Here is a 53190-nt window from a genome sequence, read left to right as displayed (position 1 = left end):
TCCACCAAGCCCTCGGTGGGCTGGTACAGGCCCGCCAGCAGGCGCAGCACCGTGGACTTGCCACTACCGATGCGCCCCAGAATGGCGATGCGCTCGCCGGCCTCGATGCGCAGCGACACGCTGTTCAGCACCTTGGGCGCGATCTGGCCGGGCGCCGGCGGCGGGTAGCTGAAGCCCACGTCATTCAGCCCGACGCGGCCCGTCACCTGGGCCAGCGGCACATAGGCCTGGCCGGCCTGGCGCTCGGTGGGCGTGCTCATAAGCGCATCCAGGCTCTGCAGCGCCGCACGGGCGCCCTGGTAGCGCGTCACCAGCCCCACCAGCGCGCCCAGCGGCGCCAGCGCGCGCATGGTGAACATGATGGAGCCGATCAGCGCGCCCTGGCTGAGCGCACCGTCGCGGATCAGGTAGACGCCCACCAGCAACATCACCAGCGTGGTGACTTGGTGCATGGACTGCGTCAGGTGGTTGATGAGGCCGTGCATGCTGCGCATGCGGTGGCCGGAGTCGGCCGCCACGGCATTGCTGAGCTCGTAGCGATGCTGGAACTGCGGCGCCGCGCCCGAGGTCTTGACGTCCTCCAGCCCCTCCAGCGCCTCGACAAGGTTGCCCTGCAGCTCGGCGTGCTCGGCCATGCCCACGCGCACCGAGCGCCGCACCAGTTGCTGCAGCACCAGGATCATGATGAGCATCAGCGGCACCGTCAGCGTGACCACCCAGCCCAGCGGCCCGCCCACGACGAACACCATACCGATGAAGATGAAGATGAACGGCACATCGCTGATGACCGACATCGACGCCGACGCGAAGAAGTCGCGCACCGTCTCCACCTGACCCATGTAGTGCGCGCAGGAGCCGGCCGACGCCGGCCGGTGCTCCATGCGGATGGACAGGATGTGCTTGAACAGCCGCGAGCCGATGATGAGGTCGGCCTTGCGGCCGGCCAGGTCGATCAGGTCGGCCCGCAGGTGCTTGGCGAACAGGTCGAAGGCCACGCACAGCGCGCCGCCGATCACCAGCGTCCACAGCGTGGCCATGGCATCGTGATGCGGGATGACCTTGTCGTAGATCACCGCTGTGACCATGCCCGTGCCCAGCATCAGCACATTGCTGAGGAAGGCCGCGAGCAAGGCGCCGCGGTAGTAGGGCATGAAGCGTTTGAGTGTGCCCCATAGCCAGTGGTCGGTGGGGTCGAGCTGGATCAGGTGCTGGTGGGCGCGGGCCTGCGAGCGCGGCTTCTCGGCCGGGCTGACCAGCAGGCAGAAGCCGCTGTACTCGCCTTCCAGCTCGCCCAGCGTGGCCTCGCAGCCCTTGGCATCCGCGCCGGGGAACACGACCTCGAAGCGGTCCGCGCCCTCGGCCAGCTGGCGCACCAGCAGGCAGGCGTCGCCGCCCTTGAGCAGCAGCACGGCCGGCAGCATCAGTCCATTGATCTGCCCCAACGGGCGGCGCTGCATGGCGGCCTCGTAGCCGGCCTCGCGCATCAGCCGCACGGCCTGCTCGGGCGCCAGCGCACCGTCCACAGCGCCGTCAGCGCGCAGGGAGGCCGCCGAACGCGGCCGCCCGTGGTGCTGGGTCAGCCAGACCAGTGCGTGCAGCAGCGGGTCGCCCAGGTCGGCGGCGGCGCCCGGGGCGTCCTCGGCCTCGGGCCGGCGCGGCGGCGCGGGCGGCACTTCCGACAGGTGCGCGTACGAACGCCCCGCCTCCCCGGGCGGGTCGAAGAAGTCGTCGCGACGTTGCGGCACCTGGGTGTCTCCGGGTCAGCTCAGCGGCGCGCCAGCGCCAGCTGCTCGAACTGGTCTTCCATGTCGCGCACCAGCGCCGGCATGTCGAACAGCGGGGACGAACGCCCCTGCTCGGCCAAGTAGCGCTTGTAGGACTGCGCGCGCGCCGGCTGGCGGCCGATGGTGATGGCCATGCGTTCGTACTCGGCCAGCGAGTTCACCGCCAGCTCGGGCAGGCCCACGGCCGTCAGCAGGCTGCCGGCCATGCGCGAGATGTAGCTGCGGCCACTCAGGGAGAGGATGGGCGTGCCCATCCACAGGCAGTCGTTCGCGGTGGTGCCGGCATTGAACGGGAAGGTGTCCAGCACCAGGTCGGCCAGCTGGAATCGGGCCAGGTAGTCCGGCGGCGCCGCGCGCGGCGCGAAGAACAAGCGCTCGGCCGCCACGCCCATGCGCTCGGCATGGCCCAGCATGTTCTGGCGGGCCTTGTCGTTGTCAGCCAGCAGCCACAGCAGCGACCCCGGCACGGCGGCCAGGATGCGCATCCAGGCCTCGAACATGGGTTGCGTGTACTTGTGGTTGTTGTTGAACGAGCAGAACACGAAGCCCTCGTCCGGCAGGCCGACCTGGGCACGCGTGGGCGTGGTGCCCACCGGGCGCTGGCGGTCGCTGGACTGGTAGCAGTGCTTCAGGTAGATCGGCCGCTCGGTGCAGTACGGCAGGTACTCGGGCGGCATCACGTAGCGGTCCGCGATGATCCAGTCCACCCCCGGCAGCGCCGACGTGGCCGGCAGGCCCAGGTAGCCGACCTGCACCGGCGCCGGCCGACGAGCCAGGATGTCGGGGCGGGCACCGTTGGTCAGGCCCTGCAGGTCCACCAGCACGTCGATGCCGCAGGACGCGATCAGCTCGGCCGCCTGCTCGTCGCTGCGCCCCTGCAGCGGGATCACATGATCCATGGCCCGGCGGATTCGCGCCTGCTGGGCGCTGCCGTCGTCGCCACTCCAGCAGAAGGCGAACACCTCGAAGCGCGAGCGGTCATGCAGCTCGAAGATCTCCGGCGTCAGAAAACCCACGGCGTGCATGCGCAGGTCGCCGGAGAGATAACCGATGCGCACCCGCCCATCGCGCTTGACGCGGCTATGAAGCGGCGGCGCGATGATCTTGGCCACCTTCTCGTGGACGAAGCGCTGGGCCGTCATCAGCTGCAGGGCGGGGTCGTCGCTGTAACTCAGCATGGCCAGCAGCGAGGTGTTGCACAGCAACTGGTTGGGCGTGACCTCGCCCACCGGGTCGTAGATGGGCCAGGCGCACTGCTTCTGGCGGATATGCACATAGTGCTGCAGCACGTCGGGCTGGTCGGCCTGCAGCGCCAGCGAGCGGCGCATCAGGGCTTCCGCCTCGGGGAAGCGCCGCTCCTGCTCCAGCAGCCGGGCCATGTTCTTCAGCGCGTGCAGGCGCAGCCCGTGGGCCGAGGAGCCCATGAACTCGGCAGTCGTCGTGTTGTCGGCGGCGTCCTGCCAGGTCTGCAGCGCCTCGTCCTTGCGGCCCTGGTTCTCCAGCTGGTGGCCCAGGTTCACGCGGGCCTGCAGGAAGTCGGGCTTGATCGCCAGCGCCTCGCGGTAGACCTGCTCGGCATCCTGGTGCCGGCCCAGCCCAGACCAGACGGTGCCGAGGTTGTAGAGCGCCGCCAACCGCAGCGGGCTGTCGTCGTGGTCGACCCACGCGCGGTACAGCTCGCCGGCCAGCTCGCCATGGCCCTGGGCCTGCAGCTCGGCGGCGCGCGTCATCAGCGCCGGCAGCGCCAGGCGGCGTGCCTTCACGTCATCCATCAGCTGCGCCCAGTCGGCCTGCAGCGCCTGCGGGACGCTCAGGGTCTGCATGCTGGGACTGGCGATGTCCATGGTGTGGGTGGGTGGCAAGGGCTCGTGCGGACGCAACACACCGGCGGCGGGATGCCCACCGATGTCAGTTGACCTCGATTCTGCGCCGTTGCCGGCGTTCAGATCCGCTCAATTGGCCGGTCGCCTGCGCACTTTTCGCCGCCAGGCGCCCCCGCGAGGCCCTGCCGGGCCGCCCGTCAGGCGCCCAGGTAGTCGCCCTTGCCCAGCGGCACGCCGGCATGGCGCAGCAGCGCGTAGGTGGTTGTTGCGTGGAAATAGAAGTTGGGCAGCGCGAAATGGTTGAGGTAGCTGAGGCCGTCGAACTTCAGCGGCTCACCCACGCGGCGCGGGATGCTGATCTCGCGCGCCTCGCTGCCGTCGAAGGCTGCCGCCGGCACAGAGCGCACGAAGTCACGCGTCTTGCGGATGCGCTCGGCCAGTTCGTCCAGCGTGGCCTCGTTGTCTTCGTAGCGGGGCAGCTCCACACCGGCCAGGCGCGCCACGCAGCCCTTGGCGGCATCGCTGGCGATCTGGATCTGCTTGGTAAAGGGCAGCATGTCCGGGGCCAGGCGCAGCGTCAGGTAGACGTCGGTCGAGAACTTCTTGGCTTCGGCATGGGCACGGGCGGCGTCCAGCCAGGCCAGCATGTTGTCCAGCATGCGGGCGAACACCGGCGCACTGGCGCCGTGCATGGAAATCTGGGTCATCGCGGGGTCTCCGTTTCAAAAGGCGGCCGATGCTAGCCCCGCTGTCATTGCCCCTCGGAGCACGCGGCACAATGGCCTGAGCTATGAACGTCATCATCCTCGACGACTACCAGGACGCCGTGCGCAAGCTGCGCTGCGCGGCCAAGCTGGACCACCTCAACGCCAAGGTCTTCACCAACACCGTTAAGGGCATCGGCCAGCTGTCAGTGCGGCTGCGCGACGCCGAGGTGCTGGTGCTCATCCGCGAGCGCACCGCCTTCCCGCGCCAGTTGCTGGAGAAGCTGCCTCGGCTCAAGCTGATCTCGCAGACCGGTCGGGTCGGCAGCCACATCGACGTGGAAGCCTGCACGCGGCTGGGCATCGCGGTGGCCGAGGGCGGCGGCAACCCGGTGGCGCCGGCCGAGCTGACCTGGGCGCTCATCATGGCGGCCATGCGCCGGCTGCCGCAGTACATCGGCAACCTCAAACATGGCGCCTGGCAACAGGCCGGGCTCAAGGCCGCGTCCATGCCGCCCAACTTCGGTGTTGGCATGGTGCTGCGTGGCAAGACGCTGGGCGTCTGGGGCTATGGCAAGGTCGGCCAGTTGGTGGCCGGCTACGGCCGGGCATTCGGCATGAACGTGGTGGTGTGGGGCAGCGAGAGCTCGCGGCTGCGCGCCGAGGCCGACGGCTACCGCGCCGCGACCAGCCGCGAGGCGGTGTTCGCAGAGTCGGACGTGCTGTCAGTGCACCTGCGGTTGAGCGAGGCCACGCGCGCCATCGTCACCACCGAGGACCTGAGCCGCATGAAGCCCACGGCGCTATTCGTCAACACCTCGCGCGCCGAGCTGCTGACCGAGGGCGCGTTGGTGTCGGCGCTGAACCGCGGCCGGCCGGGCATGGCCGCCATCGACGTGTTCGAGACCGAGCCCATCCTGCAAGGCCACCCGCTGCTGCGGCTGGAGAACGCCGTCTGCACGCCGCACATCGGCTATGTTGAGCAGGACAGCTACGAGATGTATTTCGACGCGGCCTTCGACAACGTGCTGAACTTCATCAACGCCGCACCCACGAACATCGTCAACCCCGAGGCGCTGAAAGTTCTGCGTTGAACCGCCCGAGTTCGCCAGCCCATCTCTTCATCGCGTTCACGCGGCTGGCGCTGCAGGGCTTCGGCGGCGTGCTGGCCGTCACCCAGCGGGAGCTGGTGGAGCGCCTGGGCTGGCTCAGCACCGAGGAGTTCGTGGAGACGCTTGCCATTGCGCAGGTGCTACCCGGGCCCAACGTGGTGAACCTGTCCATGATGGTGGGCGACCGCTTCTTCGGCCTGCGCGGCGCGGTGGCGGCGCTGGCGGGCATGCTGACCGTGCCGGGCCTGCTCGTACTGGGGCTGGCCGCCTGCTTCCAGCAGCTGGGCGCCCACCCGGTGGCACTGGACGCGCTGCGCGGCATGGGGGCGGTGGCGGCCGGCCTCATCGTCGCCACCGGCATCAAGATGCTGCCGGCGCTCACGACCAGCCCGCTGGGCCGGCCGCTGGCCATCACGCTGGCCGCGCTGGCCTTCATGTTGATCGCGCTGTTGCGCTGGCCGCTGGTGACCGTGCTGGCGCTGCTGGGTGGCGCGGGCATGGCGCTGGCCTGGTGGCGGCTGCCCCGCTGAGCGCGCCATGCTGACCGAGCTGTTCCTGCACTTCCTGACACTGTCGCTGCTTTCCATCGGCGGCGCCATCTCCACCGTGCCGGAGATGCACCGCTTCCTGGTCGACCGCACCGGCTGGCTGACCGAGGCCGGCTTCACCTCGTCCATCGCGCTGGCCCAGGCGGCGCCCGGTCCCAATGTCCTGTTCGTGGCGGTGCTGGGCTTCAACGTCGCCGGGCTGCAGGGTGCGGCCGCGGCCATGGCCGGCATCCTGTTGCCGTCCACCGTGCTGACGCTGGTGGCCACGCGCTGGATGCGCGCCAACCGCGCCCACCTGGCGCTGAGGGCGTTCTCTGCCGGGCTGATGCCGCTGACGCTGGGCCTGGTATTCGCCACCGGCTGGCTGCTGGCCCTGCCCTTCGCGCGCGACGACAGCCACCGCTGGGGCGCGCTGGCGCTGATGGCCGCCACCATCGGCCTGACGCTGAGAACGCGCCTGGCCCTGGTGTGGATGGTGCTTGGCGGCGGCGTGCTCGGGGCGATGGGCCTGGTGTAAGGCTCAGCCGCGGCGGAAGGCCGCCGGCGGCCGGCCCAGGCGGCGCACGAAGGCGCGGCGCATGCGCTCGGTATTGCCGAAGCCGCAGTCCAGCGCCACCCGCTGCACCGACGCCGCCCCGCCCTCCAGCGCCGCACGCGCCGCCTCCACGCGCAGCCGCTCCACCACCTCGGCCGGTGTCGCACCCGTCTCGGCGCGGAAGCTGCGCGCGAAGTGGCGCGGGCTCATGCAGGCGCGGGCCGCCAGCGCCTCCACGCCATGGTCTGGTCGCAGGTCGCGGCGCACCTCGTCCAGCAGCGCGGCGAAGCGGCCTTCCGGGCGCTGCAGCTCCAGCAGCGGAGAGAACTGCGACTGCCCGCCCGGACGGCGCCGCTCCACCACCAGCTGGCGCGCCGCCTCGCGGGCCAGGTCCTCGCCGTGATCGTGGGCAAGGAGCGCGAGGCACAGGTCGATGCCAGCGGTCATGCCGGCGCTGGTCCACACCTCTGGCAGGCGGCCGCGCACCGCAGGCTCGCGCACGTAGATGCGATCGGGCTGCAGCCGTACCGCCGGGTAGTCCATCGCGAACTGCCGCTCGCGCGACCAATGCGTGGTCGCCGTGCGCTCGTCCAGCAGCCCAGCCGCCGCCAGCACCAGGCTGCCGCTGCAGATGCTGGCGATGCGCGCGCCGGAGCCGCCCGCGCGCTGCAGCCAGCGGATGAGGCGGGTGTCGATGCAGGCCGCATCCACGCCGTCGCCGCCGATCACCATCACCAGGTCCGCGCCGCCCAGCTGGCGCGGCAGGCCCTGCACCGGCCAGGCCACGCCGGCCGAGCTGTGCACGGCAGACGGCGCACCCGCCACCAGCCGCCAGTCATAGCTGCCGGGCCGCGCCAGCCGGGCCACCTCGAACACGGCCATGGGGCCGGCCAGGTCCAGCTGCTGAAAGCCGGGGAACAGCACGAAGGTGATGCGACAAACCATGCCGCATCTTGGCAGAAAAGGTGGGAACAGCGTCATGGCGGCCATCCGAGAGGCACCGCACACTGCCGGCCTGGCGATCACGTTGGCGCAAGGAGGCCGCCCCACGATGCACATCGGCATATTGGTTTTCGACGACATGGAGCTGCTGGACATGGCCGGCCCCTACGAGGTGTTCACCACCGCCGCGCGGGTGCATGGCCGCAGCCAGCCGGCCGGCACCGCCCCGCTGTTCACGGTCAGCACCGTGGCGCGCGACGCCGCGCCGGTGCGGGCACGCGCCGGCCTGCGCGTGCAGCCCGACCATGGGCTGCACGACCACCCGCCACTGCACGCCGCCATCGTGCCCGGCGGCGTGGTCGATGCCGAGTTGCAACAGCCGCAGACGCTGGCCTGGATCGCCGCGCAGCGGCGGTCGGCGCCGGTGCTGGCGTCGGTCTGCACCGGCGCACTGCTGCTGGCCCAGGCCGGCGTGCTGGACGGCCTGGCCGCAACCACGCACTGGGAAGACCTGGCGGCGCTGCAGGCACTGCGCCCGGCCGTGCAGTTGCGGGCTGGCGTGCGCTGGGTGGACGAAGGCGCGGTGGTCACGTCGGCGGGCATCACCGCGGGCATCGACATGTGCCTGCACCTGGTGCGGCGCCTGCACGGCCACGAACTGGCCGCGCTCACCGCGCGCCAGATGGACCACGACTGGAAGGACACCCCATGAGCGACCCCGGACAAGACCTGATCACCATCACGCAACGGCCGCCCACCGTCTTTGCCGACGGGCACGGCGCCTGGTTGATCGACGAGGGCGGCAAGCGCTACCTCGACCTCATCCAGGGCTGGGCCGTCAACAGCCTGGGCCACAGCCCGGGGCTGATCACGCAGGCGCTGCTGGCACAGTCGCAGCGGCTGCTGAACCCCAGCCCGGCGTACTACAACCGCCCGCTGCTGGACCTGGCCGGGCGGCTGGTCGCGATCAGCTGCTTCGACCGCGTGTTCCTGGCCAGTTCGGGCGCTGAGGCCAACGAGGGTGCGGTGAAGCTGGCGCGCCGCTGGGGCAGCCGCCGGCGCGGCGGCGCGCACGAAATCGTCGGCTTTGAGCAGGCCTTCCATGGCCGCACGCTGGCCATGATGAGCGCGTCGGGCAAGCCGGGCTGGGGCGACATCTACGCGCCCATGCCGGCGGGCTTTGCGAAGGCACGACTGAACGACATCGCGTCGGTGGAGCGCGCGCTGACGCCGCGCACGGCGGCCGTCATGATCGAGCTGGTGCAGGGCGAGGCCGGCGTTGTCGTCGCTGACCCGGGCTTCGTGCGCGAGCTGCGCGCGCTGACCGCCGAGCGCGGCGTGCTGCTGATCGCCGACGAGGTGCAGACCGGCATCGGCCGTTGCGGCCACGCCTTTGCGTACGAGCACTACGGCATCGAACCCGACGTGATGACGCTGGCCAAGGGCTTGGGCGGCGGCGTGCCGCTGGCGGCACTGCTGTGCAAGGAAGAATTCAACTGCTTCGAGCCCGGCGACCAGGGCGGCACCTTCGCCGGCAACCCGCTGATGGCCGCCGTGGGCCTGGCCGTTGTCAACGAGGTGTGTCGCCCCGGGTTCCTGGCCGGCGTGCGGGCGCGCGCCGAGCAGCTGTCAGTGGGCCTGCAGTCGCTGGCGCGGGAGCTCGCCTTGGTCGGGGAACGCGGCCTGGGCCTGCTGCGGGCGCTGGTGCTGCCTGCGGACGTGGCCCCCGCCGTCGTCGCCGCCGCCCAGGCGCTGGAACCCGTCGGCCTGCTGCTCAACGCGCCCCGCCCTCACTTGATCCGGCTGATGCCGGCGCTGAATGTCAGCGAAGCCGAGCTGGGCGAAGGCCTGGCGCTGCTGCGGCAGGCACTCAACGAAGTGCTTCGCTGAACGCCCCGCGGGCCGAGCGCCGGGCCGCCCCAAGCCGGCCCGCCTGGGGCGATGTGCGAGCGGGGCACGCCCCGCGAGCATCGCCGCCCCCTCGGGGGGCCGATCAGCCTCGCCCGCGTTCAGCGGTGCGAGGCTGAGCGGGGGGCCTCATGTCGTGCCAAAAATCTTGTCCCCGGCGTCGCCCAAGCCCGGAATGATGTAGCCGACGTCGTTGAGGTGGCTGTCGATGGCGGCTGTCCAGCAGCGCACGTCCGGGTGGGCTTCCTGCAGCGCCTTCACGCCTTCCGGTGCGGCCACCAGCACAAGTGCGCGCACGTCCTTGCAGCCACGCGCCTTCAGCAGGTCGACGGTGGCGATCATGCTGCCGGCCGTGGCCAGCATGGGGTCGATGATGAGCGCCGTGCGGGCCTCCAGGCTGCCGACGAACTTGTCGAAGTAGTTCACCGGCTTCAACGTCTCGTGGTCCCGGGCCAGGCCGACGACGGACACCTTGGCGTTGGGCAGGATGTCCAGCACGCCGTCCAGCATCCCTAAGCCCGCGCGCAGGATAGGCACCACCGTGACCTTCTTGCCGGCGATCTGGTCGCACTCGGCCGGGCCGCTCCAGCAATTGATCGTGACCTTCTCGGTCGGGAAGTCCGCCGTCGCCTCGTAGGCCAGCAGCCGCGCGATCTCGCCCGTCAGCTCGCGGAACTTCTTCGTCGAGATGTCCGCCTCGCGCATCAAGCCGATCTTGTGCTTGACCAGCGGGTGCTTGACTTCGATGACGGCCATGGCGGGAACTCCCAGTTTTTCTAAACAGTCAGAATTATCGACTGCCCGACGTGGTCCGCTGGCGCAGCACCTCGTACAGGCATACGCCCGACGCCACCGACACGTTCAGGCTCTCGACGGCACCGGCCATCGGGATGCGCACCAGCTCGTCGCAGGTCTTGGCCGTCAGCTGTCGCATGCCCTCGCCTTCAGCGCCCAGTACGAAGGCGATGGGGCGCTTCAGGTCGAGGTCATAGATGGAGCGCTCGGCCTGGTCTGACGTGCCGACAACCCAGATGTCGCGTTCCTTCAGCTCATTCAAGGTGCGTGCCAGGTTGGTGACCATCAGGTAGGGCACCGTCTCGGCCGCACCGCTGGCCACCTTGGCCACCGTGGCGTTCAGACCCACGGCGCGGTCCTTGGGAGCGACGACGGCATGCGCCCCGGCGCCATCGGCCACCCGCAGGCAGGCACCGAGGTTGTGCGGGTCGGTCACGCCGTCGAGCACCAGCACCAGCGGCGGGCCTTCCACGGCGTCCAGCACGTCGTCCAGCGAATGCGGCTGAGCGATGGCCGCGACGCGGGCGACGACGCCCTGGTGGCGCGGGCTGCCGGCCAGCTGGCTGAGCCGCTCGTCGCTGCTCTCCACGAGCTTCGCGCCGGCCTCCTTGGCGCGCTCGATGAAGGCGCGCATGCGCTGGTCACGCCGCGCGGGGTCGAAGTGGACCTCGGCGACGGAACCCGGCAGGGTCTTGAGGCGGACGGTGACGGCGTGGAAGCCGAACAGGACGGACTTGGGCGAACTCATGCCCGTATTGTCAGCGGCCCGCCTGCTTGCGCACGTTTTCCATGATGTTGACCATCGAGTCGGTCCAAAAGCGCGCCTTGTTCTTCGCCAGATGGTCCAGCAGCGCATCGTGCGCCTCGCGGGTCACGCTCAGGTGCTCGGCGCCCACGCCGTGGAAAAGCAGCGACACCATTGCCCCCTGCGCCGCCGCCTTCTCGACCAGCGCGATCAGCTGCTCGCCCGTCCAGCCCTCGACAAAATAGGCGGGCATCGCATAAGGGTCCAGCTGCGCGGTATCCGTCGTCAGCGCGGGCGGCGCGGCGCGGAAGGCAACGAAGTGGGGATGCAGCGCCTTGGCGAAGTCCTGCCCGCCGGCCGTCAGGTCGAAGCATGGCGGCGTGAAGGTGCGTCGCGTCCTGCCGTCCAGCGACTGCAGCCAAGTGTTGGCCGCGATGACCTGCTCCTGCACCTGGGCCGCCATCTGGCGCTCCAGGTCGCGCTGAGGCTGCACCCAGGCGCGGCCCGGCCCCTTGGCCGAACAGCTGTGGAACAGGCTGTGGTTGCCCAGCTCGTGACCGGCCGCCGCGGCGGCCTTCCACTCGTGCTGGCGCGCGGGCAGCGTGGGTCCGTTGATGGGGATATAGAAGCTGGCGCGCAGGCCGCGCTGGTTGAGCGCCGGGATGACGTGATCCAGCTGGCTGTCCAGTGCGTCGTCATAGCCCAGGCTGACGGCCGCCTTCGCGCCGCCGGGCCAGGTGAAGGGCGCGGCGCTGGCAGCAGCGGACAGCAGCAGGCCCAGGGCGGCCGCAAGCAGCTTGTTCTTCATGATGGACAGGTCTCCTCAACGCAGGAACTGGACGGCCATCAACACCCCGATCAGTACGGGTTGGTGGACCATGTAGAAGCTCAGCGACCAGCGCCCCAGCACGGCCAGCGGGCGCGGCGCAGCGCCCGCCCACAGCCCTGGCCAGCGGCGCGTCACGACGAAGCCCAGCAGCATCACACCCAGCCAGGGCAGCACGGGCACGTAGTCCTCGGTGATGGGCTTGCGCGTCACCAGGCCCACCCAATTCGTCCAGCGGGTATCGAACCAGGGCTGCGCTACCAGCTGCGGCGCGGCCAAGGCCAGCAGCGCGACGCCCAGGAGCACGCCATCCGGCAGGCGCGCCAGGCCCAGCCGCTGCAACACCAGCATCACCGCGATGCCGTGCAGCACGCCGAAGCTGATCCAGCTGTTGGGGAACATCAGCCACGAGCCCCCCGACACCAGCAGCGCGCAGCCCGCCACCTGGCCCCAGCGCCGCCAGAAGCGCGCCGCGCCCTGCCCCGCGCCCACGGCCAACGCCTGGCCGCCGCCCGCGCAGAACAGGAACAGGCTGACGATGGCGGTGCGCTGCCAGGTCCAAACGGGGTCGCGGTAGAAGTCCTGGCGAATCCAGCCGAAGTGGTTCAGGTCGAAGCCGAAGTGGAAAGCCGCCATCCAGACGATGGCAGCGCCGCGCAGAGCGTCGAGGCGGTCAGAGCGGTCGAGGCGGGAAGCAGTCAAGTCGAGGTCAGGCCGGCAGCAGGGGTCAGCGCAAGGGCACGGAGGCCGCATTCTGACCCTGCTGCAGCGCCCGCTGCTGCCGCTGCGCCGCGCGCTCCTCGGCCAGACGGCGGCGCGCAATGCGGTCGCCCTCCACCGGGTCGGCCGCGCTGTGCATGGACTCGGCACGCTCGCGGGCGGCCAAGCGCACGCGGTCGCTGAACTGCGTCTGCGCGGCCTGCGCCTCGCGGCTGATGTCCCAGTCGGCGTCGCGGTAGCGGCCCTGCCCGGCGCGGCACTGACGGGCGCGACGCACCTCGTCCTGCAGGAACTGGCGCTCGGGCTCGCCCAGCGTGGTGGAGCCCGCGCGCGTCTCCATGCCGCGCAGCTCACCGTCACCCGGGCAGGCATTGCCCGGCGTGGGCGCGGCGGCCGGCGCGGACGCTGCGCCCCGGCCCATGGCCGCGTCCACCAGCTCCGGCTTGATCGCGTCCACCACATTGGGCCGCAGGCTGCGCTCGGCCACCGGCTTGCCGGCCTGCGGGCAGGGCTTGTCACTGAAGTTGACCTTGCCATCCACCTCGCAGCGCCACACCTGCTGGGCCGACGCCGCCGACATCGCCAGGCTCAGCCCCAGCCCCCATAACGCTCGCTTCATGTGCGCCCCTTCCTGTGCCACCACAATGCGCGGCATCGACACCGCCACGGCTTGCGCCATGTTCCTGCGTCTGCTCGCACTCTCACTCATCGTATGGCTCGCCGCCGGCGCCGCCGAGGCCCAGAACAAGGCCGCCCAGCCTCGGCCGGTGAGCACCCGCGGCGCGCTGGACGCCGAGGAGATGAACAACATCGTTGTGTTTAAACGCGCGAGCCCGTCGGTGGTGCACATCACCACGCTGTCCGTGCAGAGAGATTTCTTCTCGTTACGCACCAGCGAGCAGCCCAGCGGCACTGGCACCGGCTTCGTGTGGGACGCCGACGGCCACATCGTCACCAACTTCCACGTCATCCAGGGCGGCGACCGCGCCACCGTCACGCTGCACGATCAGAGCAGCTACCCGGCCCGGCTGGTAGGCGCCTTCCCCGACCGTGACATCGCCGTACTGCGCATCGAGGCGCCGGTGACCAAGCTGCCGGCCATCGCAGTCGGCACCAGCCGCGACCTGCAGGTGGGCCAGAAGGTCTACGCCATCGGCAACCCCTTCGGCCTGGACCAGACGCTGACCACCGGCATCGTCTCGGCACTGAACCGCGAGATCGAGTCCGTCACGCGACGCACCATCAAGGGCGCCATCCAGACCGACGCGGCCATCAACCCCGGCAACTCCGGCGGCCCGCTGCTGGACTCGGCCGGCCGGCTCATCGGCGTCAACACCTCCATCTACAGCCCCAGCGGCGCCAGCGCGGGCATCGGCTTCGCCATCCCCGTGGACGAGGTCAACCGCATCGTGCCGCGCCTGATCCGCGATGGCCGCTTCATCCGCCCCGCGCTGGGCGTGACCGCCGGGCCGGAGAACCTCTCCCGTGCGCTGGGGGCGCCCAAGGGCGTGCTGCTGGTGGACGTGGGCAACGGCAGCCCGGCCGCCGCCGCCGGCCTCAAGGCCTTCGGCCGCGACCGCAGCGGCCGCATCGTGCAGGGCGACGTGATCACCGCGGTGGACGGCCAGGCGGTGGCCGACCTGGACGACATGCTGTCGCTGCTGGAGACGCGGCAGATCGGCGAGCGGGTGACGCTGACGGTGTGGCGCAGCGGGCAGACGCGCAAGGTGGTGGCGACCCTGGGGAGCTCGGATTGACCTCGGCCCGCCTGCCGCGACTTGTCGGCACCGTCGGCGCGGCGCTGACGGCCGGCTGGCTGCTAGCGGAAATCATCTGGTTCTACGGCTTCACGCGCTTCTACTTTCCGGGCGCATCGGCCCTTGCGTTGGCCGCACAGGCGAGCGCCATCGCCGTGTTGTGGGCCTACTGCCTCGCGCTCGCCATCACACGCCGGTGGCAACCCTGGCGCCGCCAAGCCTGACAGCCGGCCACGTCGGCTGGCGACTTACAGTAATGCCCCCGCCCGACGCGCCTTGTGCACCGGGCCCACCCACCAGATGACACAGGACTCCCCATGGGCGCGCAATGGAAAGCCAAACACAAAGACATCGCGGCCAATGCCAAGGGCAAGCTATTTGGCAAGCTGGCCAAGGACATCATGCTGGCAGCGCGCGGCGGCGCTGACCCCAAGGACAACGCCAAGCTGCGCATGGCGGTGGAAGCGGCCCGCAAGGTGTCCATGCCCAAGGACACGCTGGACCGCGCCATCAAGAAGGGCGCCGGCCTGACCGGCGAGACCGTGCACTTCGAGCAGGTCATCTACGAGGGCTTCGCGCCGCACCGCGTGCCGGTGATGGTGGAGGTGCTGACGGACAACACCAACCGCGCCGCGTCGGACATGCGCGTGCTGTTCCGCAAGGGCCAGCAAGGCACGCCGGGCTCGGTGAGCTGGGACTTCGACCACGTTGGCCTCATCGAGGCCGAACCCGCCGCGCCCGGCGCGGATGCCGACACGGCCGCCATCGAGGCCGGCGCGCAAGACCTGCTGCCGGCCGACGAAGACGGCGTCACCGTCTTCCTGACCGACCCGACCGACCTGGACCTGGTCAGCCGGGCGCTGCCGGCGCAAGGCTTCACGGTGCTGAGCGCCAAGCTGGGCTACCGGCCCAAGAACCCGGTGGCCGCCAGCAGCCTGACGGCGGAACAGCTGGAAGAGGTGGAGAGCTTCCTGGCCGCGATGGACGACAACGACGACGTGCAGCACGTCTACGCCGGCCTGGCCGGCTGAGGCGGAGCCTCACCGGCGCGCGGGGCAAGCCGCCGGCCTGCCCTGCCCTCGATGTCGCGCTCAGGCGCGGGTGATCTGCACCTGCAGCTCGCCGCAGCCGGCGAACACGTGCCGCGACTGTTGGCCGATGCGGATGTCATGCACGCCGGTGATCATGCCGGTGGAGATCACGTCACCCGCCTTGAGCACCTGGCCCTGCTGCGCCCGCTTGTTCAACGTGAAGGCCAGCGCGCCCAGTGGGCCCGGCTTGATGGCGACCTTGCCGCTGCCGACCGACTGGCCGTCGATGAAGGTCTCGACGGCTATGGTTTCCAGCTCGCGCCAGTGGGGGATCTCGGCGCCGACGACCACGCCCCAGTTGTTGCCGAAGTCGGAGATCACGGCGCCGGGGCCGATGTCGTTCAGCGTGGCCAGCGGGCTGCTGGCGACCTCCACACCGATGTGCATGGACTGCACGAAGGGGGCGACGGTGTCCGCAGTCCAGTCGGACTTGCCGGCAGGCGCGCCCTCCGCCACGACGATGACGATCTCGGCCTCGACGGCTGCGAAGCCGCCGTCAAACACCGGGCACTGCGCCGTGCCGCCGGGGCCGACGCGATGGACGTTGGCGGCGAAGGCCGGGCCGATCAGGCGCTCCTCGGGGAACTGCGTGGCGAAAGCCGGGTTCACGCGGGCGACCTTCCAGCCGGCCACGGCGTCGGGCCAGCGGGCGATCGCGGTGGCCTGGATGGCATAGGCCTCGGCCAACGTCGCGGGCGGCGTGCCCGGATAGGCAGGCAACGAGCGGCCGGCGGCGCGGGCGGCGGTAAAGGCGTGGGCGATGGGCTGAGAGGTGTCGACGCTCATGTCAGGGCTTCTTTCTCGGCGCCGGGCGGCGCCATGCGGCCGGCAATGTAACGCGCGCCACCGGGTCCCGGCTTTGCATCTGGGAAAGTCGCCTGATGCCGACGCGGCCTTGCACGGCGACAAAGCCGGGAGCGCATAAGGAAATAAGCAAACTGTCCTTTGGCGAATAAGGGACTTCGGGCACCCTCTCGGCTTTCTTTCCACCGATGGTCACGACATGCCCCTCTCCCTGCTGACCCGCCGCACCGCGCTCGCCCTGCTCACGGCCTCCGCCTCGCTGCCCGCGCTCGCCGCGGACCCGACGCTGTTGAACGTCTCCTACGACGTGGCCCGCGAGCTGTACAAGCAGATCAATCCGGCCTTCATCGCCGCCCAGAAGGCCAAGGGCGTGACCGTCGCCGTGAACCAGAGCCACGGCGGCTCCAGCAAGCAGATCGGCGCCGTCATCGGCGGCCTTGAAGCCGACGTGGTGACGATGAACCAGGCCACCGACGTGGACCAGCTCGCCAGCAGCGGCTTCACGCCGGCCGACTGGCGCAGCCGCTTCCCCAACGCCGCGGCACCCTATTCGTCGACGATGACCTTCCTGGTGCGCAAGGGCAACCCCAAGGGCATCAAGGACTGGACCGACCTGGCCCGCCCCGGCGTGCAGGTCATCCTGCCCAACCCCAAGGTGACGGGCAACGGCCGCTACAGCTACCTGGCCATCTGGGGCAGCGTCATCGCCAATGGCGGCACCGAGGCGCAGGCCAAGGACTTGGTCACGCGGGTGCTGACCAACGTGCCCGTGCTGGACGGCGGCGGCCGCGGCGCGACGACCACCTTCACACAACGCGGCATCGGTGACGTGCTCGTCACCTTCGAGGCCGAGGTGGAGCTGATCGAGAACGAATTCGGCAAGGGCAACTTCGAGCAGGTCAACCCCAGCATCTCCATCGAGACGGACGCGCCGGTCGCGCTGGTCGACAAGGTCGCCGCCAAGAAGGGCACGGCCGCGCTGGCCAAGGCCTACCTGGACTTCCACTGGAGCCCGGAAGCGCAGGAAATCATCGCCAAGAACAACTTCCGCCCGCGCGACCCGGCCATCTTCAAGAAGCACCAGCAGCGCTTCGCCAACATCAAGCTGTTCACGGTGGACCAGACGCTGGGCGGCTGGGCCAAGGTCAGCAAGCAGCATTTTGCGGACGGCGGCTCGTTTGACCAGGTGATGGCGAGCATCAAACGGTAGGACTGTTAGCCCCTCGCCCAGCCCGCCGCGCTGAACGCGGGAGGGTCTGGTCGATCCCCTGAGGGGATGGCGATGGCCGCGGCGTTCAGCCGCTCGCACATCGCCCACGCGGGCCGGCACTCGGCCCCCACATGCAAAACCGATCACAACGACATGGCTTCCTTCTCCCTGGGTAGACGCCGCGTGCTCCCCGGCTTCGCGCCGACGCTCGGCTTCACGCTGTTCTACCTGTCCCTCATCGTGCTGATCCCGCTGGCCGCGGTGTTCCTGAAGTCGTCGGGTCACGGCCTGGACGCCTTCTGGGCCGCCGCCACGTCGCCACGCGTCATCGCGTCGTACAAGCTCAGTTTCGGCGCCTCGCTGATCGCCGCGCTCGTCAACCTCGTGTTCGGGTTGATGCTGGCCTGGTGCATCGTGCGCTACGAGTTCCCGGGCAAGAAGCTGGTCGACGCCCTCATCGACCTGCCCTTCGCGCTGCCCACCGCTGTCGCCGGCATCGCACTGACGGCGCTGTACGCGCCCAACGGCTGGGTCGGCTCGCTGTTCGCGCCGGGCGGCGCGCTGGCCTTCCTGTTCGGCCCCGAGGGCACCAAGATCGCCTTCACGCCGCTGGGCGTGCTGCTGGCGCTGATCTTCATCGGCCTGCCCTTCATTGTCCGCACCGTGCAACCGGTGCTGGAGGACATGGAGACCGAGCTGGAAGAAGCCGCCGCGAGCCTGGGCGCACAGCGCTGGACGACCTTCCGCTTCGTCGTATTGCCCACGCTGCTGCCGGCGCTGCTGACCGGCTTCGCGCTGGCCTTTGCGCGCGCCGTCGGCGAGTACGGCTCGGTGATCTTCATCGCCGGCAACATCCCGATGGTCAGCGAGATCACGCCGCTGATGATCATCTCCAAGCTGGAGCAGTACGACTACGTCGGTGCCACCGCCATCGCGGCCGTCATGCTGATCTTCAGCTTCGTGCTGCTGCTCATCATCAACGGGCTGCAGGCCTGGACCAGCAAACGAGGAACACGATGAGCCCCCACGTTCACTTCGTTCACTGCCCCCCGAGGGGGCTGGCCTCCCTTGGGGCGGCCCGGCGGGAGGCCCGATGAGCACGGCCCTCCATCTCGCGCCGGCCCGTGCCCGCGCCAAGTACCAGGACAACCCCGCCACGCGCGAATCGCCGCTGGTGCGGTTCACGCTGCTGACGCTGGCGCTGGGCTTCTTCGCCATCTTCCTGCTACTACCACTGGTGGCCGTGTTCACCGAGGCACTGCGCAAAGGCTGGGAGTTGTACTTCTCATCGCTGGCGGACCCCGAGACCTTCTCGGCCATCAAGCTGACGCTGATCGCAGCCGCCATCGCCGTGCCGCTGAACCTCGTGTTCGGCGTCAGCGCGGCCTGGCTGATCGCCAAGCACGAGTTCCCAGGCAAGCAGTTCCTGATCACGCTGATCGACCTGCCGTTCTCGGTCTCGCCCGTCGTGGCGGGCCTGATGTACGTGCTGGTGTTCGGTGCCAACGGCTGGTTCGGCCCCTGGCTGCAAGAGCACGACGTGAAGATCATCTTCGCCGTGCCCGGCATCGTGCTGGCCACCGTGTTCGTGACCTTCCCGTTCGTAGCCCGCGAGCTCATCCCGCTGATGCAGGCCCAGGGCAAGGACGAGGAGGAAGCCGCCACCGTGCTGGGCGCCAGCGGCTGGCAGACCTTCCGCCGCGTCACGCTGCCCAACATCAAGTGGGGCCTGCTGTACGGCGTCATCCTCTGCAACGCGCGGGCGATGGGCGAGTTCGGCGCCGTATCGGTGGTCTCCGGCCACATCCGCGGCCTGACGAACACGCTGCCGCTGCACGTCGAGATCCTCTACAACGAATACCAGTTCGCCGCCGCCTTTGCCGTGGCCTCGCTGCTGGCGCTGCTTGCGCTGGTGACGCTGGTGATCAAGCAATTTATCGAGTGGCGCGCGAGCCAGTCGCACGGGAACGAATGATGGGCATCCAGGTTCAGAACATCCACAAGCGCTTCGGCAACTTCACCGCTCTCGGCGACGTCAGCCTGGACTTCCCGCGCGGCGAACTCGTCGCGCTGCTGGGCCCGTCGGGCTGCGGCAAGACGACGCTGCTGCGCATCATTGCGGGCCTCGAACAGGCCGACGCCGGTCGCGTGCTGCTGGACGGTCAGGACGCCTCGGACACCCACGTGCGCGAGCGCCAAGTCGGCTTCGTGTTCCAGCACTACGCGCTGTTCCGCCACATGACGGTGTTCGACAACGTCGCGTTCGGCCTGCGCGTGAAGCCCCGCAAGCAGCGCCTGCCCGAAGCCGAGATCAAGAAGCGCGTCACCGAGCTTCTCAAGCTCGTGCAGCTGGACTGGCTGGGCGACCGCTTCCCGCCGCAACTGTCTGGCGGCCAGCGCCAGCGCATCGCACTGGCCCGCGCCTTGGCCGTGGAGCCGCGCGTGCTGCTGTTGGACGAACCGTTCGGCGCGCTGGACGCCAAGGTCCGCAAAGAGCTGCGCCGCTGGCTTCGCCGGCTGCATGACGAGCTGCACATCACCAGCATCTTCGTCACGCACGACCAGGACGAAGCGCTGGAAGTGGCCGACCGCATCGTGCTGATGGACCACGGCCGCGTGGAACAGGTCGGCACGCCGCAGGAGGTCTACGAGCGCCCGGCCACGCCGTTCGTCTACGGCTTCCTGGGTGCAGTCAACCGCTTTGTCGGGCATTCACGCGGCGGCGTGCTGCACATCGGCGAGCACCAGCTGCCGCATGCGGGCTCGCATGGCGAGGGCGAGGTGCAGGCCTATGCGCGGCCGCATGAGCTGCAGATCCAGACTGACGAGTCGGCGCATGGTTTGTCTGCGACGGTCGAGCGTGTGCTGTCGTTCGGCGCCAGCGCCCGCGTGGAGCTGATCGGGCCGGACGGGCAGCCGCTGGAAGCGGAGCTGACGCGAGAGGAAGCCGAGGGCCTGCGGTTGCAGGGCGGGCAGCGGGTGAAGCTGAGCGCAGCGCGATTGAGCTTGTTCGAGGCGGGCGCGGGCATCTGAGGTTACTGGCAGCACTGTTGGTGCTGTCTGCCTGAAGCCTTTCGACTCGGTGTCGAGCTGCCGGGAGTCCGCCCAAGCGGGCCGGACTCCCGGCATAGCAGCGGTGAGCAGCTCGCTCTCCAAAGCAACCCAGCCCTCTTCCTCGCCCCACGCATAGCCCACAGCAAAACTCTTCTTTCCCTAACGAAGCGGCGATGAGCACACTGGACCCATCCAACCAGGAGAGTCCCACCGTGACCATCACTGCCATCAACGTCCGCAACCAGTTCCGCGGCACCATCAAGGAAATCATCGAAGGCCCGGTCGTCTCCGAAGTCGACGTCATCACCCGCAGCGGTGATGTCGTCACGTCGGTCATCACCACGCGCTCGGTGAAGGATCTCGGCCTGGAAGTCGGCCGCGAGGTCGTCGCCCTGGTCAAGTCCACCGAGGTGTCCATCGCGACGCTGTGAGGCCCGGGCCATGAGCTACAAGCCACCCCGCATCCTCGTCATCCCGGGCTTGCACGACAGCGGCCCGACGCACTGGCAGACCTGGCTGCAAGGCCAGTACCGCGACGCCCGCCGCGTCACGCAGCGCGACCCCAGCCGCCCCGAGCTGGAGCGCTGGGCCGAGCGCATCCAGCGCACGCTGGAAGTGGCGGGCGATGGCGAATGGCTGGCCGTGGCCCACAGCTTCGGCTGCCTGGCGCTGGCCCGCCACCTGGCCGAGCACCCCGACTCGCTCATCCGCGAGGCGCTGTTCGTCGCCCCGGCCGAGCCCGACCGCTTCGGCCTGGCCGAGGCCCTGCCCCATCACCGCCTGCCGCGCCGCTCACGACTCATCGCCAGCAGCAACGACCCGTGGATGAGCGCCGCCAGCGCCGCCCGCTGGGCGCACCGCTGGGGCGCCAGCTACAGCAACCTCGGCGCCGTGGGTCACATCAACGCGGAGGCCGGCTTCGGGCCCTTGCCAGTAGCCAAGAGCTGGATCGAGGCGGCGCGCGCCCGCGCGGCCGCCGAGCACCGGCCCCGCCACGCGGAGTTTCGCGAGTGGACCTTCGCCATCTGAGGGGGTGAGCGCCGTTCGCCCTCGCCCCCCCCCCCGCCGCAGTCACGCCAGCGGCACAAACTCCGCCAGGTCGGCGCTCAGATCGGCATGACCGCCAAAGTGCTCGATGCAGAAATCGACGAAGGCGCGAACACGAGCAGGTAGCTGCTTGCGACTCGGGAAGTGGATGAACAGCTGCCAGCCTTCCGGCGCATGGCCTGGCAGCACGCAACGCAACGCGCCCGAGCGCAGGCTGGCCAAGGCCAGCGGCTGGGGCAGTTGTGCAATGCCCAGCCCGCTGGTGCATGCGTGCAGCAGGCTGCGGTAGTCGTTGCACGCCAGCCGACAACGCCCCGCCGTCGGCAACAGTTGCACGGCGCGTGCACCGTCGCTGCGGGCCTGCAGGACAAAGGGCACGGGCTGAGCCTGCCCACTGAGCTGCAGTGCCAGCAACGCGTGGCCGGGCGCCGACAAGGCATCCAGGTCCGCAGGCACGCCATGGGCGGCCAGGTAGTCAGGCGATGCACAGAGCGGCAAGCGCAAAGGCCCCAGTGCGCGCGCCACGAAATCGGCGTCCTGCATGGCACCCACCCGGATGCCGACATCGAAGCGCTTGGCAATCAGCGGGCTGCTGTCTTCACTGAGCTCCAGTTCCAGCCTGATCTGCGGATAGCGCTTGAAGAACACCGGCAGCAGCGGCACCAGGTACAGGAACGCCACCGGCGACACCAGGCTCGCACGCACCAGGCCGCTGGCCAGACGCGCGTCGTCATGGGCGCTGCGGCAGGCGAAGTCCAGCGCCGCCAGCGGCTCGCGGCACTGCGCCAGAAAGGCCTCGCCCTCTGACGTCAGGGCCAGGGCGCGCGTGCTGCGCGCCAGCAGGCGCACGCCCAGCGCCGTTTCGAGCCGGCTGATGTTCTGGCTGACGGCCACGGCGCTCACGCCCAGCTCCCGGCCCGCCGCAGCAAAGCTGCCGAGCTCCGCAGCACGGGTGAAGTTCAGGATGCCGCGCAAGCTGTGCACCGCCGGAATTCTGCCTCAGCACTGCCAATCCAAAAGTAAAACTTTGCACTGCATGAATCATTACACCCATTGGCTACGCAATACCCTGCACCTATCGTGCACCCACGGTGGCAGACAAGGCCACTGCAGCCGCCTCTGAAACAGCTTTCCGGCCCCTTCACCCTCCTTCGGAAGACACCATGAAATTCCTGCTGATGTGCCAGTTCAAGCCCGCCGCCCTGGCAACGGTTACCGCCGCAGACGCGGCGCGCATGATGGAGGCCATGATGGGTTTCAACCATCAGCTCATCCAGGCTGGCGTGCTGCTCGCAGCCGGGCAACTGGCGCCCCCTGAAACCTCGCAGCGCGTCTTCGCCAAGGCCGGCCGCATCCAGACCGAAGATGGCCCGGCCCTGCCCGGCGATACCCAGATCGGCGGCTACTACCTCATCGATGTCCCCGGCGAACCCGAGGCCACCGGCTGGGCGGCCCAATGCCCAGCCGCGCAGTTCGGTGTCATCGAAGTCCGGCAGGTGGCCTTCTCGCCGCTCTGACACTCACCAGCAACGCCTTCACACCCAACAGGGAAAAAACATGCAGTTCGAACACACCCAGCGCATCGCGGCCGCCCCCGCGCGCATCTTTGCTCGCTACGCCGACGTAGCCTCTTGGCGCGACTGGGACGCCGACCTCAAGGCGTCGTCCCTCGACGGCGCCTTCGTCAGTGGCGCAACCGGCGTGGTGGAGCCCAAGTCCGGTCCGAAATCGACGGTCCGCTTCGTCGACGTGAAGCTCGATCAAGGCTTCGCCGTGGAGTGCAGGCTGCCGCTGTGCACGATGCGCTTCGAGTACGAGCTTCACCCCACCGGTGGCGGCACACTGGCGACGCATCGGGTCGTCTTCAAGGGCGCCCTCGGGTGGTTCTTCGGCCGCGTCATCGGGTCGGGCATGCGCAAAGACCTGCCCAAGTCGATGCAACGCCTGGAGCAGGTCGTGCTGCAATCCGCCTGACACCATCTCTCCCCGGAAGGAGTGCTTCTTGTCAGCTGCACCTGTTCACTGGACCTTGCTGTTCGCGGGCACCTGCGCCCTGCTGCAGTGCATGCTGACCGCACTCGTGATCGCCCAACGCGTGCGCTCGGGCATCAACTTCCTGGATGGTGGTGACCGCACGCTCCTCAGGCGTATTCGGGCCCACGGCAACTTCAGCGAGACGGCGCCGATGGCGCTGCTCCTGATGCTATTGCTTGAACTGAGCGGCGTCGCGCCGGCCTGGCTCGTGATGCTTGGCATGAGCTTGCTGCTGGGGCGGCTGCTGCATGCCGCAGGCGTGCTGGGCTGGGGCGGCCGCAGCACGCAACTGCTGGGCATGGCCCTGACGCTGGCGGCCTTGAGCCTGAGCGGGCTTGGCTGCATCGGGCTCGCCTACACGCGAGCAGCTGGCTCGTGAACCCTGAGCGGATGCCCCGTTGAACGGCGAGATCGCCGGGTCCACCGGCGCTGCGGCAGCCAACCGATGGCGGGTTGCAACCCGCTCTACGCCAGCGTGGCCTTGAACACCGCCAGCATGCGCTCCCACGCCAACTGCGCGGCGGCCGCGTCGTAGCGAGGTGTCGTGTCGTTGTTGAAGCCGTGCTGCGTGCCGGCATAGCTGAACATCTCGTAGCGCGTGCCGGCGGCCTTCAGCGCCGCCTCGTAGGCCGGCCAGGTGGCGTTCACGCGCTCGTCGTTGGCCGCGTAGTGCAGCTGCAGCCGCGCCTTGATGCGAGCCACCTCCTCGGCGGCCGGCGCACCGCCGTAGAACGGCACGGCCACGGCCAGCTCGGGCACCTGGGTGGCGACATGGCTGGACAGCGCCCCGCCCCAGCAGAAGCCCACCGCGCCCACCTTGCCGGTGGATTCCGGCAGCGTCAGCAGCGCGCGGGCGCTGGCGACGATGTCGGCCCGCGCCTTGGCAGGGTCCAGCTTCTGGAACAGGGCACGCGCCTCGTCCTCGGTGCCGGGGTAGCCGCCCAGCGGCGTCAGCGCGTCGGGCGCATAGGCAACATAACCCGCCAGTGCCACGCGGCGAGCGATGTCCTCGATGTGCGGGTTCAGGCCACGGTTCTCGTGGATCACCAGCACGGCCGGCAGCTTGCCCGTCGCACCCGCCGGCTTGGCGAGATAGCCCTTCACTTCGCCATTGCCGTCCGGCGACGCAAAGGCCTGGCGGCGCGTGGCAAGGCGCGCGTCATCGGGCCTGACCTGCTGCGCGGCCGCGAAGCTGGGGCTCAGCGCAGCCAGCAGCGCGGCGGCGCCAGCCGGGCCGCCTGCAAAGCGCGCCGCCTGATCCAGAAAGCCGCGCCGGCTCAGGTCGCCATGCACATAGCGGTCGAACAGCGGCCAGGCCTCGGCCGGAATCTCGTGCGGACGGGTCATCGCAGATCTCCAAGTGCGGGAAGCCGCGACTGTAGTGAGTCGGCAAGCCCGACGATGGTGTCGGGATTTGCATATCGATATCGCGATTCGTTCGACGACAGCCGCGCGCCGTCTCTCCAGAATGCCGCCGCATGAACTTTCAGCAGCTCCGTTCCGTCCGCGAAGCCCAGCGCCGCGGCTTCAATTTGACCGAGGTCGCCCAGGCGTTGCACACGTCCCAGCCCGGCGTCAGCCGGCAGATCCGCGAGCTGGAGGAAGAACTGGGCATCGAGCTGTTCGTGCGCGTGGGCAAGCGCCTCACGGGCCTGACAGAACCGGGCGAACACGTGCTGCCTGTCATCGAGCGGCTGCTGCAGGAGGCCGAGAACCTCAAGCGCGCGGCCGACGACTTCGCGCAGGCCGGCAGCGGCCGGCTGCGCATCGCCGCCACGCACAGCCAGGCCCGCTACGCGCTGCCACCGGCCGTGCGCGACTTCCGCGCCCACCACCCCGACGTCAGCCTGCACCTGCAGCAGGGCTCGCCGCAACAGATCGCGCGGCTGCTGTTGGACGGCGAGGCAGACGTGGGCATCGCCACCGAGGCACTGGCCGAGTACCCCGAGCTGATCGCCCTGCCCTGCTACCGCTGGACGCATTCGGTCGTCGTACCGCCGGGCCATCCGCTGCTGGACGGCCCGCTCACGCTGGCCCGGCTGGCGCAGTTCCCCATCATCACCTACGAGCCTGGCTACACCGGCCGCTCGCACATCGACGAGGCCTTCGCCAGCGCGCAGCTCGCGCCGCACATCGTGCTCAGCGCGATGGATGCCGACGTCATCAAGACCTACGTGGAGCTGGGCCTGGGCGTGGGCATCGTCGCGGCCATCGCATTCGACGACGAGCGCGACCGCCAGCTGCGCGCGCTGGACGCGCGCCACCTGTTCGCCGACAACATGACGCGGCTGGCCGTTCGCCGCAGCGCCTACCTGCGCGACTACGTGTACGCCTTCATCCAGACCTTCGCCTCGCCGCTGACCCGCGAGGTGGTGGACGCGCAGCGCCAGCTGACGGCGGACGACAGCGCCGACACGCTGCCACCGCTGCTGCGCGCCGTGGGCGGCTGATCAACCCGGCCGGCGCGGGCGCGGTCCCGGCCCGCCAGGCAGGGGCCGCAGCCCCAGGCCGGGCGGCAGGGGTGGCAACGCGCCGTCCGGTGGACGCGGGCCCCGGCCGGGGCCGCCCGGCTCGCCCAGCAGCTCCGCCCGCGGCGGCGCGGCTGGGTCCACCGCCAGCGTGATACCGGCCAGGTAGCCGGCCGCCACGCTGCCCGACAGCGCCAGCATCTCGGTGCCCGTGCCGTCAGCGAACACCATGTCCTCGGCAAAGCTGCGCACCGAGGTGTTGGGGCCCTGGCCGTACAGCGGGCTGGCGTAGACGGCGTCTGTCACCAGCGGCGGGAACGCGAACTGCGTCGTCGCCACCGACGCGCTGCGTGCCGACAAGGCGCTGCCGGGCAGGAACACCATGCAGTGGATGTGGGTGATGCGGCCCTCGTACCAGCCGGGGTAGACGGTGTGAAACGTCACCGCGCCGTCGGCATCGCAGCGCTGCACGGCCCGCATGAAGGTCGAGGGCTGGGCAGCGCCGGCGGCGGCCTGCTCGTCGCCGGAGTAGGCGCCGTCCTTATCGCAATGCCACAGGTAGACCCAGGCGCCCGCCAGCGGGGCGCAGCGCCGGCTCGCATCCGTCACGACGACGCGCAGCGTCAGCGGCACACCGGGGCGGCCCTCGGTCATGTCGCTGCGCAGCAGCGCCGAGCCGGCCAGCGCCGCGCGCAGAGGGAACGGCCCTTCGGTTTCATGGGCGACGACGCTGCAGCCGGCCGCCGCCTGGCCCGCCAGTCGCTGTAGTTCGGCCTCCAGCGCCGTGGCCGTGGCCACCGGCACGGCGCCATCGGCCGCCTGGCCGGCGGCCGGCGCGCACAAGGCACCGAACGCGCCCAGCAGGCGGCGGCGGTCGGCATCGGGGCGGGCGGGGGATTCAGCAGTGGAACGCATGGTGCAGGCCGCCTGCACGGCGGCGTCGTTGGGGTCTCGCGGCCACTTTAGGGAGGCCGGGTTTCCAGCGTGTGGCCGCCATATCACCAAGCTGACACATGGCCCGGCCCCTGCAACGAAAACCGCATGAGCAGCTGCGCAAGCCTTCGTTGTGAGCGACAGGCGGCCTCCCTAGAGTGAGCCCCATCACTTCAGCAGGCCTCTCATGCGAACCGTTCTCGCCACCCTCGCCCTGACTCTCGCCGCCACCGGCGCCCTCGCCCAGACCACGCTGCTCAACGTCTCCTACGACCCGACGCGCGAGCTCTACCAGGACTTCAACAAGGCTTTCAGCGCCCACTGGAAGGCCAAGACCGGCGAGACCATCACCATCAAGGCCTCGCACGGCGGCTCGGGCAAGCAGGCCCGCTCCGTCATCGACGGGCTGGAGGCGGATGTCGTGACGCTGGCCCTGGCCTACGACATTGACGCCGTAGCCGACCACAAGCTGCTGCCACTGGACTGGCAGAAGCGCCTGCCGCAGAACGCCTGCCCCTACACGTCCACCATCGTCTTCCTCGTGCGCAAGGGCAACCCCAAGGGCATCAAGGACTGGAACGACCTGACCAAGCCCGGCGTCGAAGTCATCACGCCCAACCCCAAGACCAGCGGCGGCGCGCGCTGGAACTACCTGGCGGCCTGGGGCTACAACCTGAGGAACGGCGGCACGCCGGCCACGGCGCAGGAGTTCGTCAAGAAGATCTTCGCCAACGTCAAGGTGCTGGACTCCGGCGCGCGCGGCTCCACGACGACCTTCGTGGAGCGCGGCATCGGCGACGTGCTGATTGCGTGGGAGAACGAAGCCTTTCTGGCCGTGAAGGAGCTGGGCCCGGAGAAGTTCGAGATCGTCACGCCCAGCCTGTCCATCCTGGCGGAGCCGCCGGTGGCGGTGGTGGACAAGGTGGTGGACAAGCGCGGCACGCGCAAGCAGGCCCAGGCCTACCTGGAGTTCCTGTACGGCCCCGAGGGCCAGGAGCTGGCCGCGCAGAACTACTACCGTCCGCGTGATGGCAAGGTGGCGGCGAAGTACGCGAAGACCTTCCAGCCGGTCAAGCTGTTCACGCTGGGCGAGCTGTTCGGCGACTGGCGCACGGTGCAAAAGGCGCACTTCGACGACGGCGGCCTGTTCGACAAGATCTACATCAAGTAAACAGGCCCCTCGCCCCAAGCGCTCCTGCTGAACGCAGGCGCTTGGGTCGGTCCCCCGAGGGGCGGCGATACAAGTGGCGTCGAGCCGCTTGTCAATCGCCTGGCGGACCGGCTTGGGGCGGCCCGGCGCTCGGCCCGCGCCAAGGCGCGACAGCAGCGACGACATGTGAAGTCTTGTTGCCGCCATCGACGGCCGAGCCCGGCCGCGCCATCATGGCGCCCGCCATGAGAACGCTCGCCCTCACCCTCGCCGCCACGGTTGCCGCCGTTGTCACGCTGGCCCTCGCCGGCTGTGCCACGACGCCTGCATCTCCTGCGGCGGGGCAAGACCCGGCACGGGATGCGCTGTGGCTGGACCGCCTGACCTGGGGCGCCCGCAGCGCAGACCTGGCGCAACTGCGCCGCCAGGGCCGCAGTACCTGGCTGGACGCCCAGTTGCAGCCGGCCGCCAGCGCCCCGCTGCCCGAGGCGGCCCAGGCCCAGCTCGACGCGCTGCCCAGCCTTCGCGAGCCGCTGCCCGCGCTGGTGCAGCGCATGGAAGCCCAGCGCAAGGCCGCCGATGCGCTGACCGACGACACGGCCAAGGCCGAGGCGCAAAAGCAGTACCAGGCCGCCATGACGCGTTTGGCCCGCGACGCCGCGACGCGCCAGCTGCTGCGGGCGCTGTACGCCCCGCAGCAACTGCAGGCACAGCTGGGCTGGTTCTGGTTCAACCACTTCAACGTCCACCAGTACAAGCACAACCTGCGCGCCATGGTGGGCGACTACGAGCAGGGCCTGCACGAGCGCTCGCTCGGGCGCTTCCGCGACCTGCTGGGCTACACGGCCCGCCACCCGGCCATGCTGCGCTACCTGGACAACGACCAGAACGCCGCCGGCCGCCTCAACGAAAACTACGCGCGCGAGCTGCTGGAGCTGCACACGCTGGGCGCGGACGGCGGCTACGGCCAGCGCGATGTACAGGAGCTCGCTCGCGTGCTGACCGGCCTGGGCGTCAACGCCAGCGGCACCAAGCCCCGCCTCAAGCCCGAGCACGAGGCCGGCTACCGGCTGGCCGGGCTGACCGAGTTCCACCCCGCGCGGCACGACTTCGGCGACAAGCAGCTGCTGGGCGTCAACATCAAGGGCCAGGGCGAGGCCGAGCTGGACCAGGTGCTGGCCCTGCTGGCCCGCCACCCCAGCACCGCCCGCCACGTGTCGCGCAAGCTGGCCCAGTACTTCGTGGCCGACACGCCACCGCCCGCGCTGGTGGCGCGCATGGTGCAGCGCTGGCAGCAGACCGACGGCCGGCTGGACGAGGTGCTGCGCACCATGGTCAGCGCGCCCGAGTTCGAGGCCTCGCTGGGCGTCAAGTTCAAGGACCCGGCGCACTTCGTGCTCGGCGCGGTGCGGCTGGCCTATGGCGACCGCGTGGTGCTCAACACCGGCCCCATGCTGGGCTGGCTGGCCCGGTTGGGGCAGTCGCCCTTCAACCGACAGACGCCCGATGGCTACCCGCTGGACGAAAACGCCTGGGCCGGCCCCGGCCAGCTGAATACGCGCTTCGAGATCGCCCGCACTCTGGGCAGCGGCAGCGCCGGCCTGTTCAAGCCCGAGGGCGACACGCGCGAGCGGCCGGCCTTCCCGCAGCTGGCGCAGCCGCTGTACTTCGACGCCATCGCGCCGCGCCTGGCCGCAGCCACGCGGCAGGCACTGGCCACGGCCGGCTCGCAGCAGGAATGGAACGGCCTGCTGCTGTCTTCCCCCGAACTCATGCACAGGTGAGCGCCATGGACCGACGACTGCTGCTTCAACTGGGCCTGGGCGCAGCACTGCCCGCCCGCGTGTGGGCCGGCGCACCCGAGACGCCGCGCCTGCTGGTGGTGTTCCTGCGCGGCGGCTACGACGCCGCCAACCTGCTGGTGCCCACCGCGCCCTTCTATGCCGAGGCGCGTCCCAACATCGCGATCCCGAAGGGCGCCGCGCTGGCGCTGGACAGCGACTGGGGCCTGGCGCCCGCGCTGGCCGACAGCGTGCACCCGCTGTGGCGGCACCAGCAGGCCGCCTTTGTGCCGTTTGCCGGCAGCCGCGACCTGTCGCGCAGCCACTTCGAGACGCAGGACAACATCGAGCTGGGTCAGGCCGAGCAGGGGCCACGCGACTTCCGCAGCGGCTTCATGAACCGGCTGGCCACGGTGCTGGGCAGCCCCACGCGCCTGCAGGCCATGGCCTTCACCGACCAGCTGCCGCTGATCCTGCGCGGCGAGCAGCCCGTGGCCAACCAGGCGCTTCGCGACGTGAACAAGCCGGCCATCACGCCGGCCCAGGCCCAGCTCATCAGCGGCATGTACGCCGGCACACGCTTCGCCGAGGCGGTGAGCGGCGGCTTCGAGGTGCGCGACGAGGTCGCCCGAGAGATGGCCGGCATGAAGTCCGAGGACATGGCCGCAGAGATGCAGGCAGCCAGTCGTGGCGCCATCGCGCCCAAGGGATTTGCGCTGGAGGCGCGCCGCGTCGCGCGGCTGATGCGCGAGCGTGTCACGCTGGGCTTCATCGACGTGGGCGGCTGGGACACCCACGTGGGCCAGGGCGGCGCCACCGGCACGCTGGCCACGCGGCTGGGCGAGCTGGGGCGCGGCCTGGCGCTGTTTGCCGACGAGATGGGGCCGCAATGGCGCCACACCGTCGTCGTGGTCATGAGCGAGTTCGGCCGCACCTTCCGCGAGAACGGCAACCGCGGCACCGACCACGGCCACGGCAGCGCCTACTGGGTGCTGGGCGGCGCCGTGCGCGGCGGGCGCATCGCTGGCGAGCAGGTGGCCGTCAGCGCGGCCACGCTGCACCAGCACCGCGACTGGCCCGTGCTCAACGAGGTGCGGGCGACGCTGGGTGGCCTGTTCAGGCGAATGTACGGCCTGAACGACGCGCAGCTGGCGCAGGTCTTTCCTGGCGCCAGCCCGCGCGACCTGGGCCTTATTTAGTCCAGCGCTCCACGACCGCCTTCACGCGCTCGCCGAAGGCCTTGGCCGTGGCAATGTCACCCGGCACCATCTCCTCGGCCGAGGCGTCGCTGGGCGTGGCCGTGATGAGGCCGGCGTAGCCACCGAGATTGTTGACGTCGTCGCGCGTGGCGGCCTTGTGGTTGGGCGCCTTCATGCCCATGCCGACCCAGATCATGCTGTGCTGCTGGCTCAACGCGTGAAGGTACTGGATGGTGCCCTGCTTGTCGCCATTGAGCGTGGCGCTGTTGGTGAAGCCGGCGGCGATCTTGTCCTTCCAGACCTGGGCATACCAGGGCTTGCTGCTCGCGTCGGCGAACTTCTTGAACTGCCAGCTCGGGCCGCCCATGTAGGTGGGCGTGCCGAAGACGATGCCGTCGGCCGCGGCCAGCGTGGCCCAGTCGGCATCGCCGATGTTGCCCTCGGCGTCGATGGCGATCAGCTGCGCGCCAGCCGCGCCGGCGACGGCCTCGGCGACCTTCTTGGTATGGCCGTAGCCGGAGTGGTACAGGACAACGATCTTGCTCATGGTGGATTTCCTCGGTTGGAGTGAAAAAGATCAGGCGGCCAGGTCAAAAACGAGAACCTCGGCGTCCTTGCCGGCCGAAAGCGAGAGGCGCGATGCTTCACGAACCTGCAAGGCATCACCCGCCGTCAGGTCTTGCCCGTTGACGTTAAGCGATCCACGCACCACGTGGATATAGGCCAGACGGGTGAGGTCCAGGGCCAGCTCGGCGCTCTCAGCGCCGTCGAACAAGCCGGCATACAGCTTGGCATCCGCGTGGATGGTCACGGCCCCGTCGGCGCCATCGTTGGCGGCGACCAGCCGCAGCTTGCCGCGCTTGGACGCCGGGTCGAAGTGCTTCTGCTCGTAGCTCGGGGCAATGCCGCGCTGGTCCGGCATGATCCAGATCTGCAGGAAGTGCGTCGTCTCGTCCTTGGCATGGTTGAACTCGCTGTGCATGACGCCGGTGCCGGCGCTCATGCGCTGCACGTCGCCGGGGCGGATGACGCCTGCGTTGGCGCCGCCCACCTCGCCGTTGCCCATGCTGTCCTTGTGGGCCAGCTCGCCGGACAGCACGTAGCTGATGATCTCCATGTCGCGGTGGCCGTGCGTGCCGAAGCCGCGGCCGGGGGCGACCTTGTCCTCGTTGATGACGCGCAGCGCACCGAAGCCCATGCGGGCCGGGTCGTAGTAGTCGGCGAACGAGAAGCTGTGGAAGGACTTCAGCCAGCCATGGTCGGCGTAGCCGCGGTCGCTGGACTTGATCAGTTGGGTGGTCATCTCAGGCTCCTTGCTTGTTGGCGATGGAGTCAATGTAGGAGCCGGCCTGTCCGCCATCGACCAGCACGGCTTGAGGACACCGTTCAAATAGACTGAACAGATGACCCAAGACAAGCGCCGTGCCCTGACCCCCGAGGCCCTGTCCATGATGGACACCATTGCCCGCACTGGCAGTTTTGCCGCCGCCGCCCGCGAGATGGGCCGGGTGCCGTCGGCGCTGACCTACTCCGTGCGCCAGCTGGAGGACGCGCTGGACGTGCTGCTGTTCGACCGCAGCTCCCGCCAGGCCGTGCTGACCTCCGCCGGCCAGGAGCTGCTGGTGGAAGGCCGGCGGCTGCTTCAGGAACTGGACGCCGTGGCCAACCGCGTGCGCCGCATCGCCACCGGCTGGGAGAGCGAGCTCACGCTGGTGATGGACGACGCCGTCGCCCGCCGCGCCGTGTTCGACCTGATGGAGGCCTTCTACGCGCAGCGGCTGGACGACGGCACGCCGCCGCCCACGCGACTGAAGCTGCGCGTGGAGGTGCTGGCCGGCACCTGGGAGGCGCTGCTGCACGGCCAGGCCGACCTGGCACTGGGCGTGCCCGCGCAGGCCGCCAGCAGCAACATCCACTGCGAGCCGGCCGGCGAGCTGGAGTTCGCGTTCTGCGTCGCGCCGCACCACCCGCTGGCCGAGCTGCCCGAGCCGCTGACGGCCGCGCAGATCGCCGAACACCGCATCGTGGCCGTGGCCGACAGCGCCCGCACGCTGGCACCCATCACCGTGGGCCTGCTGCCCGGGCAGGACGTGTTGACCATGCCCTCCATGGCCACCAAGCTCGAAGCCCTTCTGCGCGGCCTGGGCTGCGGCTCGCTGCCCGTCAGCATGGTGCGCCGCCACCTTGACGCCGGCCGCCTCGTGCGCAAGGCCACCTACGAGGGCCGGCGCTCGGGTGTCATGCACTACGCCTGGCGCGACACCGGCCAGGCGCCCGGCAAGGCCCTGGCCTGGTGGCTGGACAAGCTGCGCAGCGAGGCCACACGCCGCGCCCTGCTGGAGCAGCACGAAGGCCTGGTGCTGTGACCGGAAGCGGCCGCTACCGGGGCCGGTTCGCGCCCTCGCCCACCGGCCCGCTGCACGACGGTTCGCTGGTGGCAGCGCTGGCCAGCTGGCTGGACGCCCGCGCCCACGGCGGCCAGTGGCTGGTGCGCATCGAGGACGTGGACGGCCCGCGCTGCCCGCCGGGCACGGGCGAGTTCATCCTGAGCCAGCTCGCCACGCTGGGCCTGCACCCGGACGAAACGCCTGTGTGGCAATCGCAACGCGGCGACCGCTACCAGGGAGCGCTGGACAGCCTGATCGCCGCCGGCCACGCCTACGGCTGCGCCTGCACGCGTGCCGAGATCGCCGCCGCCTACGAACGCAGCCTTGGCCCGCGCCCCAAGCACGGCGAGCTGGTCTACCCCGGCACCTGCCGCGCAGGCACCGGAGCTCGCACGCCGCGCGCCTGGCGCTACCGCGTGCAAGGCTGCATCGCCTGGCAGGACCGCCGGCTCGGCGCGCAGTCGCAGGACCTCGACGCGGACGTCGGCGACTTCGTGCTGAAGCGTGCCGACGGTCTGTGGGCCTACCAGCTCGCGGTCGTCGTGGACGACGCCGAGCAGGGCATCACCGACGTCGTGCGCGGCGAAGACCTGGCCGACAACACGCCGCGCCAGATCGCGCTGCAGCGCGCGCTGGGCGTGGCCACACCGCGCTACCTGCACACGCCGCTGGTGCTGGCGGCCGACGGGCACAAGCTGTCCAAGCAGAACGGCGCGGCGGCCCTCGACCTCGCCGACCCGCTCGCGCGGCTGCGCGAGGCTGCGGTGCGGCTGGGGCTGCCGGCACCGGCGGCGCACCTGGGCTTGGCTCACACGCTGGCCGCCGCGCAGCAGGCCTGGGCGGCGCGGTACGGCCAGGGGCGTTGAAACGCCGACATGCCCTCGTCGCCACCGGCTCGCCCTCGTCGCCCGAGCTGGGCGCTCGTCGCAGCGCGCTAGGCACCCCGGCGGACGGTGCAGACACTTCGCCCCGTCAGCCACCAACACGCACGTCACCATGGACTACCGCAGCCTCTTCGCCATTCCCATCGCCGTGCTGGCGCTCAGCGCCAGCAGCGCCGAGCCCCTGCGCCTGCCCAATGGCTGGCAGGGGGGCGCCAGCCTCACCTGGCCGGCCGCCCCCATCTACGCCTACGGCGTGGCACCCACCACCGAGCAGCAAGCCTCGCGCGCGCTGACCGTGCAATCGCTGGGCCATCGCCAGCCCACCGAACTGGGCGCCGTCTGGCAGAGCGTCGTGGGCTACACCGGCAAGCGGGTGCGCTTCACGGCCGAGGTCAAGGCCACCGGCACCGACGGCTGGACCGGGCTGGTGGTGCGCGACGGCTTCCTGCCGCTGTACCTGCTGCCCACGAGCGCCGACGAACCCGAGCCCTCCGCGCAGGCCGGTGCCGCGGCATGCCCGGAATGGTGCGAGGTCAACGTCGTCGCCGACATCCCGGCCGACGGCATGGGCGCCGCCACGGTGGGCCTGGCGCTGCTGGGCAACGGGCAGGTGTGGGCACGCGGCTTCAGGCTGGAGGTCGTCGGCATCGACACGCCGCTGACGACGCACCGCTTCGCCGCCGCACAGACCGCCGCGCTGCGCGAACTGATCGGGCGCAACCAGCGCGCCCAGGCCGGCCAGCCCACGCCGCCCAGCAACCTGGCACTGCGCTGAGCCCCCCACACCCCGAATCAGGAGCCCCTCATGGACTACCGCGCCCTGGCCCTCGTTCCCCTGGCCGCCTTCGTGCTCAGCGTCAGCGCCGCCGCGCCCCGCGTGCCGGACGGCTGGCATGTCTTCGCCATTTCTCACAGCGACAAGCCCGATACCAGCAACGGCTTCGAGATCGGCCTCACCCCGGTCGGCGACGCCGCCGGCACACCCACGCTGACGATCCGCTCGACGCGCCCGCAGTTGCCGCTTGGCCCCAACGTCGGCGCGCTGACGCAGCCGGCCTACGGCTATGCCGGCCAGCGCGTGCGCTTCAGCGCCGAGATGAGAGCCGAGGGTGCCGCGCCGTGGGCCGGTATCTACCTCACGCCTGGCGACGGCGGCATGCTCAACCGCGTGGCCGAGGGCGCCCCCGGCGTGGAGCACCGCCTGCCGCCCGGCAGCGCCGTGCACCCCGGTGGCGACTGGCGGCCGGTCAGCGTCGTCATGGACGTGCCGGCCGACGCGCCGCTGATCAGCGTCGGCCTGGCGCTGGTGGGCGAAGGCCAGCTGTGGGCGCGCCAGCTGCGCTTCGACGTCGTGGGCCGCGACGTGCCCGTGACGACCACCACGCTGAACATCGACTGGGCCCGCGCCCGCCAGAGCTTCGCCGAGAGCCGCCGCGTGATGGCGCAGGTGCCGCCCCAACCCCTCGCCAATGCCCGCCTTGACTGAACGCCTGCCCGTCCGGCTGCTGGCCACGCTGCTGCCCAGCCTGATCTTCTGGGCCGGCTGGGCGCTGGCCGCGCTGCAATGGCCCGGCGCGCGCTGGCTGGCGCTGTCGGCCCAGCTGTGGCTGGCCTACAGCGCCGCGCTGCTGGTGCTGCGCTGGCGGTGGTGGCCCGTCGGCGTGCCGGTGGCCGCGGCCGCCGGCGCGCTGCTGGGGCTGGCGCTGGTGCCGGGCCCGCGCGCCGTGCCCTGGGGCCAGGCCTGGGAGGTCGCGCGGCTGGCGCTGCCGGCCTGGGGCTTCGCGGTGCTGGTGCACCTGCCGCTGCGCTGGTGGCGCTGGCGCGAGGAGCAGGCCGTGCGGCTGCGCGTGGCCCAGGCCGAGCAGCAGGCGGCGATGGCCGACCTGGCCCGCCAGGTCAGCGTGGCCGAGCTGAAGGCGCTGCAGGCCCAGGTGGAGCCGCACTTCCTGTTTAATGCGCTGGCCAGCCTGCAGCAGCTGATCCGCCAACAGCCCGCCACGGCAGAGCGCTTTCTGGGCGAGCTGCACGACTACCTGCGCCTGGCGCTGCCGTCGCTGCGCGAGCCGCTGTCCACGGTCGGCAATGAGTTCGAACTGACCCGCGCCTATCTGACCGTGATGGCCACGCGGCTGGGCGCACGGCTGCAGTTCCACGTGCAGGCCGACGCCGACTGCGCCGCCCACGCCATGCCGCCGCTGATGCTGCTGACGCTGGTGGAGAACGCGATGCGGCACGGCATTGAGCCGCTGACGGCCGGCGGCCGCATCCGAGTCGGCGCGCGCCGCGATGGCGAGCGGCTGGTGGTGGAGGTGGCCGACACCGGCGCCGGCCTGCAGCCCGCTTCGCCCGCCGCCGGCGCGTCGCAGGGCCTGGGGCTGGCCAACGTGCGCGACCGCCTAGCCAGCCTCTACGGCCCCGCCGCACACTTGAGCATCCAGCAGGCCGACGGTGGTGGCGTGCTGGCCCGCATCACCCTGCCCTGGACTGCCACCGCATGAACACCCCCACCGCGCTCATCATCGAAGACGAAGCCCTGCCCCGTCAGCGGCTGCGCGACGGGCTGGCCCAGCTGTGGCCGCAGCTACAGGTGCTGGCCGATGCCGAGGACGGCGACCATGGCCTGGCACTGGCGCTGGACTTGCGCCCCGACATCGTGTTCGTCGACATCCGCCTGCCGGGGCTGGACGGCCTGTCGCTGGCGCGGCGCCTGAAGGGTCTGGCCCACATCGTCTTCGTGACGGCCTACGACGCGCACGCGGTGCAGGCCTTTGAGCACGGCGCCATCGACTACCTGCTCAAGCCGCTGGCCGAAGCGCGACTGCGCGAGACCGTGCAGCGGCTGCAGCAACGCCTGCAGTGGCCGCCGGCGCAACTGGCGCAGTGGCTGCAGCAGTGGGCGCCGCCCACGCTGGCACCGGCCGGCATGCCGCCGCCACCCGCAGCACCGCTGCGCTGGCTGCAGGCCTCGCAGGGCGAGCGGCTGCACCTCGTCATGGCGGCCGACGTGACGCACTTCCGCAGCGACAACAAGTACACCTGCGCTGTGACGGCTGAGGGCGAGTTCCTGCTGCGGCTGTCGCTGCGCGACCTGCTGGCGCAGTTGGACCCCGGCCAGTTCTGGCAGATCCACCGAGCCGTGGTCGTCAACCTGGCGCACGTGGCCCGCGTCGAGCGGCGGTTGACCGGCATGGAGGTGCTGCTCAAGGGCAGCGACGCGAGGCTGCCGGTCAGCCAGAGCTTCCAGTCGCGCTTCAAGCCGATGTAAGCCACGACCACGCGCGCAGGCCCAGCGACAATCCGCCCTCCCCATTTCCATTGCAAGGATCCCCCCATGAACACCACCCCCAGCGGCCTGCAGTTCGAAGACACCGTCGTGGGTGACGGCAAGACGGCGGCGGCCGGCCAGGACGTCACCGTGCACTACACCGGCTGGCTGTGGGTGAACGGCGCCAAGACCACCAAGTTCGACTCCAGCAAGGACCGCAACGACCCCTTCGAGTTCGAGCTGGGCGCCGGCATGGTCATCCGCGGCTGGGACGAAGGCGTGCAGGGCATGAAGATCGGCGGCAAGCGCACGCTCATCATCCCGGCCGAACTGGGCTATGGCGCGCGCGGCGCGGGCGGCGTGATCCCGCCGAACGCGACGCTGTGCTTCGACGTGGAGCTGCTGGGCGTGGCCGGCGGCCCCGAGGCCATCGAGCTGACGCTGCAGACCACCGCCAGCGGCCTGCAGTTCGAGGACCGCGTCGTTGGCGAAGGCGCCGTGGCGGCCAAGGGCCAGCGCGTGTCGGTGCACTACACCGGCTGGCTCTACAAGGACGGCCTGCGCGGCAAGAAGTTCGACTCCAGCAAGGACCGCGGCCAGGCCTTCAAGTTCAAGCTCGGCGGCGGGGAGGTCATCGCCGGCTGGGACGAAGGCGTGCAGGGCATGAAGGTGGGCGGCACGCGCATGCTGGTGCTGCCGCCCGAGCTGGGCTATGGCGCCTACGGTGCCGGCGGCGTGATCCCGCCGAACGCGACGCTGCTGTTCGAAGTGGACCTGCTCGCGGTTTGACCGTCCCTTCATTCAGCGACGACAGGGGCTGACAATTCCTTGTCATTCGGCAATGCTGTGATCCGGCCCGATGGAACTACCGGATCACACCATGTCGATTGACCAACGCCGCTCCCCCCGTGTCGAGTTCTTCCTCGTGCCCGAGGCGCACGAGCAATTGCCCGTCTGGGTCATCAAGCCGCAAAGCCTGGCCGATGCCCGCGGCGGCGTGGTCGTCAACCTCAGCGAGGACGGCCTGCAGATCCTGACCGCCGCCGAGCCCGCGCTGGACGCGCAGCATTACGAGCTGCGCCTGCTGCTGGGTGAGGACGAGGGCGTGCCGCTGTTCAGCGCCTCGGTGCGCCGCATCTGGACGCGGCAGCTCAGCAAGATCGTGCAGCTGTGCGGCTTCGAGTTCGAGACGGCGCACTCGCAGGCCGAGGAGTTCCTGCGCACGCAGACGGCGCAGATCACCGCTCGCAAGTGGGTGCGCTGCGTGCTCGTGGAGCGCATGACGGCGCTCGCGTAGCGCCCACTGGCGAGGCGCGGCAAGCTGGGTTAGCGTGGCCTGCAAGCAAACCCGCCTCGCCACCGCCCACGCCCATGCTCGAAACCGACCAGCTGCTGCGCTACTGGACCCTGCCGCAATGGCAGGCCAACCTGCTCGTGCTGCTGCACCTCGCGGGCGCCGGCCTGCTGGGCTTGGTGCTGGGCTATGAACGCGCCTTCCACGGCCGGGCGGCGGGCATGCGCACGTACGCGCTGGTCTGCATGGCGTCCACCGCCGTGATCGTGCTGCTGGGCCTGCCGCAGCAGTGGTTCGGCGGCAGCGCAGGCCTGGCCGCGCCCACGCTGATGGACCCCACGCGCGTCATCCAGGGCGTGGTCACCGGCATCGGCTTCCTGTGCGCCGGCGTCATCATGCGCGAGGGCATGAACATCTCCGGCCTGACGACGGCCGCGTCCCTGTGGGCGGCGTCGGCCATCGGCATCGTGCTGGGCATGGGCTTCTACTTCGCCGCCATCGCGCTGACGCTGCTGTGCGCCAGCCTGATGATGTGGGGCGCCAAGCTGGAAGCCGCCCTGCCCTCGCACCCGGCCATCGCCGTGCACCTGCGGGGCGAGCCCGGCCGCGCCTTCGAGCAGGCCGAACTCGTGGCCTTCGCCGCCACGCTGGGCTACGACTTCGCGCCCGGTTCGGTCAGCATCGAATGCGCGGATGGGCAGCAGGAATGGCGCTTCGTCTGCACCGCGCGGCACAACTACGGCCGCGCGACGCTGTCACGCTTCGCCAGCCGCTTGCCCGAACTGCCGGGGCTGGCCAGCTACCGGGTGGCGCACGCCCGCAACTGAGGCGCGGTGCACACCCCCCAACAGGCCTCAGTCGATCGCGGGGTAGTCGCCCAGGCCGTCCGGCCACGGCGTCAGGATCTCGAAGCCGTCCTTGGTGACGGCCACCATGTGCTCCCACTGCGCCGACAGCGACTTGTCGCGCGTCACCACGGTCCAGCCGTCATTGAGCTCGCGGATGGCGGCGCCGCCGGCGTTGATCATGGGCTCGATCGTGAAGATCATGCCCTCCTGCAGGCGCAGGCCTTCGCCCGGACGACCAAAGTGGTTGACGTGCGGCTCGTCGTGATAAACGTCCCCGATGCCGTGGCCGCCGTACTCGCGCACGACGCTGAAACCGGCCGCATGGGCCACCTTCTGAATGGCATGGCCCACATCGCCCAGCGTGGCACCGGGGCGCACCTGGCGGATGCCGGCGCGCAGTGCCTCGTAGGTCGTCATCACCAGCCGGCGTGCCAGCACGCTGGCCTCGCCGACAATGAACATGCGGCTGCTGTCACCGAACCAGCCGTCCTTGGTCAGCGTGACGTCGACGTTGACGATGTCGCCCTTCTTCAACGTCTTGTCCTTGCTCGGGATGCCGTGGCAGACAACGTGGTTGGGCGAGATGCAGGCCGTCTTCGGGAAGCCGTGATAGCCGACGTTGGACGGGATGCACTTGAGCGTGTTCACGATGTAGTCGTGGCAGATCGCGTCCAGCTCCTCCGTCGTGACGCCGGGCACCACGTGGGGCTTGAGCATGGCCAGCACCTCGGCGATGAGGTGACCGGCCGCACGGGCCTTGGCGACTTCCTCGGGCGTGCGCAGCTTGAGGCTCTTCATGCGCGCGCCCCCTTGGCCTTGACGGGCTGAATCCAGCCGGCGACGCGGGCCAGATCCAGCCCGCCTTCCTGCTCGGCGCGGATCAGCAACTGGCACAGCTCGCTGTGGTTGAGCTGCGGGTGCAATTCGGCCAGCAGGCCGATGCGCATCCAGTGCTCGGCCTGGGCATTGATGGAGCGCGACAGGGCTTGGCTGGCCACGCGCAGACTCTCGTGCAACGGATCGGAGATTTTGACGATTCCCATACCGGCACTATATACGATTCGTATACGAATCGTATATCAACGGCCGCAGGCTCAGCCGGCGACGTGCGCCGCCACGGCCTCGCCCAGCGCGCGGGTGCTGGCGTTGCCGCCCATGTCGGGCGTGCGCGGGCCGTGCTGCAGCACGGCCTCGATGGCGGCCATGACGGCGGCGCGGGCGGCCTCGAAGCGGGCGTCGCCCTGCCCCAGGAAGTCCAGCATCAGCGCGCCGGACCAGATCATCGCCACCGGGTTGGCAATGCCGCGGCCGGCGATGTCCGGCGCCGAGCCGTGCACCGGCTCGAACAGCGACGGGAAGCGCCGCTCCGGGTTCAGGTTGGCCGACGGCGCGATACCGATGGTGCCGGTGCAGGCCGGGCCCAGGTCGGACAGGATGTCGCCGAACAGGTTGGACGCCACCACCACGTCGAAACGCTCGGGCGTCAGCACGAAGCGGGCGGTCAGGATGTCGATGTGGGACTTGTCCCAGCGCACGTCCGGGTAGTCCTTGGCCATGGCCTCGACGCGCTCGTCCCAGTAGGGCATGGAGATCGCAATGCCGTTGGACTTGGTGGCCGAAGTCAGGTGCTTCTTGGGCCGCGACTGCGCCAGCTCGAACGCGTACTTCAGGATGCGGTCGGTGCCGTGGCGCGTGAACACGGCCTCCTGCAGCACTGTCTCGCGCTCGGTGCCCTCGAACATGCGGCCGCCCACCGAGGAGTACTCGCCCTCGGTGTTCTCGCGGATGACAAGGAAGTCGATGTCGCCGACCTGCTTGCCGGCCAGCGGACACGGCACGCCGGGCATCAAGCGCACGGGGCGCACGTTGGCGTACTGGTCGAAGCGGCGGCGGAACTGCAGCAGCGAGCCCCACAGCGAGATGTGGTCGGGCACCTTGTCGGGCCAGCCCACGGCGCCGAAGTAGATGGCGTCGAAGCCGCGCAGCTGCTCAAACCAGTCGGCCGGCATCATCTGGCCATGCTGCAGGTAGTAGTCGCAGTGGGCCCAGTCGAAATGCGTGAACTGCAGATCCAGCCCGAAGCGGCGCGCGGCGGCATCCAGCACGCGCAGGCCTTCGGGCATCACTTCCTGGCCGATGCCGTCTCCGGCGATGACAGCGATGCGATGGGTCATGGAGTGCCTCCGGCGTTGAAGAATGGGCGTCAGCTTATCGACAACGACCAAAGCAACAATCACCGGCTCCGTTGATTCAGCGACCACGAATCGTGAACACCCAGCCCCTCCCCCAGCTCGACGACCTGCGCCTGTTCTGCGGCGTAGCGCGGCATGGCAGCTTTGCGATGGCGGCGCGCACGCTGGGCGTGTCCAAGGCGCTGGTCAGCAAGCGCATCGCGCTGCTGGAGGCGGCACTGCAGGTGCGGCTGTTTCACCGCACGACGCGCAGCATCACGCTGACGCCGCAGGGCGAGCTGGTGCTGCCCTGGGCGCGCCGCATCAGCGAGGACGTGGACCTGCTGGGCGAGGCGCTGTCGCAGGAGCGCGCGGCGCCGGCCGGCCTGCTGCGGCTGTGCAGCAGCACGGGCTTCGGCAGCCGCCACCTGGCGCCGGCGCTGTCGGCGCTGGCCACGCAGCACCCGCAGCTGCAGATCGAGCTGGCGCTGCTGGACCGGCCAGTGGACTTGATCGAGGAAGGCTTCCAGCTCGACCTGCGCCTGGGCCAGGTGCACGAGGGCCATGTCACCGCGCGGCGCGTGGCCCGCAACCGCCGCGTGCTGTGCGCCTCGCCGGCCTACCTGGCGCGCCACGGCCATCCACAGACACTGGCCGAGCTGGCCGCGCACCGCTGCATCCCCATCCGGGAGCGCGACCAGGACTTCGCCCGCTGGGACCTCGTCGGCCCCGACGGCGCGGCATCGGTGCGCGTGTTCGGCCCACTGTCGGCCAACCAGGGCGGCGTCGTGCGGCAATGGGCGCTGGACGGCCACGGCATCATCCTGCGCTCCACATGGGACGTGCAGGACGACTTGGCCGCCGGCCGGCTGCTGCCCGTGCTGCCGGGCTACCACCAGCCCGCCGACGTGTGGGCCGTGTGCCCGACGCGGTTGTCGGCGTCGGCGCGGGTGCGCGTCTGCGTGGAGTTCCTGGCCGACTGGTTCAGCCGGGCTGGCCTGGGCGACTGACGACGGCTGCCTCGTAGCCCTGCACGAACTCCACCGGCATGCGCTTCGGTCTTCCGCTGCTGATCTCGATGCACACCAGCTGCCAGCGCCCGCGCACCAGCGTCGCGCCGTCGCTCACGCGACGCAGCTGGAAGCGCCGCTCCATCGTCAGGCGGCCGTCGCTGGCGGTGAGCCAGGTGCCCAGCACCAGCGCTTCGCCTTCAAACGAGGGCAGCAGGTAGTCGTAGTGCCCCTCGCGGATGGCCATCGCGCGGTCCAGGCGCCGGTAGTCGTCCAGCGTGAGGCCCAGCGCCTCGGAGTGCGCCCAGCCCGCCTGCTCGCACCACTGCACGTAGACGGCGTTGTTGGTGTGGCCCAGACCGTCGATGTGCCCGGCCGCAGGCGACAGCGCCAGCGTGAACGGCGCGGGCCAGTCCCACTCAGTCATAGACCGAGACTTCGGGCCGGCGCGCCAGCACTGCGATGGGCGGCGCCCAGCGTTCGCCGCGCGGCTTCTTGCTGGTCACCAGCGTGATCTCGCTGGGCTCGAACACCTCGACGTTGTGCGTGATCGGCGTGGTCAGCAGGTACTGCGCGCGGGTGCTGCGCAGGAAGTGGCCGACCAGCTGGATGTTGCGCACGTCCAGATGGGCGAAGGGCTCGTCGATGAAGACGAAACCGCCGGGCGTTTCGTCGTCCTTCATCAGGCCCACCAGCAGGATCAGGCTCTTCAGCACCTGCTGGCCGCCCGAGGCCTCGCCGTCGTTCAAGCCCACCTCGCCCTTGCCGTCGAAGTTGAACTTGACCTGCAGGCCGGCCTGCGAGAGCACGGTGTCGTCGTTGTCCAGGTGCGGGAGGATGGCCTCGGCGGTGGTGCCGGCCAGTTCGCCCAACTCGGCCACGTTCTTCTTGTAGCGGCGCACGGTGGCGCGCAGCACGTCGATGTAGCGCTCGCGGGCGTTGAAGGCGGCGATGCGGGCCATCTCGTTGCTGGCGCGGCGGTCGCTGAGCTGGCTGTCCTGCTCATGCACCTGGACGGCCATGCGCGCATGGCGCTCAACGACGCTGGCATCCACCTCCCAGTGACCGCCTTGCAGTTCCTGGTCCACGTGATGCGCGCGGATCTCGGCCTGGCGGGCATTCTCGAACTCGTCGCGGGCAGCGGCCAGCGCGGCGGGCGTGACCCACGATTTAGGGAACTGGGCCTTCTGCTTGCGGGACTCCTGCGACGCCTTGCGCAGCGCCTCGCGCTTCGCCTCGTGCTCGCGCAGCCGGCCAGCGGCCGAGCCCTCACCGTCCTTCAGCGCGATCTGTGCGCCTTCGTACGCCTGCTCGCTGCGGGTGGACTCGCGCACGACACGCTCGTGCTCGCTGTCGAGCGCACTCATGCGCGAGGCGGCTTCAGCACGCGCTTGCCGCAACACCGGCAGGCGCACGCGCGCCTCGGCGAACTCGTCGGCACGCTCGCTCAGCTCCTGCGCGGCCTTGTGGCCCACGGCCGCGCGCTGCACGTCCTTGAATTGGCGCTCGACCTCGGCCTGCGCCTTGGCAATGCGACTCAGCTCACCGTCCCAGCGGGCCAGTTCGCTCTCCAGCGCGCCGCGGCGCGAGTCAACGGCGGAAGCGCCGAACTGGTGGTCACGCGGCTCGACGAACACGCTACGGCCGCCACGGCCGTCGCGGTAGTAGGCGTCGGTCGTGATCCATTCCCCGCCGACCTGCGCGCCGTCTTCCGTCGATGCGACGCAGCGGATGCCAGCCAGTTGCCGCGCCATCCACGACGGCAGCGGCGCGCTGACATTCAGCGCCGCCAGCAGCGAGCCCACGGGCGCCTGCGTGACCGGCGAGGTGTCAGCCACAACGTAGTGGCGGTAGCGCTGTTTCGCGGCGATGTCGAAGGCCCGGCTCTCGTCGCTGCGGTGCTTAAGCACGACGACCCAACGCGACGGGCGCAGCAGGCCCTCGGCAGCGGCTCGCCAGGTTTCGTCGGCGATGTCGATGGAGTCGGCCACGAGGTAGTGGGCGATGCCGGCGTCATCCAGCGCCCGCTTCATCGGTGCGACCTCGGGCGGCGGCGGGGGCAGGCGCTTGCCGCTCAGCTCGCCGAGCGCGGCCTGCGCCTTGGCGGCCTTGTCGCTGGCACGCGTGTAGTCGGCGCGCAGTCGGTCGCGCTCGGTGGCCAGCTCCTGCAGCTTGACCGTCAGCGCGGCGGCGTCAGCCTCCACGTCGGCCAGGGCCTTCAGCTCGTCCTCCCGCTTGACCAGCGCCTCGGCGGGCCGCTCGGCCTCTCGCGCCGAATCGAACGCCGCGCGGGCCTCGCGGCGTTCGCCGTCCAGCGCCTTCAGCCGGGTCTTGGCTGCTTCCTGCGCGGTGAACAGGCTGTGCAGGGCCGCGCGCTTGTCGCTCAGCGCCTTCACGTCGCCCGACGCGAACAGGCGCTGGCGGTGCAGCTCGCGTGCGTCTCGCGCGATGCGCTCACGAGCCTCGCTCCAGCGCAACACGGGCAGCACTTCGGTGGCCAGGCGCTCGCGCTCCTGGATCTTCAGCTGGTACTGGCGGTGGCTGTTGACGCGGTTGGCCAGGTCGGACAGCTGCGCCTGTGTGTGCGCCAGCTCGGCGCCGGCCTGCTCGACTTCCTTGCCCAGCTGCTGCTGGTGGCTGCGCGCTTGTTCGTAGCGGTCCAGCACCTCCTGGTCGCCGAACACTTCGAACACGAGGCGCAACAGCTCCTTGGGCGACAGCTCGCACAGCCGGTCGGTCTGGCCCTGCTCCAGCGCCAGCACGCGGCCGATGGCGCGGGTCAGGCCGGCCGCTTCCAGCCGCTTCTTCCACGCCTCGATACCCAGCCAGTCGCGGTCGCCCTTCTCGGCCAGTTGCTCGATCTCGTGCACGCCGTCGAGGATGGTGTAGCGGCGCACCCAGTCGCCGCCGTGGCGCTCGATGCGGCAGGCCAGCGTCACCTGGTCGGCGTACAGCAGCGAACTCGCGAACGGCCGGCTGCTGTTCTGGCGCGTGCGCGGCCGGTTGTCCACCAGCGCGCGCAGCCAGGCCGTCTCGGCGTTGGCGTGGCGGGCGTAGGTCTTGTACGTGCGGCCGCCCGAGCACTCCAGCCCCAGGAGCGTGCGCATCGCGTCCAGCAGCGTGGTCTTGCCCGAGCCGTTGGGGCCGGCGATGGTGATGATGGCGCCGTCCAGCGGCAGCGTGACGCGCTGGCAGTAGTCCCAGTGCAGCAGTTCGAGCGATTGCAGGTGGAACATCTTCAGTCGTCAATGTCTTGTTGTTCTTCTTGCGGACGCGAGACGGGATGGCCGGCGCGGGCCAGCACGTCGCCCAGGGCGCCGTCAAGGATGCGCGGCGCCAGCAGGTCGTAGTCGATCAGCAGGTCCAGCAACGGACCTTCGGCGATGTCCTCGCCGCGGCGCGTGATGAAGCCGTGTCGCTCCAGCAGCTTGAGGTTGGTGTCCAGCCGCAGCTTCTTGCCGAGCTGGTCGCCGAAGTCGGCCAGCAGGCTGCGGTAGCTGATGAGCGGCGCCACGCTGGCGGCCTGCGGCATGGGCTTATCGGTGGCGAACATCTCGCCCTGGCCGGCGTGGATGGCGTCGCTGCGAGCGACCTGCCGCTGCCGCTTGGGCAACACGATGAGGCTCCACAGGATCACCAGCAACGCCACGCCGTCCCGCGGGATGTCGAGGTTGTTGTTGGCAGCCAGGCCGGTCTCGCCGAACACGGCGCTCTCGGCCGGGCGCAGCAGCGCCACGGCGATGTGGTCGGCATGCACGTTGTCCACCAGCTGCAGGCCCACGCCGGCCAGGCGCGCGCCGAGCTGGTTCCACAACTCGGTGTCGATCAGCGCGCGCTTCACGAGCGGATGGCTGCGCGGCAGCCAGCGCCGGGCCAGCAGTTGCGCGGCGAGTTGCTGGGAGTCGTCGAGTGGGCTCATTGGGAAGACTGTTCAGGGGTCAACACGCCGCGGCTCATCCATTTGACGAACTCGTCGTCCACGGGGCCTTGTTCGGCGGACCAGCGCACCGACCAGGGCTGGCGGGCCATGTCGCCGGTGGCGCCTTTGAGGTGGCGGGCTTGCGCATCGCCCAGCAGCGGCAGCAGCTGGGCTCGGTAGGCGGCACGGGCGTAGCTGCCGCCCAGGATGGCTGGCGTCAGATCGCGCTCGATGGGTTCGGCGGACCAGGCGGCCAGCAGCGCCTGCATCTGGTCCATGTCGGGCGGCAACTGCATGACGGCCAGTTCGCCCGTCGGCGCAGCCTGTCCCTGCGGCAGCGCGGCCGCCTCGGCGGGTTTGGGGCGGTCACGCTCGAACTCAGCCTCGGCCGTGTCGACGAGGTCGCGCTGCGCCACCAGCACCGGGTGCACCGGCCGCTCCCACGCGCCGTTCAGCAGCGTGGCCAGGTCGCCCTGGCTCTGCAGCCAGCGGCGCACATCGGTCGTCGTGATGCCGGTGGAGCCCAGCGTCACGCGCTGGCGGTCGGCCTGCTGCAGCGCGCGGTTGAACTGGCTGGCCATCGCCAGCAGCCGCGCCTGCGCCAGGCCCAGCTCGCGGGCCAGACGCTCCAGCCTCGCCTCGCCGGCCGACTCGGCCTGCGCAATGATGGCACCCAGCGCCTCGCCGGCACGGTCCACCAGCGTCAGCGCCTTCTCGAAGCGCGTGCGCGCGCGGCGCAGCGCGAACTCGCTGCCGCTCGCAATCGCATCCGCAAACTCGTCATACAGGCGGGACAGCTGCGCCAGCAAATGCTGCAACTGGGCCGGCTGCAGCGTGCCGAGCTGGTGCGCCCCGGCCACGCCGGCCAGCAACGAGGCCAGGTCGCCATCGGGCGACTGCTCCTGCGTCAGCGGCTGCAGCAGGCCGACGAGCTGCTGGGCCAGCGGCGTGACGGCGTAGGTCTGCGCGGTGGCGTCCCAGGCCAGCAGGTCGGCCTCGCGCAGGCGCTTGAGCACGTTGTCCAGCGCCTCGTCGCGCAGCACGTGGAACGCCTGGTTCAGCGCCTCGCGCGTCAGCCGCGACTCGCGCAGCGCCATCAGCTCGAAGAACACCCACACGCGCAGGCGCACCAGCGGCGCCGGGCCGCCGAACAGCGCCCGCTGGGCGGCCAACAGCGCGTCCTGGCGCTCCAGCTGCCACCACAGCAGCGCATCTGCGGGCACGGCAGCGTCGCGGAAGTAGTCCTCGACGCGCAGGGCATCGTCGGTGTCGGGAAGCGGCGTGGCATGGGACATGGGGCGCGGATTATCGTCGGCGCCATTCAGCCGCTTTGAGCGCTGCCGGCGGCCGGCTTGAACCCCGGGCGGGCTCTGCCGGCCCACACTGGTGCCATCATGAAACAGCCCACCTTCTTCCTCTCCCACGGCGGCGGCCCCTGGCCCTGGATGGACGGCGACTTCCGCCAGGCCCATGCCCGGCTGGAAGCCTCGCTGCAAGCCGTGCCGGCGTCGCTGCCCGAGGCGCCGCGGGCGATCCTGATGATCTCGGCGCACTGGGAGGCCCCGGCCTTCACGGTGCAAACCGCCGCGCACCCCGGCATGCTGTACGACTACGGCGGCTTCCCGCCGCACACCTACGAGGTGCAGTACCCCGCCCCGGGCGCCCCGGCGCTGGCCGAGCGCGTGGTGGCGCTGATCGAGGCCGCCGGCCTGCCGGCCGCCCGCGACAGCCAGCGCGGCTTCGACCACGGCGCGTTCTGCACGCTGGTGCCCATGTATCCGGACGCCAACATCCCCGTCGTGCAGCTGTCGCTGCGCCAGGGGCTGGATCCGGCCGAGCACCTGGCGCTGGGCCGGGCGCTGGCGCCGCTGCGCGACGAGGGCGTGCTGATCCTCGGCAGCGGCTTCAGCTTTCACAACCTGGGCCTGATGTTCAACGGCCGCGGCCAGGCGCCGTCGGTCGCGTTCGACGCGTGGCTGCAAGGCGCCCTGCCCTCGCCCGAGGGTCGGGCCGAACGGCTGTCAGCCTGGGCGCAGGCGCCTGCCGCGCGGCAGGCCCACGCCCGTGAGGAACACCTGCTGCCGCTGATGGTGGCCGCTGGCGCGGCCGAGGGCGACGCCGCGCGCTGCAGCTATCACGAGGCCAACTACCTCGGCGGCATCACGGCGTCGAGCTTCCGTTTCGGCTAGACCTGATGCGCCGCCACCGTGCGGCGCTCGCCGATCAGGAAGGCATCGGCCACCAGCTGGAAGGGCCGCCAGTCCACCTCCGAGCGGCCGGCCGCCACCATGTCGGCAAAGCGTGCGTACAGGCGCGGGTACTCGCCGGCCAGGGCCGCGTCGGCCGCCACCGGCTGGCCGTCGATGGCCAGCATGCCGCCGCCATGCGACAGGCGCAGCTGGCCGGTCGCCGAGTGCAGCTCGATGTCCCAGGTCTGCTCGCCCTTCTGGCGGAAGTCGAACACGGTGTCGATGGCCACGCCGGACTCGGTGCGCAGGTCCAGCTGCGCCGCGATGGGCGCCTGCTGGTTGGACGGGAACTCCAGCACCGCCTTGTTCACCACCACTTCTTCAGCCAACACCTCGGTCAGCACCGACAGCGCGTTGATGCCGGGGTCGAACACGCCCAGGCCGCCCGCGTCGAAGATCCACTGCTGACCGGGGTGCCAGTGGTGCACGTCTTCCTTCCAGAGGATGCGCCCGCCGGTCAGCGTGCGGCCACGCACCCAGTCACGCGCGGCGTCCACACCGGCGGCAAAGCGCGAATGCCAGGTCTGGAACAGCGTGCGCCCATGGCGCGCAGCCTCGGCCTGCAGCAGCGTGATCTCGCGCGTGGTGGCCGCCGGCGGCTTCTCCAGCATCACATGCTTGCCGGCGCGCAGGGCCGCCAGCGCGGCCGTGAAATGCGCCTGCGGCGGCGTGCAGATGGAGATGGCGTCCAGCTCGGGCATGGCGGCCAGCATGGCCTCCACGCTGGTGAAAGCGGCGATGCCGTCCACGCTGGCGTTGCGGCTGGCCGTGGCGACCAGCTCGAAACGCGGATCGGCCGCGATGGCCGGAATGTGTTGATCACGGGCGATCTTGCCGATGCCCACCAAACCCAACTTCAAAGACATGCATTCCCCGGAAAATAGCTCGACCTCGCCTGCTGCGAGGCCCTGGTGTGCGGGCCGTCGGCCCGGCCCGAATTTCACCTCAGGCGCGGGGCCAATCCGGACACGCGCCAAACACTCACCCACATGATTGAAGCACTGACCCAGGCCCTCGCCCGCTGCCACCGCGATGGCAGCCACCTGCACGCCGCCGAATGGGCCGGCGCCGTGCGCGACGAGGCCGATGCCTACGCCGTGCAGGACGGCGTGGCCCGCACGCTGGGTTGGCCGGCCACGCGCTGGAAGTCCGGCGGCGCCGGACCGCAGGGGCCGTTCAGCCACTCGCCGGTCAACCCGCAGGTCGACAGCCGCCCGCTGCTGGGCGTGGAGGCCGAGGTGGCGCTGCGACTCGGCGCCGACGGCCAGCCCGAGGCCATGTGCATCGCCGTGGAGCTGGTGGCCTCGCGCTGGGCCGAGGGCATGGACGCCCCGGCGCTGCTGCGCATGGCCGACTTCCAGAGCAATGCCGGCTTGCTGCTGGGCGACTGGCAGCCTTACCGGGCGCTGGACTGGGCCGCGCTCAGCTGGCGCCTGCACCTGCCCGGCCAGCCGGAGATCGTGCGCCGGGGCGGGCATTCGCTGGCCGACCCGGCCGGCGTGCTGCCCGCCTGGCAACGCCACGCCAGCAGCCACGGCGCCATCGCACCCGGCACGGTCGTGACCACCGGCGCCTGGGGCGGCCTGCACGCGGCCACCGAGGCGCGCGGCACGCTGGCGTTCGAGGGGCTGGGCGAGTTCGCGTTCAGCGCACCGGCGTCTCGGTGATGCCCTCGGGAGGCGGCACCGACAGCTGGCCTTCAGGCGACACCGCAAACACCGCGTCCTGCCGGACGGGCGCGGCCGTCTCGCTGGCAAGCGTCGCACCGCGGTAGAACGCAAACAAGCGCTGCGGCCGACAAGCGAAGCGCAGCTCCCCTATCCCGGCGGGATCGACCAGCAGCTGCCCCAGCGGCGTCTGGGTCAGATCCGCCGTGTGATGCGTCGTGGCATTGCGAAACGCCAGCGCCACCGTGCTGGCGCGCGGCGCCTGCGGCAATCGGGTCACGGTCAGGGTGTAGGTGCCGTGGCCGCATGTGGCGCTGTGGGTGGTGGTGACATCGGTGGCCGGTGTGAGATGCCACGTTGTCATCGTCAACCGGACCGCGCCCTGCGCCATCACCCCCATGGGCAGAGCTGCGGCCAAGATCACGGGCAGGAACGTCTTCATCGGCAGGCTTCAACGGTGGCTGAGGCGGCCGATGCTAGACACCGCAACCGCTGCGCCAACGGGGCAATATTTCCATCGCCCCGTCACCGCAACAACGGCGTGAACACCACCACGAACGCCGCGACGTTGAGCACCACCATCGCCCAATAGACACGCAGGAACGGCCGCTTGGCGCTCTTGTGCCGCAGCAGCCGCTGCGCCAGCAAGGCGCCGGGCCAGCCACAGGCCAGGGCCAGTGCGTGCAGCGTGTTCTCGGGCACACGCCAGTCGCCGCGCTGGGCGGCGCGCTTGTCCAGCCAGTAGGTGATGAAGGTGGCCATGCTCATGGCCGAGTAGAAGCCCCACAGCCAGTTGGGCACGCCCCACACCAGGCGCACGGCGAGCACGGCGGCGGCGAAGGCCGGGATGAGCAGCAGCACGTGGCCGCCGTCGCGCGGGCGCGGCGCGGCGGGCGCGCTGCGCGGGGCCAGGCCTTGCACGTCGACCGCGCGCCGCTTGCCCTGGGCGTCCTGCCCTTCGGTGTAGCGCAGCCGCTCGCCGACGAAGGGCCGGTGCGGCCGCAGCCCGAAGGCCTTGGCGTGGACGAAGCAGCGGGGCCCGCCACCGTCCGGCGTGATGAAGCCGTAGCCCTTGGCGTCGTCCCACTGCGTCAACGTGCCCTTCATCGCAGCGACTCCAGGTGAGCCTTGAGGGCCGCGATGGCGTGGCGCACCTTGGCGGGCTGGGCGTCCCGTTGCGGGGTCAACGCCCAGACCGGCAGCTCGGGCAGCGCCAGCGTGGTGTCCAGCCGCAGCAGGCGGCCGGCGGCCACGGCCTCGGCGACATCCTCGTCGCCCAGCGGCGCCAGGCCCAGGCCGGCCTCGCACAGCTGCTGCAGCGTGAGCTGGTTGTTGCTGGTGCAGCGCGGCGCCACGCGCAGATCGCTGCCCAGCAGGGGGCGTTCGGCATCGGGGCTGTCGCCCAGCATCAGCCACTGGGCCTGGCGCAGCGCCTCTGCCGTGGCCGGCACACCATGCCGGGCCAGGTAGGCCGGCGCCGCATAGAGCGCGGTGTGCACCGTGCCCACGCGCTGCGCCACCCAGGCGCTGTCGGGCAGGCGGCCAAAGCGGATGGCCAGATCGATGCGGTGGGCCACGAGGTCGGTGAAGCCGTCTTCCACCTGCAGGTGCAGCGTCAGCCCGGGGTGGGCGGCCAGCAGCGGCGCCAGCGCCGGGCCCAGCCGGCGGGCGAAGCCCACGGTCATGGCGATGCGCAGCTCGCCCTCGGGCGCGTCGCGCAGCTGCTGCAGCTGGGCCTGGGCAGCCTCGGCCGCCGCCACCATGGCCGCACAGCCGGTGTGGAAGCGAGCGCCGGCCGGCGTGAGGCTGAGCTTGCGGGTGGAGCGGTGCAGCAGCGTGACGCCCATGTCGGACTCCAGCGCCCGCACCTGCTGGCTGACGGCCGAGGTGCTGGTGCGCAACTGGCGCGCGGCCGCGGCGAAGCTGCCGTGGCGGATAACGCTAGCGAACACCGCCATGCGCTTGAGCTGGTCGAGCATGAAGTTCTTCTAAACAGTGCAGGTACTGAAGGCCGGCTTATCGACGCATTGTGAAGCCGAAACAATGGTCGCCATCGCAACCCCTCGACTGGAGAACCCCATGAACATCGCCCTGATCGGCGCCACCGGCTTTGTCGGCCAGGCCGTGCTGGAAGAACTGCTGGGCCGCGCCCACACGGTGCGCGCGCTGCAGCGCGACGCGGCCAAGCTGGCGACGCGCGCCGGGCTGACGGTGCGCTCGGTGGACGTGCTGGCCGGCGGCGACCTGGCGACCGAGCTGGCCGGTGTGGACGCGGTGGTGAGCGCCTTCAACGCCGGCTGGGCCAACCCGCAGCTGCATGCCGACTTCCTGCGCGGCAGCGATGCGATCGCGGCAGCCGCCCGCACGGCCGGCGTGCGCCTGATCGTTGTCGGCGGCGCAGGCAGCCTCTACATCGCGCCGGGCCAGCAGCTGGTGGATTCGCCCGACTTCCCGGCGGAATGGAAGGCCGGCGCACTGGCCGCACGGGAGGTTCTGACCCGCCTGCGCGCCGACACCAGCACGCTG

General features: G+C 70.4%; 60 protein-coding genes and 1 pseudogene (2 of these 61 only partly in view). 35 read left to right on the top strand and 26 right to left on the bottom strand.

Annotated features, from left to right (window positions below; genetic code table 11):
* The 3 genes from ACG0Z3_RS01575 to ACG0Z3_RS01560 all read right to left on the bottom strand — a co-directional run.
* On the bottom strand, positions 1-1745 hold the 5' portion of the coding sequence (locus ACG0Z3_RS01575) for a type I secretion system permease/ATPase (RefSeq protein ID WP_394394702.1). The gene continues 589 nt to the left of window position 1, outside the view; 1745 of the gene's 2334 nt are visible here — the first part of the coding sequence; the start codon lies at positions 1743-1745; the stop codon falls past the left edge of the window.
* A gap of 20 nt (positions 1746-1765) precedes the next feature.
* Positions 1766-3628, bottom strand: coding sequence for an O-linked N-acetylglucosamine transferase, SPINDLY family protein (locus ACG0Z3_RS23430; RefSeq protein WP_474101117.1), 1863 nt, complete (start codon positions 3626-3628; stop codon positions 1766-1768).
* Positions 3629-3804: 176 nt separating this feature from the next.
* Positions 3805-4314, bottom strand: a complete 510-nt coding sequence (locus ACG0Z3_RS01560; RefSeq protein ID WP_394394701.1) for a DUF1993 domain-containing protein — start codon at positions 4312-4314, stop codon at positions 3805-3807.
* A gap of 83 nt (positions 4315-4397) precedes the next feature.
* Here ACG0Z3_RS01560 and ACG0Z3_RS01555 point away from each other — a divergent pair, with 83 nt between their 5' ends.
* Genes ACG0Z3_RS01555 through ACG0Z3_RS01545 form a run of 3 tightly spaced genes read left to right on the top strand, consistent with a single transcriptional unit; the run spans position 4398 to position 6488 of the window.
* Entirely contained in the window at positions 4398-5405 is a 1008-nt protein-coding gene (locus tag ACG0Z3_RS01555; RefSeq protein WP_394394700.1) for a D-2-hydroxyacid dehydrogenase family protein, read from the top strand.
* Positions 5402-5953: a chromate transporter gene (locus ACG0Z3_RS01550; RefSeq protein ID WP_394394699.1), complete on the top strand. Its 552-nt coding sequence runs from the start codon at positions 5402-5404 to the stop codon at positions 5951-5953. Before ACG0Z3_RS01555 ends, ACG0Z3_RS01550 begins: the two co-directional genes overlap by 4 nt.
* A 7-nt stretch (positions 5954-5960) precedes the next feature.
* The gene (locus ACG0Z3_RS01545; protein WP_394394698.1) at positions 5961-6488 is read left to right on the top strand and encodes a chromate transporter; all 528 of its coding nucleotides are present in this window, start codon (positions 5961-5963) and stop codon (positions 6486-6488) included.
* A gap of 3 nt (positions 6489-6491) precedes the next feature.
* Here ACG0Z3_RS01545 and ACG0Z3_RS01540 read toward each other — a convergent pair whose 3' ends face one another.
* Positions 6492-7451, bottom strand: a complete 960-nt coding sequence (locus tag ACG0Z3_RS01540) for a GlxA family transcriptional regulator (protein WP_394394697.1) — start codon at positions 7449-7451, stop codon at positions 6492-6494.
* Positions 7452-7485: 34 nt separating this feature from the next.
* On the opposite strand from ACG0Z3_RS01540, the gene ACG0Z3_RS01535 reads away from it, so the two are divergent.
* Positions 7486-8160, top strand: a complete 675-nt coding sequence (locus ACG0Z3_RS01535; protein ID WP_394394695.1) for a DJ-1/PfpI family protein — start codon at positions 7486-7488, stop codon at positions 8158-8160.
* Positions 8157-9338, top strand: a complete 1182-nt coding sequence (locus ACG0Z3_RS01530) for an acetylornithine transaminase (protein WP_394394694.1) — start codon at positions 8157-8159, stop codon at positions 9336-9338. The genes ACG0Z3_RS01535 and ACG0Z3_RS01530 overlap by 4 nt, the downstream gene beginning before the upstream one ends.
* 147 nt (positions 9339-9485) lie before the next feature.
* On the opposite strand, the gene upp is transcribed toward ACG0Z3_RS01530, so the two are convergent.
* The 5 genes from upp to ACG0Z3_RS01505 all read right to left on the bottom strand — a co-directional run bounded on the left by upp (position 9486) and on the right by ACG0Z3_RS01505 (position 13061).
* A complete protein-coding gene (gene upp, locus ACG0Z3_RS01525; protein ID WP_268169175.1) occupies positions 9486-10112 on the bottom strand; it encodes a uracil phosphoribosyltransferase in 627 nt (208 codons plus the stop codon).
* 34 nt (positions 10113-10146) lie between these two features.
* Positions 10147-10899 carry a 23S rRNA (guanosine(2251)-2'-O)-methyltransferase RlmB gene (gene rlmB, locus ACG0Z3_RS01520; protein WP_394394693.1) on the bottom strand — a complete coding sequence of 251 codons (753 nt, stop codon included), beginning with the start codon at positions 10897-10899 and terminating at the stop codon, positions 10147-10149.
* Positions 10900-10909: 10 nt separating this feature from the next.
* Positions 10910-11704 carry a polysaccharide deacetylase family protein gene (locus ACG0Z3_RS01515; RefSeq protein ID WP_394394691.1) on the bottom strand — a complete coding sequence of 265 codons (795 nt, stop codon included), beginning with the start codon at positions 11702-11704 and terminating at the stop codon, positions 10910-10912.
* Positions 11705-11719: 15 nt separating this feature from the next.
* Positions 11720-12358, bottom strand: coding sequence for an acetyltransferase domain-containing protein (locus ACG0Z3_RS01510; protein WP_394395366.1), 639 nt, complete (start codon positions 12356-12358; stop codon positions 11720-11722).
* Between the two features lie 91 nt (positions 12359-12449).
* Positions 12450-13061, bottom strand: coding sequence for a DUF4124 domain-containing protein (locus tag ACG0Z3_RS01505; protein ID WP_394394690.1), 612 nt, complete (start codon positions 13059-13061; stop codon positions 12450-12452).
* A 58-nt stretch (positions 13062-13119) separates the two neighbouring features.
* Between ACG0Z3_RS01505 and ACG0Z3_RS01500 the strand changes: the two genes are divergently transcribed.
* The 3 genes from ACG0Z3_RS01500 (at position 13120) to ACG0Z3_RS01490 (ending at position 15230) form a co-directional block, all read left to right on the top strand.
* A complete protein-coding gene (locus ACG0Z3_RS01500) occupies positions 13120-14199 on the top strand; it encodes a S1C family serine protease (RefSeq protein ID WP_394394689.1) in 1080 nt (359 codons plus the stop codon).
* Entirely contained in the window at positions 14196-14423 is a 228-nt protein-coding gene (locus ACG0Z3_RS01495) for a hypothetical protein (protein ID WP_394394688.1), read from the top strand. The genes ACG0Z3_RS01500 and ACG0Z3_RS01495 overlap by 4 nt, the downstream gene beginning before the upstream one ends.
* A 93-nt stretch (positions 14424-14516) precedes the next feature.
* On the top strand, positions 14517-15230 hold the full coding sequence (locus ACG0Z3_RS01490) for a YebC/PmpR family DNA-binding transcriptional regulator (protein WP_394394687.1): 714 nt from the start codon (positions 14517-14519) through the stop codon (positions 15228-15230).
* A 60-nt stretch (positions 15231-15290) separates the two neighbouring features.
* On the opposite strand, the gene ACG0Z3_RS01485 is transcribed toward ACG0Z3_RS01490, so the two are convergent.
* Positions 15291-16076 carry a 2-keto-4-pentenoate hydratase gene (locus ACG0Z3_RS01485; RefSeq protein ID WP_394394686.1) on the bottom strand — a complete coding sequence of 262 codons (786 nt, stop codon included), beginning with the start codon at positions 16074-16076 and terminating at the stop codon, positions 15291-15293.
* Positions 16077-16293: 217 nt separating this feature from the next.
* Here ACG0Z3_RS01485 and ACG0Z3_RS01480 point away from each other — a divergent pair, with 217 nt between their 5' ends.
* The 6 genes from ACG0Z3_RS01480 to ACG0Z3_RS01455 all read left to right on the top strand — a co-directional run bounded on the left by ACG0Z3_RS01480 (position 16294) and on the right by ACG0Z3_RS01455 (position 21387).
* Entirely contained in the window at positions 16294-17304 is a 1011-nt protein-coding gene (locus tag ACG0Z3_RS01480) for a sulfate ABC transporter substrate-binding protein (protein WP_394394685.1), read from the top strand.
* Positions 17305-17457: 153 nt separating this feature from the next.
* Positions 17458-18324: a sulfate ABC transporter permease subunit CysT gene (gene cysT / locus ACG0Z3_RS01475; RefSeq protein ID WP_394394684.1), complete on the top strand. Its 867-nt coding sequence runs from the start codon at positions 17458-17460 to the stop codon at positions 18322-18324.
* Positions 18325-18397: 73 nt separating this feature from the next.
* Positions 18398-19279: a sulfate ABC transporter permease subunit CysW gene (gene cysW, locus ACG0Z3_RS01470; protein WP_394394683.1), complete on the top strand. Its 882-nt coding sequence runs from the start codon at positions 18398-18400 to the stop codon at positions 19277-19279.
* Positions 19279-20337, top strand: coding sequence for a sulfate/molybdate ABC transporter ATP-binding protein (locus ACG0Z3_RS01465; protein ID WP_394394682.1), 1059 nt, complete (start codon positions 19279-19281; stop codon positions 20335-20337). Before cysW ends, ACG0Z3_RS01465 begins: the two co-directional genes overlap by 1 nt.
* A gap of 233 nt (positions 20338-20570) precedes the next feature.
* Positions 20571-20789, top strand: coding sequence for a TOBE domain-containing protein (locus tag ACG0Z3_RS01460; RefSeq protein ID WP_394394681.1), 219 nt, complete (start codon positions 20571-20573; stop codon positions 20787-20789).
* 10 nt (positions 20790-20799) lie between these two features.
* Positions 20800-21387 carry an RBBP9/YdeN family alpha/beta hydrolase gene (locus ACG0Z3_RS01455; protein WP_394394680.1) on the top strand — a complete coding sequence of 196 codons (588 nt, stop codon included), beginning with the start codon at positions 20800-20802 and terminating at the stop codon, positions 21385-21387.
* A gap of 42 nt (positions 21388-21429) precedes the next feature.
* Here ACG0Z3_RS01455 and ACG0Z3_RS01450 read toward each other — a convergent pair whose 3' ends face one another.
* A complete protein-coding gene (locus ACG0Z3_RS01450) occupies positions 21430-22389 on the bottom strand; it encodes a LysR family transcriptional regulator (protein ID WP_394394679.1) in 960 nt (319 codons plus the stop codon).
* Positions 22390-22568: 179 nt separating this feature from the next.
* Between ACG0Z3_RS01450 and ACG0Z3_RS01445 the strand changes: the two genes are divergently transcribed.
* The 3 genes from ACG0Z3_RS01445 to ACG0Z3_RS01435 are packed head-to-tail and all read left to right on the top strand — an operon-like array spanning position 22569 to position 23818.
* Positions 22569-22922 carry a YciI family protein gene (locus tag ACG0Z3_RS01445; RefSeq protein WP_394394678.1) on the top strand — a complete coding sequence of 118 codons (354 nt, stop codon included), beginning with the start codon at positions 22569-22571 and terminating at the stop codon, positions 22920-22922.
* Positions 22923-22962: 40 nt separating this feature from the next.
* Positions 22963-23379, top strand: coding sequence for an SRPBCC family protein (locus ACG0Z3_RS01440; RefSeq protein ID WP_394394677.1), 417 nt, complete (start codon positions 22963-22965; stop codon positions 23377-23379).
* A 28-nt stretch (positions 23380-23407) separates the two neighbouring features.
* On the top strand, positions 23408-23818 hold the full coding sequence (locus ACG0Z3_RS01435) for an MAPEG family protein (protein ID WP_394394676.1): 411 nt from the start codon (positions 23408-23410) through the stop codon (positions 23816-23818).
* Between the two features lie 86 nt (positions 23819-23904).
* Here the strand turns inward: ACG0Z3_RS01435 and ACG0Z3_RS01430 are convergent, their stop codons facing one another.
* A complete protein-coding gene (locus tag ACG0Z3_RS01430) occupies positions 23905-24786 on the bottom strand; it encodes a dienelactone hydrolase family protein (protein ID WP_394394675.1) in 882 nt (293 codons plus the stop codon).
* 131 nt (positions 24787-24917) lie between these two features.
* On the opposite strand from ACG0Z3_RS01430, the gene ACG0Z3_RS01425 reads away from it, so the two are divergent.
* Positions 24918-25889, top strand: a complete 972-nt coding sequence (locus ACG0Z3_RS01425) for a CysB family HTH-type transcriptional regulator (protein WP_394394673.1) — start codon at positions 24918-24920, stop codon at positions 25887-25889.
* On the opposite strand, the gene ACG0Z3_RS01420 is transcribed toward ACG0Z3_RS01425, so the two are convergent.
* Positions 25890-26822: a dioxygenase family protein gene (locus tag ACG0Z3_RS01420; protein ID WP_394394671.1), complete on the bottom strand. Its 933-nt coding sequence runs from the start codon at positions 26820-26822 to the stop codon at positions 25890-25892.
* Between the two features lie 205 nt (positions 26823-27027).
* Between ACG0Z3_RS01420 and ACG0Z3_RS01415 the strand changes: the two genes are divergently transcribed.
* The 3 genes from ACG0Z3_RS01415 (at position 27028) to ACG0Z3_RS01405 (ending at position 30970) form a co-directional block, all read left to right on the top strand.
* Entirely contained in the window at positions 27028-28011 is a 984-nt protein-coding gene (locus tag ACG0Z3_RS01415) for a sulfate ABC transporter substrate-binding protein (protein WP_394394669.1), read from the top strand.
* 224 nt (positions 28012-28235) lie between these two features.
* Entirely contained in the window at positions 28236-29774 is a 1539-nt protein-coding gene (locus ACG0Z3_RS01410; RefSeq protein WP_394394667.1) for a DUF1800 domain-containing protein, read from the top strand.
* A gap of 5 nt (positions 29775-29779) precedes the next feature.
* The gene (locus tag ACG0Z3_RS01405; RefSeq protein ID WP_394394666.1) at positions 29780-30970 is read left to right on the top strand and encodes a DUF1501 domain-containing protein; all 1191 of its coding nucleotides are present in this window, start codon (positions 29780-29782) and stop codon (positions 30968-30970) included.
* On the opposite strand, the gene ACG0Z3_RS01400 is transcribed toward ACG0Z3_RS01405, so the two are convergent.
* Complete coding sequence (locus tag ACG0Z3_RS01400) at positions 30963-31517, bottom strand: flavodoxin family protein (RefSeq protein WP_394394664.1); 555 nt, start codon at positions 31515-31517, stop codon at positions 30963-30965. The genes ACG0Z3_RS01405 and ACG0Z3_RS01400 overlap by 8 nt on opposite strands.
* A gap of 30 nt (positions 31518-31547) precedes the next feature.
* A complete protein-coding gene (locus ACG0Z3_RS01395) occupies positions 31548-32273 on the bottom strand; it encodes a pirin family protein (RefSeq protein ID WP_394394662.1) in 726 nt (241 codons plus the stop codon).
* Positions 32274-32373: 100 nt separating this feature from the next.
* On the opposite strand from ACG0Z3_RS01395, the gene ACG0Z3_RS01390 reads away from it, so the two are divergent.
* From ACG0Z3_RS01390 to ACG0Z3_RS01345, 10 genes and pseudogenes are all read left to right on the top strand, one after another.
* Entirely contained in the window at positions 32374-33336 is a 963-nt protein-coding gene (locus ACG0Z3_RS01390) for a LysR family transcriptional regulator (protein WP_394394661.1), read from the top strand.
* Entirely contained in the window at positions 33333-34223 is an 891-nt protein-coding gene (gluQRS, locus tag ACG0Z3_RS01385; protein WP_394394660.1) for a tRNA glutamyl-Q(34) synthetase GluQRS, read from the top strand. The genes ACG0Z3_RS01390 and gluQRS overlap by 4 nt, the downstream gene beginning before the upstream one ends.
* 130 nt (positions 34224-34353) lie before the next feature.
* Positions 34354-35016 (top strand): hypothetical protein, encoded by a 663-nt coding sequence (locus tag ACG0Z3_RS01380; RefSeq protein WP_394394659.1) that lies wholly within the window; start codon positions 34354-34356, stop codon positions 35014-35016.
* A 30-nt stretch (positions 35017-35046) separates the two neighbouring features.
* Complete coding sequence (locus ACG0Z3_RS01375) at positions 35047-35727, top strand: hypothetical protein (protein ID WP_394394658.1); 681 nt, start codon at positions 35047-35049, stop codon at positions 35725-35727.
* Positions 35720-36739 (top strand): sensor histidine kinase, encoded by a 1020-nt coding sequence (locus ACG0Z3_RS01370; protein ID WP_394394657.1) that lies wholly within the window; start codon positions 35720-35722, stop codon positions 36737-36739. The genes ACG0Z3_RS01375 and ACG0Z3_RS01370 overlap by 8 nt, the downstream gene beginning before the upstream one ends.
* Positions 36736-37506, top strand: a complete 771-nt coding sequence (locus ACG0Z3_RS01365; RefSeq protein WP_394394656.1) for a LytR/AlgR family response regulator transcription factor — start codon at positions 36736-36738, stop codon at positions 37504-37506. The genes ACG0Z3_RS01370 and ACG0Z3_RS01365 overlap by 4 nt, the downstream gene beginning before the upstream one ends.
* Positions 37507-37572: 66 nt before the next feature.
* A pseudogene (locus tag ACG0Z3_RS01360) lies at positions 37573-37917 on the top strand (FKBP-type peptidyl-prolyl cis-trans isomerase); the annotation flags it as partial.
* Between the two features lie 24 nt (positions 37918-37941).
* Positions 37942-38295: an FKBP-type peptidyl-prolyl cis-trans isomerase gene (locus ACG0Z3_RS01355; protein ID WP_394395363.1), complete on the top strand. Its 354-nt coding sequence runs from the start codon at positions 37942-37944 to the stop codon at positions 38293-38295.
* A gap of 91 nt (positions 38296-38386) precedes the next feature.
* Positions 38387-38803 (top strand): PilZ domain-containing protein, encoded by a 417-nt coding sequence (locus ACG0Z3_RS01350; RefSeq protein ID WP_394394654.1) that lies wholly within the window; start codon positions 38387-38389, stop codon positions 38801-38803.
* Positions 38804-38877: 74 nt separating this feature from the next.
* Positions 38878-39627 carry an MgtC/SapB family protein gene (locus ACG0Z3_RS01345; protein ID WP_394394653.1) on the top strand — a complete coding sequence of 250 codons (750 nt, stop codon included), beginning with the start codon at positions 38878-38880 and terminating at the stop codon, positions 39625-39627.
* A 27-nt stretch (positions 39628-39654) separates the two neighbouring features.
* Here the strand turns inward: ACG0Z3_RS01345 and map are convergent, their stop codons facing one another.
* From map to ACG0Z3_RS01330, 3 genes are read right to left on the bottom strand one after another with little or no spacing between them, the layout of a single operon-like run.
* Positions 39655-40446, bottom strand: coding sequence for a type I methionyl aminopeptidase (map, locus tag ACG0Z3_RS01340; RefSeq protein ID WP_394394651.1), 792 nt, complete (start codon positions 40444-40446; stop codon positions 39655-39657).
* Entirely contained in the window at positions 40443-40691 is a 249-nt protein-coding gene (locus ACG0Z3_RS01335) for a ParD-like family protein (protein WP_394394650.1), read from the bottom strand. The genes map and ACG0Z3_RS01335 overlap by 4 nt, the downstream gene beginning before the upstream one ends.
* Before the next feature lie 51 nt (positions 40692-40742).
* A complete protein-coding gene (locus ACG0Z3_RS01330) occupies positions 40743-41822 on the bottom strand; it encodes a tartrate dehydrogenase (protein ID WP_394394649.1) in 1080 nt (359 codons plus the stop codon).
* 92 nt (positions 41823-41914) lie between these two features.
* Between ACG0Z3_RS01330 and ACG0Z3_RS01325 the strand changes: the two genes are divergently transcribed.
* Positions 41915-42829 carry a LysR family transcriptional regulator gene (locus tag ACG0Z3_RS01325; protein WP_394394648.1) on the top strand — a complete coding sequence of 305 codons (915 nt, stop codon included), beginning with the start codon at positions 41915-41917 and terminating at the stop codon, positions 42827-42829.
* On the opposite strand, the gene ACG0Z3_RS01320 is transcribed toward ACG0Z3_RS01325, so the two are convergent.
* Genes ACG0Z3_RS01320 through ACG0Z3_RS01305 form a run of 4 tightly spaced genes read right to left on the bottom strand, consistent with a single transcriptional unit; the run spans position 42804 to position 48043 of the window.
* The gene (locus tag ACG0Z3_RS01320) at positions 42804-43256 is read right to left on the bottom strand and encodes an acyl-CoA thioesterase (RefSeq protein ID WP_394394647.1); all 453 of its coding nucleotides are present in this window, start codon (positions 43254-43256) and stop codon (positions 42804-42806) included. The genes ACG0Z3_RS01325 and ACG0Z3_RS01320 overlap by 26 nt on opposite strands.
* Complete coding sequence (locus ACG0Z3_RS01315) at positions 43249-46065, bottom strand: ATP-binding protein (protein ID WP_394394646.1); 2817 nt, start codon at positions 46063-46065, stop codon at positions 43249-43251. Before ACG0Z3_RS01315 ends, ACG0Z3_RS01320 begins: the two co-directional genes overlap by 8 nt.
* A gap of 2 nt (positions 46066-46067) precedes the next feature.
* Positions 46068-46748, bottom strand: a complete 681-nt coding sequence (locus tag ACG0Z3_RS01310) for a hypothetical protein (RefSeq protein WP_394394645.1) — start codon at positions 46746-46748, stop codon at positions 46068-46070.
* Positions 46745-48043 (bottom strand): hypothetical protein, encoded by a 1299-nt coding sequence (locus ACG0Z3_RS01305; RefSeq protein WP_394394644.1) that lies wholly within the window; start codon positions 48041-48043, stop codon positions 46745-46747. Before ACG0Z3_RS01305 ends, ACG0Z3_RS01310 begins: the two co-directional genes overlap by 4 nt.
* A 99-nt stretch (positions 48044-48142) precedes the next feature.
* On the opposite strand from ACG0Z3_RS01305, the gene ACG0Z3_RS01300 reads away from it, so the two are divergent.
* Complete coding sequence (locus ACG0Z3_RS01300) at positions 48143-48937, top strand: DODA-type extradiol aromatic ring-opening family dioxygenase (RefSeq protein ID WP_394394643.1); 795 nt, start codon at positions 48143-48145, stop codon at positions 48935-48937.
* On the opposite strand, the gene ACG0Z3_RS01295 is transcribed toward ACG0Z3_RS01300, so the two are convergent.
* The gene (locus ACG0Z3_RS01295) at positions 48934-49863 is read right to left on the bottom strand and encodes a Gfo/Idh/MocA family protein (RefSeq protein WP_394394642.1); all 930 of its coding nucleotides are present in this window, start codon (positions 49861-49863) and stop codon (positions 48934-48936) included. The genes ACG0Z3_RS01300 and ACG0Z3_RS01295 overlap by 4 nt on opposite strands.
* Before the next feature lie 123 nt (positions 49864-49986).
* Here ACG0Z3_RS01295 and ACG0Z3_RS01290 point away from each other — a divergent pair, with 123 nt between their 5' ends.
* Entirely contained in the window at positions 49987-50664 is a 678-nt protein-coding gene (locus tag ACG0Z3_RS01290) for a 2-keto-4-pentenoate hydratase (RefSeq protein WP_394394641.1), read from the top strand.
* Here the strand turns inward: ACG0Z3_RS01290 and ACG0Z3_RS01285 are convergent.
* The 3 genes from ACG0Z3_RS01285 to ACG0Z3_RS01275 all read right to left on the bottom strand — a co-directional run bounded on the left by ACG0Z3_RS01285 (position 50642) and on the right by ACG0Z3_RS01275 (position 52643).
* A complete protein-coding gene (locus ACG0Z3_RS01285) occupies positions 50642-51106 on the bottom strand; it encodes a hypothetical protein (RefSeq protein WP_394394640.1) in 465 nt (154 codons plus the stop codon). The genes ACG0Z3_RS01290 and ACG0Z3_RS01285 overlap by 23 nt on opposite strands.
* 83 nt (positions 51107-51189) lie before the next feature.
* A complete protein-coding gene (locus ACG0Z3_RS01280; protein WP_394394639.1) occupies positions 51190-51771 on the bottom strand; it encodes a DUF1294 domain-containing protein in 582 nt (193 codons plus the stop codon).
* The gene (locus tag ACG0Z3_RS01275) at positions 51768-52643 is read right to left on the bottom strand and encodes a LysR family transcriptional regulator (protein WP_394394638.1); all 876 of its coding nucleotides are present in this window, start codon (positions 52641-52643) and stop codon (positions 51768-51770) included. Before ACG0Z3_RS01275 ends, ACG0Z3_RS01280 begins: the two co-directional genes overlap by 4 nt.
* A gap of 100 nt (positions 52644-52743) precedes the next feature.
* Between ACG0Z3_RS01275 and ACG0Z3_RS01270 the strand changes: the two genes are divergently transcribed.
* On the top strand, positions 52744-53190 hold the 5' portion of the coding sequence (locus ACG0Z3_RS01270; protein WP_394394637.1) for an NAD(P)-dependent oxidoreductase. The gene runs 195 nt beyond the window's last position; the window shows 447 of its 642 coding nt (coding positions 1-447); its start codon is at positions 52744-52746; its stop codon lies beyond the right edge, outside the window.

Origin of the sequence: Pelomonas margarita (assembly GCF_043555875.1) — a bacterium.
GTDB lineage: Bacteria > Pseudomonadota > Gammaproteobacteria > Burkholderiales > Burkholderiaceae_C > Pelomonas > Pelomonas margarita.
This window is presented reverse-complemented; position numbering and strand designations above follow the sequence as displayed.

Bases quoted from the DNA above. Each gene is read 5' to 3' on its own strand.
- ACG0Z3_RS23430 (WP_474101117.1), bottom strand. From the start codon at position 3,628: ATGGACATCGCCAGTCCCAGCATGCAGACCCTGAGCGTCCCGCAGGCG.
- ACG0Z3_RS01560 (WP_394394701.1), bottom strand. From the start codon at position 4,314: ATGACCCAGATTTCCATGCACGGCGCCAGTGCGCCGGTGTTCGCCCGC.
- ACG0Z3_RS01555 (WP_394394700.1), top strand. From the start codon at position 4,398: ATGAACGTCATCATCCTCGACGACTACCAGGACGCCGTGCGCAAGCTG.
- ACG0Z3_RS01545 (WP_394394698.1), top strand. From the start codon at position 5,961: ATGCTGACCGAGCTGTTCCTGCACTTCCTGACACTGTCGCTGCTTTCC.
- ACG0Z3_RS01540 (WP_394394697.1), bottom strand. From the start codon at position 7,451: ATGGTTTGTCGCATCACCTTCGTGCTGTTCCCCGGCTTTCAGCAGCTG.
- ACG0Z3_RS01535 (WP_394394695.1), top strand. From the start codon at position 7,486: ATGGCGGCCATCCGAGAGGCACCGCACACTGCCGGCCTGGCGATCACG.
- ACG0Z3_RS01530 (WP_394394694.1), top strand. From the start codon at position 8,157: ATGAGCGACCCCGGACAAGACCTGATCACCATCACGCAACGGCCGCCC.
- upp (WP_268169175.1), bottom strand. From the start codon at position 10,112: ATGGCCGTCATCGAAGTCAAGCACCCGCTGGTCAAGCACAAGATCGGC.
- rlmB (WP_394394693.1), bottom strand. From the start codon at position 10,899: ATGAGTTCGCCCAAGTCCGTCCTGTTCGGCTTCCACGCCGTCACCGTC.
- ACG0Z3_RS01515 (WP_394394691.1), bottom strand. From the start codon at position 11,704: ATGAAGAACAAGCTGCTTGCGGCCGCCCTGGGCCTGCTGCTGTCCGCT.
- ACG0Z3_RS01510 (WP_394395366.1), bottom strand. From the start codon at position 12,358: ATGGCGGCTTTCCACTTCGGCTTCGACCTGAACCACTTCGGCTGGATT.
- ACG0Z3_RS01505 (WP_394394690.1), bottom strand. From the start codon at position 13,061: ATGAAGCGAGCGTTATGGGGGCTGGGGCTGAGCCTGGCGATGTCGGCG.
- ACG0Z3_RS01500 (WP_394394689.1), top strand. From the start codon at position 13,120: ATGTTCCTGCGTCTGCTCGCACTCTCACTCATCGTATGGCTCGCCGCC.
- ACG0Z3_RS01490 (WP_394394687.1), top strand. From the start codon at position 14,517: ATGGGCGCGCAATGGAAAGCCAAACACAAAGACATCGCGGCCAATGCC.
- ACG0Z3_RS01485 (WP_394394686.1), bottom strand. From the start codon at position 16,076: ATGAGCGTCGACACCTCTCAGCCCATCGCCCACGCCTTTACCGCCGCC.
- ACG0Z3_RS01480 (WP_394394685.1), top strand. From the start codon at position 16,294: ATGCCCCTCTCCCTGCTGACCCGCCGCACCGCGCTCGCCCTGCTCACG.
- cysT (WP_394394684.1), top strand. From the start codon at position 17,458: ATGGCTTCCTTCTCCCTGGGTAGACGCCGCGTGCTCCCCGGCTTCGCG.
- cysW (WP_394394683.1), top strand. From the start codon at position 18,398: ATGAGCACGGCCCTCCATCTCGCGCCGGCCCGTGCCCGCGCCAAGTAC.
- ACG0Z3_RS01465 (WP_394394682.1), top strand. From the start codon at position 19,279: ATGGGCATCCAGGTTCAGAACATCCACAAGCGCTTCGGCAACTTCACC.
- ACG0Z3_RS01455 (WP_394394680.1), top strand. From the start codon at position 20,800: ATGAGCTACAAGCCACCCCGCATCCTCGTCATCCCGGGCTTGCACGAC.
- ACG0Z3_RS01445 (WP_394394678.1), top strand. From the start codon at position 22,569: ATGAAATTCCTGCTGATGTGCCAGTTCAAGCCCGCCGCCCTGGCAACG.
- ACG0Z3_RS01440 (WP_394394677.1), top strand. From the start codon at position 22,963: ATGCAGTTCGAACACACCCAGCGCATCGCGGCCGCCCCCGCGCGCATC.
- ACG0Z3_RS01430 (WP_394394675.1), bottom strand. From the start codon at position 24,786: ATGACCCGTCCGCACGAGATTCCGGCCGAGGCCTGGCCGCTGTTCGAC.
- ACG0Z3_RS01425 (WP_394394673.1), top strand. From the start codon at position 24,918: ATGAACTTTCAGCAGCTCCGTTCCGTCCGCGAAGCCCAGCGCCGCGGC.
- ACG0Z3_RS01420 (WP_394394671.1), bottom strand. From the start codon at position 26,822: ATGCGTTCCACTGCTGAATCCCCCGCCCGCCCCGATGCCGACCGCCGC.
- ACG0Z3_RS01415 (WP_394394669.1), top strand. From the start codon at position 27,028: ATGCGAACCGTTCTCGCCACCCTCGCCCTGACTCTCGCCGCCACCGGC.
- ACG0Z3_RS01410 (WP_394394667.1), top strand. From the start codon at position 28,236: ATGAGAACGCTCGCCCTCACCCTCGCCGCCACGGTTGCCGCCGTTGTC.
- ACG0Z3_RS01405 (WP_394394666.1), top strand. From the start codon at position 29,780: ATGGACCGACGACTGCTGCTTCAACTGGGCCTGGGCGCAGCACTGCCC.
- ACG0Z3_RS01400 (WP_394394664.1), bottom strand. From the start codon at position 31,517: ATGAGCAAGATCGTTGTCCTGTACCACTCCGGCTACGGCCATACCAAG.
- ACG0Z3_RS01395 (WP_394394662.1), bottom strand. From the start codon at position 32,273: ATGACCACCCAACTGATCAAGTCCAGCGACCGCGGCTACGCCGACCAT.
- ACG0Z3_RS01390 (WP_394394661.1), top strand. From the start codon at position 32,374: ATGACCCAAGACAAGCGCCGTGCCCTGACCCCCGAGGCCCTGTCCATG.
- ACG0Z3_RS01380 (WP_394394659.1), top strand. From the start codon at position 34,354: ATGGACTACCGCAGCCTCTTCGCCATTCCCATCGCCGTGCTGGCGCTC.
- ACG0Z3_RS01375 (WP_394394658.1), top strand. From the start codon at position 35,047: ATGGACTACCGCGCCCTGGCCCTCGTTCCCCTGGCCGCCTTCGTGCTC.
- ACG0Z3_RS01365 (WP_394394656.1), top strand. From the start codon at position 36,736: ATGAACACCCCCACCGCGCTCATCATCGAAGACGAAGCCCTGCCCCGT.
- ACG0Z3_RS01350 (WP_394394654.1), top strand. From the start codon at position 38,387: ATGTCGATTGACCAACGCCGCTCCCCCCGTGTCGAGTTCTTCCTCGTG.
- ACG0Z3_RS01345 (WP_394394653.1), top strand. From the start codon at position 38,878: ATGCTCGAAACCGACCAGCTGCTGCGCTACTGGACCCTGCCGCAATGG.
- map (WP_394394651.1), bottom strand. From the start codon at position 40,446: ATGAAGAGCCTCAAGCTGCGCACGCCCGAGGAAGTCGCCAAGGCCCGT.
- ACG0Z3_RS01335 (WP_394394650.1), bottom strand. From the start codon at position 40,691: ATGGGAATCGTCAAAATCTCCGATCCGTTGCACGAGAGTCTGCGCGTG.
- ACG0Z3_RS01330 (WP_394394649.1), bottom strand. From the start codon at position 41,822: ATGACCCATCGCATCGCTGTCATCGCCGGAGACGGCATCGGCCAGGAA.
- ACG0Z3_RS01320 (WP_394394647.1), bottom strand. From the start codon at position 43,256: ATGACTGAGTGGGACTGGCCCGCGCCGTTCACGCTGGCGCTGTCGCCT.
- ACG0Z3_RS01315 (WP_394394646.1), bottom strand. From the start codon at position 46,065: ATGTTCCACCTGCAATCGCTCGAACTGCTGCACTGGGACTACTGCCAG.
- ACG0Z3_RS01310 (WP_394394645.1), bottom strand. From the start codon at position 46,748: ATGAGCCCACTCGACGACTCCCAGCAACTCGCCGCGCAACTGCTGGCC.
- ACG0Z3_RS01305 (WP_394394644.1), bottom strand. From the start codon at position 48,043: ATGTCCCATGCCACGCCGCTTCCCGACACCGACGATGCCCTGCGCGTC.
- ACG0Z3_RS01300 (WP_394394643.1), top strand. From the start codon at position 48,143: ATGAAACAGCCCACCTTCTTCCTCTCCCACGGCGGCGGCCCCTGGCCC.
- ACG0Z3_RS01295 (WP_394394642.1), bottom strand. From the start codon at position 49,863: ATGTCTTTGAAGTTGGGTTTGGTGGGCATCGGCAAGATCGCCCGTGAT.
- ACG0Z3_RS01290 (WP_394394641.1), top strand. From the start codon at position 49,987: ATGATTGAAGCACTGACCCAGGCCCTCGCCCGCTGCCACCGCGATGGC.
- ACG0Z3_RS01285 (WP_394394640.1), bottom strand. From the start codon at position 51,106: ATGAAGACGTTCCTGCCCGTGATCTTGGCCGCAGCTCTGCCCATGGGG.
- ACG0Z3_RS01280 (WP_394394639.1), bottom strand. From the start codon at position 51,771: ATGAAGGGCACGTTGACGCAGTGGGACGACGCCAAGGGCTACGGCTTC.
- ACG0Z3_RS01275 (WP_394394638.1), bottom strand. From the start codon at position 52,643: ATGCTCGACCAGCTCAAGCGCATGGCGGTGTTCGCTAGCGTTATCCGC.